We start from the raw sequence: 53,282 nt of genomic DNA, 5'->3' as shown, positions 1-53,282 counted from the left end.
AACTAATATAACTAATATAACTAATATAACTAATATAGTGACCATAACGACACATCTATATTAAGCTGATACCATTCTGATTTTTTTTCAGAATGGTATCAATATTTAACTATTTTTCAGTACGTTAGACTAATAAAAAGCTTTCAGTACTTCTGACTAACTATAAGCTAGCAACAGTATTAACCAGCATTACTAAGCCAGTAGCAGTATCAGTATCAGTATCAACCAGCAACAAAGTTACTATTTTTCCCAGTCTAAAATCACTTTACCTGACTTACCAGAACACATCATATCGAAGCCTTTTTGGAAATCATCCACGCTAAAATGATGTGTAATAATAGGTGTTAAATCTAAGCCCGATTGGATAAGACTGGCCATTTTGTACCAGGTTTCAAACATCTCACGACCATAGATACCTTTAATCACTAAACCTTTAAAGATAACCTGATTCCAATCCACTGCCATCTCTGCAGGTGGAATACCTAATAGAGCGACTTTACCGCCATGGTTCATATTTTTTAACATGCTATTAAACGCAGCTGGGTTACCAGACATTTCTAATCCCACATCAAAACCTTCTGTCATACCCAGTTCAGATATTACGTCTTCTAGTTTTTCATCTTTGACATTAACAGCACGTGTTACGCCCATTTTTTTAGCAAGATCTAAACGGTATTGGTTAACATCGGTGATCACCACATGACGAGCACCAACATGTTTTGCAACCGCGGCAGCCATAATCCCTATTGGGCCAGCACCAGTGATCAGGACATCTTCGCCTACCAAATCAAACGATAACGCGGTATGAACCGCATTACCAAAGGGGTCAAAAATAGATGCAAGATCATCGGAGATTTGATCAGGGATCTTAAACGCGTTAAACGCAGGCAATACTAAAAATTCAGAAAAGGCCCCTGTTCTATTAACCCCTACACCACTTGTATTACGACAAAGATGGGTACGACCACAGCGACAATTACGGCAATGTCCGCAGGTAATGTGCCCTTCTCCAGAAACACGATCACCGATATTAAAACCGCGAACCTCTTGTCCCATGCCAACCACTTCGCCCACGTATTCATGACCAACAACTAAAGGTACAGGAATAGTTTGTTGCGCCCATTCATCCCAGTTATAAATATGAATGTCAGTACCACAAATCGCTGTTTTTTTAATGCGGATAAGCAAGTCATTATGCCCAACTTCAGGCTTATCAACTTGCGTCATCCATAACCCTTTTTCGGATTTTAATTTTGCTAACGCTTTAATCTTCATGACTAATTAACCCCATATCTTGCCCAACTTTAATGAACGCATCAATCGCAGTATCAAGCTGTTCACGCGAATGTGCGGCTGACATTTGTGTACGAATACGTGCTTTTCCTTTAGGTACCACAGGGAAAGAGAAAGCCACCACGTAAATACCTAATGATAAGGCACGCTCAGCAAACTCCGCTGCAACTTTTGCATCACCTAACATAATAGGAATAATGGCATGATCAGCTCCTCCCATGGTGAAACCGGCGGCTTCCATACGCGTACGGAAGTGCGCTGAGTTTTCCCATAGTTTGCTGCGAAGATGCCCAGATTCAGCGAGTAAATCCAACACTCGAATAGATGCTGAAACAATCGCAGGTGCAACCGAGTTAGAAAACAGGTACGGACGAGAGCGTTGGCGTAACCAATCGATAACTTCCTTTTTACCTGAAGTATAACCACCAGAGGCACCGCCCATCGCTTTACCTAGCGTACCAGTAATAATATCAATGCGGTCAATCACATCATGGTATTCATGTGTGCCAGCGCCATTTTCGCCCATAAAACCAACTGCGTGAGAATCATCAACCATTACCAGTGCATCATATTTATCAGCTAAGTCACAAATGGCCGGTAAGTTTGCCACCACCCCATCCATTGAGAACACACCATCAGTAACAATAAGAGTATGGCGAGCACCCGCTTCTTTAGCAGCAATTAATTGTTGTTCAAGTTCAGTCATGTCGTTATTGGCATAACGAAAACGCATTGCTTTACATAAACGAACACCGTCAATAATAGAAGCATGGTTTAATGCATCTGAAATAATCGCATCTTCTTTGTCTAAAATAGTTTCAAATAATCCCGCGTTGGCATCAAAACATGAGGTATAAAGGATGGTGTCTTCTTTACCTAAAAAAGTAGATAGCTTTTGCTCTAATATTTTATGCGAATCTTGTGTACCACAAATAAAACGTACCGATGCCATCCCAAAACCATGTTCATCCATACCATCTTTCGCGGCCTGAATAAGCGTTTCATGATTAGCTAAACCTAAATAGTTATTGGCACAAAAGTTTAATACTTCTTGCCCTGTAGAAATTGAAACAGAAGCTTTTTGCGCGGAAGTAATGATACGTTCAGACTTGTATAATCCTTCATTCTTTACTGTTTCTATTTGTGTTTTGATTTGTGCGTAGAATGTAGAAGACATAAACTTTCCTTCTTTAAGTTGTCATTGCTTAAGTATAAGCGATTAAGTAATTCTTATTGTGATGGCTTTAGTCGTTAATCTTTTATATGTAATTTTCTATATAGAAAGCGACATATTAATGTTGCTTATAAAAAATATAATAAAACCGAATAAATTCATTCTAATTGAAAGCGATTATTACTATTAGCCCCTAACATGGAAAATCATTTGTGAATTATGAGCACAAATAAACTAATTACATGATTACCCGATTTAGCCACGCTTATTGTTGTTGTCAGTCAAGGAAGCTTTACCACGGCACCTAAAAAGTGAGGAGTAACGCCCTCTACTTTAAGTAAATTAATCACACGTTTAGAAAGTCCATTATCGGTAAAGTTGTTTGAGCGAACAACACGCCGCTTATTGCTCACCGATGCGGGTAAAAAAAAATACCAACAATCGACGATCATCCTTGAGGCAGTTCAACAAGCTATTGATATCTCTAGTTTAGAATATACCGTACCTTCAGGAATGTTAACCGTTGCTCCACCCAAAGCCTTTTAAAGCCTTAGATTGCAGCCACTGGTCACTTCTTTTTTAACTGAATATCCAAAAATTCAATTAAAGCCAAGAGCGTCAGACAGTGATATCGATATGATAGTGCAAGGGGTTGATGTGGTATTTTGCTTAACCGATAAACCCACTGAAGGGTTGATCATGAAAGAGATTGGTAAAGTTAATTTAAAGCTCTGTGCAAGCCCTGAATCTATCAAAAAAAGAGGTTGTCCGACTCATCCACAATAACTATCAGACCATGATTGCTTGTATTTAGGTGAAACCGCTATCGACCATATCTGGGCATTTATGAAGCAGGATGGACGACACGTAATAGCCGTATCGGGGGCTATGCAGCCAACAATTCTCAAAAACGCTTAAATGGCGTTAAAGATGCTTTTAAGATTGGTATGCTTCCTGACTTTTTCATTAAAAATGTATTACAAAACAATGAAGTAGTTGAGGTTCCTTCAGATGGTGAAATTAAAGGAAACTACGCAGGTGTAATAGCAATGCAATATGCACAGAACAAATATATGCCCTCTCGTTTAAAAGTGTTTACTGAGTTTGTAACAGCACACTTAATGAAAGGTAACTTTAATGAAGGCGTGGTTAATACGGAATAAGAAAATACAACATTAATAGAGTAATGGTAGCAGCCTGTTTAATATTGGTTATTGGTTATTGGTTATGCCTGCGACATTCAACGCTAATTTAACGCCGCAGACATTAGCTAATGTTTTTAATTAAAACACTAATAAGCCAAGCGAAATAATAACACCAGAGCCGAATAACGCCATGATGCAGTATCCCATCACGTCTTTAGCCCCTAAGCCTGCAATTGCCAACGCAGGTAATGCCCAAAAAGGTTGGATCATATTAGTCCATGCATCTCCCCAAGCAATCGCCATCGCTGTTTTCGCAGCATCAACACCTAATGCAGCACCTGCTGGCATCATAATCGGTGCTTGAACGGCCCATTGACCACCACCTGACGGTACAAAAAAGTTTACAATCCCAGCACTTAAAAAGGTAAAGACAGGAAATGTTGTTTCATTTGAAATTGAAACAAAACCTGCAGAAATAATCCCTGCTAATGAAGTACCTGAATCGCCCATTGCAGTCATCATACCCATGATACCGGCGTAGAATGGGAACTGTAATAATATGCCTGAACAGTTTTTAGCGCCTTGAGAAACGGAACTTAATAAGCTCTTAGGCGTTCCGTGTAGCAGGATTGCAGAGAATAAGAAGGTGAAGTTGACGATATTAAGATTAAGTGCAAAACCATTATTAATAAAATAATAGATAATGTAAGTAAACCCCATCGCTCCCAGTAACATTGACAACACACGGCTATTTTCTAAACGCTCTGCAGGTGTCATTTTTTCCTGAGATTCCGTTTCTTGATCATTTAATGTGTCAGCCTGTAACTCTTTACCTTGAAAATTTCTGCCTTTTGACGCTTTACCTTGGCCAGCTCCCTGCAGTGCAGTTTGCTCTTTTAATAATTGCGCATCAATGGTGATAATATCTTTTCCTACGGGATGCATTAAGCGATTCAAAATTGGAATAGTAATTAACATCACCGCAAGAATAGTCAAATTCATGGTTGAGAAAATCGTTTCAGAGGTTGGAATTGGTGACGTTACCGCGCCATTAGTCACGGCACTCAAGTTAGTGCCACTTGCCAACGCTAATGGGATCGAACCTGATAACCCCGCATGCCAAAATAAAAAGCCACTATAAGCAGAAGCAATGAGCAAACGGTAATCCACCCCCCTTACACGAGAAGCAATTTCACGCGCAAATATAGCACCAACAACCAGACCAAATCCCCAGTTAACCCAACAAGCGATAGCACTAATAAAGGTCACTAATAAGATGGCTTGATTTGGTGTTTTAGCAATACTCGCGAGTACCGCTAGTTTACTTTTAAAAGCAGGAGCACTGGCCATTGCATGTCCTGTCACAACTACCATTGCCATTTGCATTGAGAAGGTTAGTAATTTCCAAAATCCACCAGCCCACGCATCAACAACTTGTATTGGACTTTGCCCCGTACTCGGCATAACCAACACAAAAACCGCTAAGGTTAATACAATCGCAAAAATAAAGGGATCCGGAAGGTAACGTTGAAGTAGAGTTACAAAAAACTTACTGAGTCTTTGTAATACACTGAGTTGTGCTACGTTCGTATTCATAAAATTTCCTTATTATATCGTTGTTGTGATAATTACCTTTTCGATAATTATCGGTTGTGTAATAGTCAATATGTTCACTATCAATGTTGCTTTAGTAACGATCCATTAACTAAACGCATTAATAAAAACATCATTATTATTGTTATAATGTTGGGATATTTTGCTTTTTTTGGTACAGATTATGCCGTGGCGACCGATAAAATGGTTACCGACAATTGAGTTTAAAACTGATAATTTACAGACCGAAACATTATTTATTTGAGGCCTTATTCACATCAATAGCATGCTAATTAATACGAATAAAACCACTGGTAAAGGCTTAACGAGATAGCAACATCGCCACGCCCATTCCGCCACCGATACAAAGTGTGGCCAACCCTTTATTATGTTCGCTACGCTTCATCTCATGCAATAACGTCACTAAAATGCGACAGCCCGATGCACCAATAGGATGTCCTAATGCAATTGCACCGCCATTAACATTGACCTTGTTGGTATCAAGCTCGAGCTCTTTATTAACTGTCATTGCTTGCACAGCAAACGCTTCATTAGCTTCAACCACATCTAAGTCTGCAACCGTCCACGCAGCTTTTGCTAGTGCTTTTTTAGTCGCTTCAATTGGACCAATGCCCATAATTTCAGGGTCAACACCAGCACTTGCAGAGGCAACAATAGTAGCCAATACAGGTAAACCTAGCTGTTCTGCTTTTTCTTTAGAGGTAACAATCACCATCGCTGCGCCATCATTAAGCGTCGAAGCATTACCCGCGGTCACGGTGCCATTTTTTGTAAAAGCAGGACGTAACTTAGCTAAGCCTTCCACTGTACTATTAGGACGGATCTGCTCATCATGTTCAACAATAATGGAATCACCTTTACGCTGAGGAATACAGATAGGCACTATCTCTTCAACGAACTGCCCAGCGGCTTGTGCTTGTGCTGCTTTTTGTTGTGAATGTGCAGCAAAGGTATCTTGTTGATCGCGAGAAAATGCCCAACGTTCAGCAATATTTTCAGCGGTTTGGCCCATGTGATAATCGTTAAACGCATCCCATAAACCATCACTGACCATGGAATCAACTAATGACCAATTCCCCATTTTTTTACCCTGTCGACTTTGTGGCAAAACATGCGCAGCTTGGCTCATACTTTCTTGGCCACCTGCCACCACCATTTGTGCATCGCCATTAGCGATCGCTTGTGCTGCGAGTTGAACCGCTTTTAAACCAGAACCACAGACTTTATTAATGGTCATTGCAGAAACCGTGTGATCAAGGCCTGCGTGAACTGCAGTTTGACGAGCAGGATTTTGTCCACAACCCGCAGTCAATACTTGGCCTAAGATAACTTCATCAATATGTTGCTTGAAGATAGGTTGCTTTATTAACATTGATGCTAATACTTGACGGCCTAATTCGACTGCACTTAATGATGACAAACTGCCATTAAAAGAACCAATCGGAGAACGACCCGCAGCAACAATAACAATTTCCATAGTGACCTCTTTACTCGAATAATTACTTAAATCAACTTAGCTATTTACTTAAACATAGCTACTTAGTTATTTAGTTACCTAAACATAACGACCTAGTTAAAACACCATTTCAGGAACATGGTCAGGCACAATTAAACGTCCCTGAGTTTTAGCTTTAATTTCTTCTATCGACACTCCAGGCGCTCGTTCTTTTAAAACAAATGCTCCATTTTCAATTTCTAACCAAGCTAAATCAGTTAAGACTTTCTTAATGCAACCTTTGCCAGTTAAAGGTAATGAACAAACATCTAATAACTTAGAGTCTCCATTTTTAGAGGCGTGTGTCATAGTGACGATGATATTGTCAGCACCAGCCACTAAATCCATTGCACCACCCATGCCTTTTATTAATTTATTCGGGATCATCCATGAGGCAATATTGCCACTCACATCCACTTCAAATGCACCTAATACCGTTAAATCAACATGACCACCACGGATCATCGCAAAAGATTCTGCAGATGAGAAAATAGAACTACCAGATACTGCGGTAACAGTTTGTTTACCTGCATTAATCATATCCGCATCAACATTGGCCTCACTTGGAAATGATCCCATCCCCAATAAACCATTTTCAGATTGCAGCATCACTTGCATGCCATTCGGTATAAAGTTAGCCACTAACGTGGGAATACCGATTCCTAAATTAACGTAGTAACCATCTTGTAATTCACGTGCCACGCGAATCGCCATTTGATCTCGAGAAAGAGCCATAAAATCACCTATAAATTTGCATTAAACTAAAAAGGGTTATTTACTTGTTGTACGGTTCTCAATACGCTTTTCAAAGGTACCAACAATAACGCGGTCAACATAAATACCCGGAGTATGGATATGAGCAGGGTCAAGCTCGCCCACTTCAACTAACTCCTCTACTTCAACCACGGTAATTTTTCCTGCGGTTGCCGCCATTGGGTTAAAATTTTGTGCCGTATGACGATAAATTACATTACCGTAGCGGTCTGCTTTCCAGCCTTTTACAATTGCAAAATCGCCCGTGATTGCTTCTTCTAGCAGATATTCACGACCATCAAAAAAACGTGTATCTTTACCTTCAGCAACTGGGGTTCCAACACCTGTTGCGGTATAAAATGCGGGAATACCTGCACCACCAGCACGCATTTTTTCAGCTAGAGTTCCCTGTGGAGTTAACTCTACATCCAGCTCTCCATTAAGTAGCTGTTTCTCAAACAAAGCATTTTCACCAACGTATGACGAGACCATTTTGCTTACTTGCTTGTCCTCTAACAAAATGCCTAAACCAAAACCATCCACACCGCAATTATTCGAGACAATGGTCAGATTTTTTGTTTGTAGTCGCTTAATCTCAGCAATCAGGTTTTCAGGAATACCGCACAAACCAAAACCACCAGCAATCACCGTCATGCCATCTTTTAAGCCACTAAGAGCATCTTCATATGTTGTCACTACTTTGTCGAAACCAGCCATAGATCCACCTTTAAATACAACGTCATTTTAATTTTCAACAGTGTGCCTCATACTAATTCATTAAATAAATTTATTATTTTTATCTATTAATTTGGTTTTGTTATGAATGTAAAACAACTTCGTATTTTTTTAGCCGTTGCACATACCCAAAGTTTTGCCGAAGCAGGCAAGCTTGTACACATGTCACAACCAGCGGTAAGTTTGTCGATTAAGAGCTTAGAAGACTCCTTAGGGGGACGCTTATTTACTCGTACTACAAGGAGTACTTTGTTGACCGCAGAAGGGCAAAAATTACTGTCCATGGCTAAATCCTTAGTCGATGCGTGGGATAAGGTAGAAAATGAGCTAAAACAGAGATTTACATTAGATAGAGGAAAAATAGCCGTCGCAGTTATGCCCTCTTTTGCCGCTTCTTTAATGCCCAAAGTATTGATGAATTATCGGCAAAAAAATCCTAATATCAGCATCGAAATTCACGATGTGTTAACCGATACGGTGGTGGAAATGGTGAGAGCGGGAAATATTGAAATGGGCATCTCTTTTGAGCCAGAAAATACTCAAGATTTAAACTTTCAAGCGTTATTTAATGATCGCTTTATTGCCGTGATGCATCGTAATTGTTCGCTCAAAAATGAGAAAGAACTCACATGGAAACAGTTACTTGAATGCGATTTTATTACGTTACAAAAACCTTCAAGTGTGCGTAACTTAATAGAAATGGCGTTAGCAAAAGAGGGGATGGAGTTGCACGTGGCTTTTGATGCCCACCAATTAGCAACCGTGGGTAAAATGGTATCACAGGGCTTAGGGGTCGCAGTTGTACCGGCTTTATGCGAAGCCCAAATGCACGAACAAGGTGCTATTTGCTTGCCAATTTCAGCACCAATAATTTCTCGTCATGTGGGTATCATCACAAAAGCTAAGGTACCACTTTCCATTGCTGCACAGGAAATGATCGATACCTTAATTGAAACATTTAAAAACACCATCGTATAGTGAGTTGGAGATAACAAGTTGATAAACAGCAACTTAGTAAATCACAACTTAATAAATTCGGATAATGGCTAATTAAATGATGTTAATTCACCACGTAGATCAGTCGTTAATAACTCTTTCACTACTTTGTAGCTTAACTCTTGGCTAAGTAAATAATATAGCTTAGCAATCACCGATTCTGTGGTCATATCTAAACCACTGATCACCCCTGCCTCGCTTAAGGCATGACCAGTTGCGTAACCTTCCATGTTGACACTGCCCTTTAGACATTGGCTGCAATTAACAATTAAAATACCGCGATCACTTGCCTCTTTTAAAGTATTTAATAATTGCGGATCTTGCTGTGCATTTCCTACTCCATAGGTCAATAAAACCAAGGCTTGTAACGGACTCTTTAATAGGTTATCTAACACTTGCCAATCTAGCCCAGGGAAAAGGTGCAATATTGCAATCGATTGTTGTTCAATCTTGCCAATCGTCAAGCGAGTATTAATCGACTTTTGTTTTTTGCCTGCGACGTTTCTAATTTCAATCCCAGCTTCTAACAGCACCGGATAATTCGGCGACACAAATGCGCTAAAACCATCGGCATGTTGTTTTGTGGTACGGTTGCCTCTAAACAATTGATTATTAAAAAATATGCAAACTTCATTAATAGGATGATGAGCAGCAATATACAAAGAATTTAATAGGTTTGCTCTCGCGTCTGAACGTAATTGTGAAAGGGGTATTTGTGAACCAGTAATGATCACAGGTTTATTCAAACTTTCAAAAATGAACGATAATGCAGAGGCGGTATAAGACATCGTATCGGTGCCATGCAAGATAATGAACCCGTCAAAATCGTGATACTTATCACGAATATCCGTTGCTAATACCTGCCATGCCTGCGGTGAAATATCAGCAGAATCAATCAAAGGTTCATATTCATGAATTTCAAATTCAGGCATATCCTGATGGTAAAACTCAGGCATATTTTCAATCGTTTCAGATAAATAACCAGCAACGGGAATAAAACCATTTTTAGAAGGTTTCATACCGATAGTGCCACCAGTATAAGCGATATAGATACGTTTTTTTTCAGCCATTAAATTCTCAGTTCTTTATGTATAACGTTGAGGTAGAAACTAATTAGTTTCGTTCAGATAAATTTTGTTTGACGATGTCAGAGTCTTTTTGTGCATAAAATTTCACTTCAAACGCTGTGTCATCACTTAAAAACTCTACTTTATGCCAATACTCAGGAGGTGAAATTGCAGACTCTCCAGCAGGAATAATAATCTCTTGCTCTATTAAACCACGTCGTTCACTGAATCCATAAAATTTTAAATGGCCAGAGGTGACACATATTTTACCAAATACGCCAGCCTTGGTATTGTGTTCAAATAAAAATAGTTTGGGAATATTACTTTTAGTGAATAACGGGGTACTTTTATAATGTACAAAATCATCGGGTATATTCATAATTGTCTTCCTTTTAAATCACAAAACGAATAGTGACAGTAACATAACCTGCCACTGTAAATATTGCTGTTATTGTTAATGTTACTATTACAGATACAAGTACAGCTACAATACCTATTTAATAAGAATAATAACGAACCTTTTTATGCCTAAGCATATTAATACACATGGTTTCTGTTAGTTATCACTTTAAATAACCAATTTTACATGTCAAATTTTAATCATTTTGAATGTAACACTTAAAATCAGTTTTCTCACAAATCACTAACAAATATCGATCAATAAAACGATTTTCAAGTAGTTGCACAGATAAATAATAACAACTGTCAAAAATCTATTTTTATATTTGTTAACAGTAGGTTACAAACCATAAAACCATCTATTTACGCTCAGTAATACACATTGACCTAGATCAATTTTAGTATTAATTTCTAGTGGAATTCCTATTAACTTACTGAGAGAGATACTATGTCAAACTTTGAATTGTTGCACCAAAAGCCAAGTAAAATGTCTGAGTCGATCGCTTATAAAATCACTCAGGTATTAAAATTCACACTTAATATTTTCTACGGTACTAAATACGCGAAACGGGCTGTGATCCTAGAAACGATTGCTGCAGTGCCGGGCATGGTCGCGGGTATGCTAAACCATTTAAAAGCATTACGTCGTATGCGTGATGATGAAGGATGGGTGAGGGAGTTATTAGATGAAGCCGAAAATGAGCGCATGCATTTAATGATTTTTTTAGATATTGCCAAACCCACATGGATTGAACGTACTCTGGTGTTATTAGGACAAGGTGCCTTTTTATTTGTGTATACTTTTTTATATGTTTTATCTTCTAAAACAGCACACAGAGTAGTCGGTTATTTTGAGGAAGAAGCTTGCAAGAGTTATACGGAATTTCTAGAAAAAATAGATGCGGGTGTGGTTGAAAATGTAGCAGCACCTAAAATAGCAAAGGATTATTATAAACTTCCTAAGGAAGCGTTATTACGTGACGTGGTATTGCGTATTCGTGAAGATGAAGCGAAGCACCGAGATCGTAATCACGAGTTTGCTGACTCTTTTGAAAGTAACGATTTACCATCTCATCAACAATAAAATACGAGCATCATCTTTATATAGAATACTTCTTAAAATAAAAGGGATGCTTTATGTTGTCCCTTTTTAGTTATTACTCGCTCCCCTCTTGCAGCAGCTTAACCTTTTAGCTGTTGACTGGCCTGCAAATCCATTCTTTCAGCGAGTTCCCCTTTTTCAATAAGTTTTTTTGCGTATAATCGCAGCCTCTCAACAATAGAGCTCATTATGCGAATCCATGCACTTCATACATTATACGACCATCGTTTAAGCCAAAGCACACGCCCTTTTCTAGCGCGAGGTGGTAGTATTGCACGCTGTAAACACTGTATGTTACTCCCCTACTTATGTATTTGTTCAATCAAACAAACCGTCAGTAGCCAAAGTGCTTTTTTATTATTAATGTATGATGATGAGATATTAAAGCCTAGTAATACGGGGCGTTTAATCGCTGATCTGATTACAGATACACAAGCTTATATCTGGTCTCGTACCGAACCCAATACAGACATGTTAGCGTTGCTAGCAGATCCACAGTGGTACCCTATTGTTATATTTCCTGCTGAATATGCAGCGCAAGAAAGAGTGTTACCCATTGATTCATCTATCCCCTCTGTTATCAAAGATAAACGGCCTTTGTTTATTTTATTGGATGGCACCTGGGCACAAGCTAAAAAAATGTTTCGTAAAAGCCCATACCTAGACGATTTTCCAGTGTTATCTTTTGCACCGGAAAAACTATCACAATATATAGTGCGTAAAGCGACTAAAGAATATCAACTAGCAACAGCAGAAGTGGCCAGTTTGGTATTGGATAGCCTAGGTGAAACAGACAATGCACATCTGTTAACATTATTATTTTCCACCTTTAAAGAAAACTATCTGCTTGGCAAGTCTCGACAGCAGCTACCTGCGCAAAACAGCCAACAGCATTTAATCGCTGCATTTGCTGAGCAGCGAGTCAAAGATTAGCATTGCCACAGGTTAACATTGTTAAACATTAACTGGCTTAAACCTTCGCTGACTAAAAATTTGACTCAATTCCAATTTGAGACACTTAGTCAGTTAAGGTTGTTTAACTTAGGTAGCATACTTTAACTTTTGATCTTTTATTCAAAAAGCAGACTGTTTTATCAACACTTAGATTCAAATAATAGGTCCGTTATTTATACCCATGATATTTCAGGTGTAAAGTCAGGCACCTCGAAGTAACATAGCTATATACTGCTTTTTACTTAGACGGCTTGTTATTAGCAACCGCAATCACTTCATTTAAAATAAACGACACTATCTTTTGTAACTGGGTAAAGTCGAATAGAGGTAAATCACCTGCATCGATTGGTTGATCGCAAACAATGCCAATAATATTAGCATCCGTTGTATAGAGAAATGGCTTTTGTAGCACGCTGCGGTGCAACTCTATTTTAGGAAAAGCTTGGTCTCGATAGCCTTCCACCAGCACTAAATCCAAATTCTGTGTATTTAATAATGCAAGTTGTTCACTTAGTTGACTATCGTGTGCTTGCTCATGCTCATGAAAACAAATAGAGCGATGTGTGCCGGCTAATACCACTTGTGATGCGCCTGCTTTACGCAAACGGTAGCTGTCTTTTCCAGGTTTATCCATTTCAATATCATGGTGGCTATGTTTCACCAAAGCGACACGCAGCCCCTGTGCAATTAACAAAGGAATAAGTTGCTCTAATAGGGTTGTTTTACCGGTACCGCTAAAGGCAGCAAAACCTAACAAAGGCACTGGAAATTTTGTCAAAAAAGTCATTATTTAACCTTATGAAAATAATTAAAGACACGTTATGATAATCGATTCATCGTCTTCTAACCAATTAGATTTAAGAGTAAAATATGCCCTACTTTCAAGAATTTATTATGTTAACCATTGTCCACCTTCTGGCAGTCATGAGCCCTGGGCCTGACTTTGCGATTGTACTCAGACAGAGCATAAGTTTTGGCCGCAAAACGGCAATAATAACCAGTTTAGGGATAGGTTCTGGTATTTCTATACATGTTTTATATACATTATTAGGAGTGGGTTTATTAATATCTCAATCAGCATATCTAATGGTCACCGCTAAAATATTAGGGGCAGCTTATATAACTTACCTAGGTATTAACTTATTACGTAGCCAACCCAACTTAGATCAATCCGCTTCTATTGCCGTAGATAATGACCCTAAACAGCAAAAAAAGGCATTTATGATTGGTTTTATGACTAATGTATTAAACCCTAAGGCAACGCTTTTCTTCCTCGCTATTTTCACCACCATTGTCAGTGCTAATACACCATTAATCGTACAATCTATATACGGATTATGGATCATCATTTCAACCGCAGCATGGTTTTGCTTAGTCTCATTTTTATTTTCACAACAAGGTGTTCGTCAGAAATTTTTAAACCATGGTCATTGGTTTGATAGAGTAATGGGTATTATTTTATTAATCTTTGCAGTAAAACTGCTTATTGAATTAATTTGAAGGGTTAACTAAAGAAAATAAAAAACCAGTGTCATGCACTTTTTTAATGCTTTAGCACTGGTTTTTAACGTTTTAGCATCATTTATAAACACAACAATTTACGTATAATAATTGAGGTAAGAAGCTAAGGTACTGTAATCAAGAGACAGAAGCTAAGAGACAGAAGCCAAGCCTCTGTATTTAAGAAACAGAAGTTAAGCCATAGAAATTAAGGTACAGAAAAACCTTTTGAAGCCACCCAGACTCGATACCACTGCTCAGTATTCATTTTCAAAGCTAACGCCGCAACAGCCTCTTTAACTCGCTCTATTTTACCTGAACCAATTAATGCAACAGGATTTGAAGGGTGCTTTAGAACCCAAGCAAAAATCACTTGTGTGATTGACGTTGCACCTAACTCTTGTGCTAATAACTCTAAACAACTTCGTAAGCGCTGAGCTTGTTCAGTTTGCGTATTAAAAATAGCGCCTCCAGCTAAACAAGACCAAGCCATTGGACGCACGCGTTGTTGCTGTAGCTGATCTAAAACGCCATTTTCAATAACATCAAAATGAATAGGGTTGATCTCAACCTGATTGGTGATTAGAGGTTCAATCAAACGTGATTGTAATAGTTCAAATTGTGATGCAGTAAAATTAGAAACACCAAAGTGTTTCACTTTTCCTGACTGTTTGAGCTCAGTAAAGGCCTCTGCCACTTGATCCGCATCCATTAAAAAGTCAGGGCGATGTACTAATAAGGCATCTAACTGTTCAACACCTAAACGTTGTAATGAGTTTTCCGTTGAACGAATGATCGCCGCTTTGCTGCTGTCATAATGTGAAACACGATGTTCACCGGGGACAGTCGCAATACCATTAATACCAAACTTAGATACAATTTGAATTTGCTCTCGCATCTCAGGCGCTAATGCGAGTGCTTCACCAAATAAGACTTCGCTATCACCATAAATTGCAGCATTATCCACCGTAGAAATACCTAGTTCTACATGTTGCTTTAAAAAAGTTAAACGCTGTTGTGCCGTCATGTCCCAAGCACCTAAACGCCAATATCCCTGAATTAACTTAGAAAATAAAGGCCCCTCTGGTGCCATCAATACCTTTTCGACTAAACTCATAAAAATACTCACCCCATCATTGGCTATAAAATAAAAACAGAAACTAAGATTATCAGCATCGAGTATAAAACATCCCCCTCAGGCTTTATTAATAAGAGGTCACTTATGTCGATTGTATTGAAAAATATAAAGGCACAGATAATTAATAACAACAAAAGAGAAGTGCAAAGTGAAAAATACCAACCAGCGAACAATAAAAATAAAACTTTAATATAAGTGATAGCTTGAAAAATAAGGGGAAAAGTTAAAAAGAATGGAGTTCTATAGAAGTAAAAAAAACAGTAAGCGTTCAGTGGTAAGTGGTAAGTGACAAGAGGTAAGAAAAATGCAGAAATAAATTAATAAAAAGTAATAAAGAAGCAAACCACTAAAACAAAAACTGCTTACCCAATCAAATTGAATAAGCAGTTATCTATTTCTATTATGTATTCAGGTATTGAATAGCCTGATAGACAATAAAGCTAGCTTAGAATGTTACAGCCATACCTGCAGCATAACCGATTTCTGAATCATCAGTATCATCACCAGCAAGCTCTACATATGCTGTAACGTTACTGTTGAACGAGTAAGCAGCATTTACGAAGTATTTATTAACATCGTCAACACCAGAGCTATCTGTATCAACTAAAGACCAAGCAGCAGAGTAAGCCATTTTATCAACAGTATAAACAGCAGCTAAACCAAAGCTAGTTGCATCGGCATTTGAACCATTATCAGTTGAACTTGCAGAAGCCGCTAATTCTAGGTCTTCAAATGCGTAACGCGCTTCTAAAACAACACTTTCTGAATCGTAAGTACCTTTATCTGCGTTACCGTAATACACAGTTAAATCAAGACCACCAAAACGTGCACCTAATTTCGCATCTAGAGAATCTACATTGTCAGACGCTGTTTTTTCATTTACTAGGTAAGAGATACCGCCGTAGTAGTTGCCTTTATCTAAAGTATATTTAACAACTTGCTTACCGTCAGTATAACTTTGAGACGAATTATCGATACCAAACTCGTAATCGTTACCGATGCCTTGATCATCAGCAATTGTAACTTGTTGACCAACTGTTAATGTACCCCATTGAGCTGAGCTTAAACCAACATAAGCGTCATCCATCGCTAGCTGTTCATCATCGTTCTCACCGTCAACTTCAACAACACCAATGGCTGTAACACCGTGACCGATATCGTAACCGGCTTTAAAACCGAAGTCAGAATCATCAATGTTGATTACTTTGCTGCTATTATCTGCAGTGCCTTTTTTTGCTTGAACTTCAACGTCACCGTAAACTTCAAAAGTTGTACCATTTGCATCATATACTGTTGCACTGTGTGCTGCAGTTGCTGCAAATAAAGAAGTAACTATTGTAGCTAAAATTGTTTTTTTCATTGTCCATCACCTTGTTGCTATTAAAATTAAAATTAAATTTAAATTAATTGAATCCATGAATTACTTAATTCTGTCTAACTCCGGTGTAATAACATTATGTTGGTTATTTACACACCACAGATGTTTAAGTGCGGAATAAAATTACCACACAAAACTCAAGGCGGAAACAGCAAACGCAGTTAGATGACGAAAGGTCACACATTTAGACCAAAAAAAGGATAATAATTTGACCTGCCTCTCAAAAAATAATGAAACTTAAATTAAAAACATAAGAGTAGCGTCTATTTTTTTGTTACTTTTACGTTAAAAAACAACGAAAAATCAACTTTACTCCTCTGATTTAACAAAATTTTGTGGTTCTTTTTTTAGAAATTGCAATTTAAAACTGATCGAGCCGGTCTACCTGCCTCTTTCGAACTAAAAAAGATGCCCTATCAATCTCTCAAAAAGTAACAATGCAGTGTCTCATTTGAGTTTTCCATGCTTTTACTTGATTCGTAATTACAGTAAATAAACGACAACGTTCCTGACATTAAGCCAACCAACAAGCATTCAGCCTCTTTTCTTTACATTAATAAAATGGATAGATATTAATAATGGGAAGCTCTTAATACTAAATAGACATTGATAGCGAAAAGAGATTGAGAGCGAATTGATAGTGATAGTGAACAAATATTAATAGGGAATAGGTATAGCTACTTTACAAAACGGCCATAACAGAAATATTTGGTTTACAGCATAGGCATATTATTAAAGCTCCTTATTAAATACTCAATGCAACAACCTTACAGATAAAGCAACAAAATTTACTCCTCTACTATTATATGTATAAGTAATAAGCAGCCTTAATCATCGAGCATTTGAAATAGAACAGATATTTATTAAACAAAAAAATGTTTAATTCAGAAGATGAAACGCATCTTAAAATGCAGCCAGTAATAGACAAAGTACCGAAGAAGTATTAGCTCAGGTAGCTATCATTATTATATATTGGCAATACATATGACCGTAGGTTAAGAAGGCCGAGACTTATCCAGATAAAGTCGCCGCAAGGGCGAAACACCACGCAATGAAATATCAAACGGATTGGACGAGCGCAGACGAGCTATAACTTAACTAATTAACTAAATTCAACATATTAAAATAGGCAATACGAATCCTGCGCCTCAAAAAGCGATACTTAACATGGCTACGACAACTTTCCAGTTGAGTTTTTCTGAATCAATCGCTGACTTTAGCAAGCTAAGGCATGGAGGCCGTTGCTAGCTCAGTTCGAGACATGGATGTCGAGTATGAGCGGTGCGTTAAGAAGGCTGTGATTGATTCAGATTAAAAAAACGAATTGGGGCGATTTTCTTTTGGTTCCGTTTTCTTTGTTCGTATAAAGAAAATGAACTCGCCGCAAGGGCGAAACACCAAGCAATGAAATATCAAACTGACTGGACGAGCGCAGACAAGCCAAAATCTAAAGCGGATTATTCAAATGTGGTCGGTGATAGATGGAGCAGCGAAAAAGCGAAGCTTTATGTATGAGCAATGTTTTCAAGCGACAGCTTGGTGTCTGAGCAATCTTGTAAGGTCAAACCATTGAAAGACAATCTTCAGGTTCAGAAACGAAAAAATCCTGCTTAGCAATAACGCTAAGCAGGACTCTTAAATGTGGTCGGTGATAGAGGATTCGAACCTCTGACCCTCTGGTCCCAAACCAGATGCGCTACCAAGCTGCGCTAATCACCGAGTATTTATTCGTATTTTAGAATCAAGGGTCAGAACCCTCTGGTCCAACTCTTTCCCAAAACACTGGAGATGCGCTACCAAGCTGCGCTAATCACCGAGTATCTAGTTTTACATCAAGAAAAGATGGGGCGAATGACGGGGTTTGAACCCGCGACAACCGGAATCACAATCCGGGGCTCTACCAACTGAGCTACATCCGCCACTATAAACTAAAGAACTGTATTAATGTTGCAATCCGAAAATATGGCGCACCCGACAGGATTCGAACCTGTGGCCTTTGCCTCCGGAGGGCAACGCTCTATCCAGCTGAGCTACGGGTGCTCACGTCTTTAGCGTGGCGCGGATAATACTTAACACTGCAAAACCTGTCTAGTCTTTTTTGTGTTTTTTTTGAAAATAAGGGTTTACTTGCTCAATAGATGAGCAATTAGACAAAAAAACAAAAAAAATCAATTTTTTTTGATTAATTACGCTTAATAGTTGAATTCAAGCAGGCTTTCAGTCATTTTCAGATATACTTTCATTAATTGCCTTATAAAAAGAGTTACAACTATGACTTTAGATCCTACTGTAGATCAAGAACCCAAAATTTATGAACATCCTGTCCCTGACCGTGAGTTTATTTTAGCTTTTATCGAAAAACACGGTAAACCGATCACTCGCGATGCATTATTTAATGCTTTCTCTCTCAGCAGTGACGAAGAAGCCGAAGGACTGCGACGTCGCTTAAAAGCGATGGAACGTGATGGCCAATTAGTTTGGTGTCGCAATGCAACTTATGGTTTACCAGACAAACTGAACCTTGCTAAAGGCAAAGTGATTGGTCATAAAGATGGGTTTGGTTTCTTAAAAACAGAAGATGAAGGTAAAGATTTATTTTTACCTAACCACCAAATGCGCTTTTTATTCCACGGTGACACTATTTTGGCGCAACCCGTGAAAGTAGATTCACGTGGTCGTACTGAAGCCCGCTTTGTGCGTTTATTAGAAGCTCGCCAAGAAACGATTGTTGGCCGCTACTTTGTTGAAGATGGTGTTTCATCTGTTATTCCAGACGATTCTCGTATCAACCAAGAGATCATCATCCATAAAGAAAACAATGGCGGTGCACGTCATGGTCAAATAGTTGTAGTAGAAATTTTACAACGTCCTAAAGCGCGCTTTACTGCAACGGGCAAAATAACAGAAGTGCTGGGCCAAGATATGGAACCAGGCATGGAAGTTGAAATTGCTCTTCGTACACATGACATTCCACACGAATGGCCAGAGGGTTTAGACAAAGAACTTGAACCATTTGGCGAGTTTGTGCCAGAAGAAGCTAAAAAAGGCCGCGTTGACCTACGTGACTTACCCTTAGTGACTATCGATGGTGAAGATGCACGTGACTTTGATGATGCTGTATTCTGTCAAAAAGAACCTGGTGGCGGTTGGCGATTATGGGTTGCGATTGCCGATGTAAGTTATTACGTTCGCAAAGGGACAATTTTAGATAAAGAAGCGATTAACCGCGGTAACTCTGTTTATTTCCCAGACCAAGTTATTCCTATGTTACCTGAAGTATTATCGAATGGTTTATGTTCTTTAAACCCTCAGGTTGACCGTTTATGTATGGTCAGCGAAATGGTTATTTCTCAATCAGGTCAATTAACAGATTATAAATTTTACGAAGCAGTAATGAACTCTCACGCGCGTTTCACTTACACTAAAGTGGCAGCTATTTTAGAGGGTGATCAACCTCTTCGTGAACAGTACCAGCCATTAGTGCCTCACTTAGAAGAATTAGAACACCTTTATAAAGCCTTCAAAAAAGCACGCCATATTCGTGGCGGTATGGAATTTGAAACATTAGAAGTTCGTTTCCTCTTTAATGAAGCACGTAAAATTGATGCGATTGTGCCGTTAGTGCGTAACGATGCGCATAAGATAATTGAAGAATGTATGATCCAAGCAAACGTTGCTTCTGCCCGTTTAATTGGTGCTGCCGATGCCGCTGCTTTATTCCGTGTACATGAAACCCCAAGCGAAGAAAAATTAGCGAACTTCCGCTCGTTTTTAGCCGAATTAGGTTTAAGTCTTGGTGGCGGAGATAAACCAGCCCCTCGTGACTATGCAGATTTAGCGGAAACCTTTGCTGACCGTGAAGATAGTGAACTATTGCAAACCATGTTGCTGCGTTCAATGAAGCAGGCAGTATATCAAGATGAAAACTTAGGTCATTTTGGTTTAGCATTAGAAGAGTATTCTCACTTTACTTCGCCAATTCGTCGTTACCCAGACTTGATTTTACACCGTGCGATTAAATATATAGTGAAACATCAAGAAGCAGGTCAACTGAAACAGAAATGGACTGAAACCGGTGGTTACCATTATCAACACGATGAAATGGGATTTTTAGGTGAGCATTGTTCAATGACAGAACGCCGCGCCGATGATGCTACACGTGATGTAGCTGACGCATTAAAATGTGAATATATGCAAGACCATATAGGCGATACCATGGTTGGTACTATTGCAGCTGTTACCAACTTTGGTTTCTTCGTACGTTTAAATGATATTCATATCGATGGTTTAGTGCATGTCACTGGCTTAGTGTCTGATTACTATATTTTTGATGCCGGCAAACAAACCTTAAAAGGTGAGCGAACTGGTCGTGTTTATCGTATTGGTGACGTATTAGAAGTGAAAGTACTTTCTGTTAATTTAGACGATAAAAAAATTGATTTTGAATTAGCCGATGAAGCAGTCGCTGGTCAACGTAAGCGAGGCCGTAAACCTGAAAGTAAGACGTCAGATCGCCCTATCGACAAACGCGCACGCAGTAAGTCAGGAAGCAAAGAAGAGCAGCAATCCAAGCAAGCAGCGGATGATGAATCAACTCAGCAACCTAAAAGAGCTGTTAAACGAACAGGTAAAAAACTAACAGAAGAAGAGCTTGCAAAGAGAAAGGCTGCTAACAAGCAAAAGAAAAAGCCGCAAAGAAAAGTGGCACAAGGCGAAAAGAATACTGCGTCGTCTAAGAAGAAAAAAACAACAGCAACCAAGAAAAGTCGTCCAGGACGTGCTGAACGTACACGTAACAAGGCTAAGAAAGCAGAATAATAACATTTCTGTCTAAGTCGCTAATTTACTCACTGTCAATTAGCGACTATAGAACTTATCCCGATTTAGATATTAAAGATTAGAGAAATAACATGAGTAAAAGTGAAATTATTTACGGTATGCATGCCGTTGATGCGCTATTAGAAAAACAACCAGAACGTGTTATTGAAATTTACGCCCTAAAAGGACGTGATGACGAACGTTTAAATGATGTGCTTAACAAAGCAAAAGAATGGGGTGTCTCAGTACAATTGATGCAACGTAAAGCATTAGATGACAAATCTGATGGAGAGCAGCACCAAGGTATTATGGCACGTGTAAAAGCGATGAAAGTATTAACTGACAATGATCTAGAGCCTATTTTAGCGGCTCTTGATGTACCTCCTTTTTTATTGATTTTAGATGGTGTAACCGACCCGCACAATTTAGGCGCTTGTTTACGAAGCGCTGAAGCCGCTGGCGTACACGCAGTGATCATTCCTAAAGACAACTCAGCCAGCTTAACACCAGTAGTACGTAAAGTGGCCTGTGGCGCAGCAGAATCGATTCCATTAATCCATGTGACTAACCTAGCGCGTGCGATGCGTGGTTTACAAGACAAAGGGATCTGGATTTACGGTACCGCCGGTGAAGCAGAACAAAGCCTTTATGATTGTAAGCTACAAAGTGGCATGGCGTTAGCGATGGGAGCGGAAGGCAAAGGGCTACGCCGTTTAACACGCGAACATTGTGATGAACTGATTAAATTACCAATGGCAGGTGCTGTTTCAAGTTTAAATGTATCGGTTGCAACGGGTATTTGTTTATTTGAAGTGGTACGCCAACGCCGTTAAATAAGAAGTGAAAATTAAAAAACATCTTAAATCAAGTTATTGTTAAGCTAAAAAATCAGCAATTTCGGTTCGCGACAAATAAAATCAATCAACGCTAGGCAGTCATTACTCGCTGTATAGCGTTTTTTTTACTAGAATGCATATTGAATATTAAACCCCGTCGAAACCTCTTTATTTTCAGTATCTTCAGGTACATTTTGATTATATTTATAGTCAACATCGAAGATTAAATATAACTGCTGATAAATTCTATTCTGAGCTTTAAACTCCACACCATAAACACTATTAGAATGCCCTACTTCAAATACTCCTTGTAACGACACTTGCAAGCTTTCACTCACAATCCTTTCATAATTCAGCCGTGTACGTAATATAAATTCATTAATAGAAACAGCATCTTCATCAGCATTCGGCTCAGCGAATTTATAGCCGGGGCCAAACTCAGTGTTAAATTTATGGTTATTTTCATTAAAGAAAATATGCCCGTAACCAACGGTAAAGATATCTTCCTGCTCATAAGATGCAAATTTACTACGTTTAATATCACTACGGACAAAAACTAAGTTCATTGGGTCTAAATTGTAGTTTCCCTGTAACTGCCAGCGAAGCTTTTGCGCGGTTTCTTCACTGTCTTCCGATTCAGACTTAAACTCAATATCACTGTTAATATTGTATTGATCCACTTCGTTGTAATCTAATATCAATCGCCCGCGTAAGTTTTGTGTAATTTGATTATCTTGCTCATACTTAAAACCGAATTCGACAGCACCGCTAAAGCGATCCGGTAACTCTATTATCTCTTCATTTGAATCCACAATATCTGTTTTGATGCTGTTGTTTTCAATTGCAATATCAATGAAGTCTTGATCTGCAATAGCATTATTTTCTTCAATGCTACCTTGACCTGCCTTTTTATTTTTAAGCAGATCGGGTTGTTGATCGATGGACGTTTTAATGCGATTGATAGGCGAGCTTAATAAACTAGCATGTTGTAAACGCTCTTTTTTTAATAGCGCCTTAAGCTGCTTCTCTTTTTGTTGGCTTTCTACTAAATATGATTCTTGAATATTTACTTGATTATCTAGCGTCGATATTTTGTCAATTAAGCGTTGGTTTTCAGCTAATAAATAAGTCAGTTTAGTTTGCTGCTGCTGTTGTTGCTTTAACTTCTCTGCCGATTGCTGCTTTAACTGCTGCGCTAGTTCGATAGCCTCTTTTTTTGTCGATAGTGTTGTATTCGCCGAACTATTCGGCTTTGCGCCTGCAACACCAACATCGCTATTAATGGTTCTATCGCCAGCATTGCCCAGTGCACCATCGGCTTGAATATTTGTCGCGCCTGCATTCGCACCTATTGTCACTTCCGTAGTAGAAGTGATTGCCTGAGGTGTCATGTATAGCCCAATATTCACACCTAGCACGAGAAGGTTAATAATTAAGATATAAAGGAAGGCTGATTTAGGCAAAATTAACTCATTTAAATGATTAGGGAACCGAAGTATTTTAGATTGTTAGTGTATAGATGCAAACAATAAGCAAAAGTTCTCATTAACTTTGTATTTATCTTGCTTTTGTTGCTTGCGTAAGTTGTCGCTAAACTGTACAATCTGCCGGCTTAAATCAGCCACCCTTTTTGTTCCTTGCTTCTACTTGGTACGGCTGAGCCAAATTATGAAGCTACTAACCCGTAAGGAGCGATTTTTATATGCGTCATTATGAAATCGTATTTATGGTTCACCCAGATCAGAGTGAACAAGTTAATGGTATGATCGAGCGTTACACTACTTCTATCACAGAAGCAGGTGGTACTGTTCATCGTCTAGAAGATTGGGGTCGTCGTCAACTGGCTTACCCAATTAACAAACTACACAAAGCACACTATGTTCTTATGAATATTGAAGCTGAGCAAACAGTAATCGATGATTTGGAAACTGCTTTCCGTTTCAACGACGCTGTGATCCGCAACATGATCATGCGTACTAAATCTGCTGTAACTGAAGCATCTGTAGTGGCTAAAGCAAAAGAAGAACGTGTTGAACGTGCTCCTCGTGCTCCACGTCCAGATTTTGATGCTGCACCAGCTGCGCCTGCTGCAACAGAAGCAGAAGCATAAGAAACTGAGTGACTGATAACTTTTTGCAACTTACAGGTATCGTAACTGAAAAGCCGATACATAAAACAAGCCCTAGTGGCATTGAACACTGTAACCTGACGATAGAACATCGTTCAGTGCAAGAAGAAGCTGGATTACCACGCAATACATATTGTTATATGCCAATTGCAACAAGTGGACCATTAGCAAGTCAGTTGAAGAATAAATTATCGAAAGGTATGCAAATTAAAGTAAGTGGTTTTATCACTTATCATCAGAGCAAGAGTAATCTTGGTAAGTTGGTGTTGCATGCTCAGTACATAGAACAAATTTAAGGAACTACCATGGCTCGTTATTTTCGCCGTCGTAAATTCTGTCGATTCACAGCTGAAAAAGTTGTTGAGATTGATTACAAAGACGTTGTTACATTAAAAAACTATATCACTGAAAGTGGTAAAATCGTACCTAGCCGTATTACTGGCACATGTGCAAAATACCAACGCCAACTAGCGCGCGCTATCAAACGTGCACGTTACTTGTCGCTTTTACCTTACACAGATTTACACAAGTAAATAGGAGCTATATATTATGGAAATTATTCTACAAGATACAGTTGCTAACCTTGGTAAACTTGGCGATAAAGTTAACGTTAAAGCAGGTTACGCACGTAACTTTCTTTTCCCACAGCAAAAAGCTGTTCCAGCAAACAAAGCAAACTTAGAAGCTTTTGAAGCACGTCGTGCTGAATTAGAAGCTAAGCAAGCTGCTAACCTAGCTGCTGCTCAAGCACGTGGTGAAGCTATCTCTGCATTAGAAGCGGTTGTTATCACTTCTAAAGCTGGTGATGCTGGTAAACTGTTCGGTTCAATCGGTACGCGTGATATTGCTGATGCAATCACTGCTGCTGGTGTAGCTGTTGCTAAAAGTGAAGTTCGTCTTCCTGAAGGTGCTTTACGTTTAACAGGTTCTTACGAGATCACTGTTACAGTACATTCTGACGTAACTTCAATTGTAAACCTTGAAATTGTTGAAGCTGAGTAATCAGTAACAATACTTTAATGTTTTAAAATACCTGCTTTCGAGCAGGTATTTTTTTGTCTAAAATTTAGTTATCCCCTTGCCCTTCCAACTATTGATACCTATCTATAAGATGATTCTTGCAACCTAAAAAATATGCCTGTGTAGTACTGGGTTGTCATCATAAGAGATAACTCAATGATGCTGTTTGAACTGCCCTTTTCCCACTCCGACAGTAGTTAACCACTAAATTAAGCTGATGGAGCTGACTCCACTACTAACCGATAGCCTGCACCATATACTGATTGAATAAGATCTTGGCCTTGGCTGATATCTGCCAATTTTTTTCTTAATTTTTTAATATGACTATCAATGGTACGATTATTAACAATGCGGTCATCTGAATACATGCTCTGCATTAATTGTTCACGCGTAAAGATCCGCCCCGGTTTATTAGCAAGTGGTTTAAGCAATTGAAACTCAACAGAAGTCAGTGCAATTTCGAGGTGATTAAAACTAACTACTAAGCGTTCTTGATCTAACTTTAAATCCGGTTCAATAGCAACGTTGTTCAGCTGGCCTCTTCTTAATACCGCTTTGACTCTGGCCACCACTTCTTTAGGGCTAAATGGTTTACAAATATAATCATCAGCACCTAAGTCTAAACCTAACAACCGGTCGACTTCATCGACTTTGGCTGTCACCATCAAAATAGGTACGTTAGAAAATTGGCGAATTTCCTTACACAGCGTAATACCGTCTTTACCTGGTAACATAATATCCAATAATATGACCGTTGGTTGGTTCGCTTTTACCCAGCTCACCACTTGATCTCCATGATGAATTTGCTGTGGCTGATACTCAGTTAGCTTGAAGTAATCAGCTAACAAATTAGCTAGCTTTATTTCATCTTCTACAATCAATATTGAATTTGACACATTATCAACCTTAATGATTTACCCCCTATGTCACCAAAAGGTAACACCTGCCCAAAACTTACAATGATCTAGAGTACTGCTACTGAATCGCTAAATAGCTAAGTTTCAAGAAGCAAGTCTCAATCATCCAAAACAGATCAAATACATTATTGGCTCAACGGTAGCTCAATAATGATCGCTAATCCACCCAGTTCAGAGGCTTGTGCATAAATATGCCCTTGATGTGCAGTAACAATATGCGCACAAATAGACAATCCAAGACCAGCCCCCCCAGTTTTACGATTTCTTGAATCTTCAACACGATATAAATATTCAAATAAATGTGATAAATGCTGTTCAGGCACTCCCACACCATTATCTTCTACTGTCACTCTCACAATGGGATTCATTGCTTGTTGCTCAACAACCAGTGATATTTTCATTACATTCGCTTCAGCGTATTTAATGCAATTGTTCATCAAGTTTTCAAACAACTGACATAAGCGAATACTATCAGCAAAAATAATCGCAACAGGTTCTTTAATATCAACTGTCAACGAGGTTCCAGCAACCGATAAGTAACTGCTAAATTTATTAACCTCTGAGGCTAACCAGTCGCTTAAGTTAATATTTTTTTTACGATAATGCATACCACCTATATCCGCGCTTGTTAGTTGATGTAAGTCATCAATAAGGTGCTGCAAATGTTTCACTTCATCGTTAGCTGAATCAATATTACTTTTTTCGAGTGGACGCACCCCATCGAGCATGGCCTCTAATTCCCCCCTTAGAATCGCCACCGGTGTTCGTAATTCATGTGATATATTCGCTAACCAACGTTTACGTGCATCTTCATTTTCATGCAGTGTTAATGCGAGCTCATTAAAGTCCCGGCTTAATTCGCCCAGCTCATCTTTCCTATTAACGTCAATATGTTGTAAATAGTTTCCCTGGGTCAACTGGTGCATTCCAAAAATTATTTTTTTAATCGGTTCTGCCAAATGGCGCGCTAATGGAAAAGTGATTAACACCACTAACCCCATCGCAACTAAGGCAATGATCCATAAGTAACTTTGCTGTTGTTTGATAAAATCGAGTTCATAACCATCGATTATTTTTTTGTGTTGCGGGATCATTAACCAACCAATATTTTTATCATCAACCTCGAGCAACGTTTTACTGTATTCAGGCCCTTCAATATAATGCCCTGCCACTAGATTGTTGTCTTGATCAAACAAAGCAAAGCCAGGTCTTTGCATCGGCCGAGGAACTCCGTCTCTTGAGGGTGGCGGTCGACCAAATTCAGGAGGAGGTCTTCTCGTTAATTCTGTCGGCGAGGGTTCGTCATCATTATGACTCAAGTTGAAAAACAGTAAATCGCCAAACCTTTTATGTTGACCTTGCAACCCTTGCCAAGTGCCGTCTTTTTTATATTCTTGCTGCAGCTGAACCACTAAAGGCTGTAATGACTCTATCTCTTTACTGTTAACATATTCAACAATCCCCTTACCAATACTCCATTGAATGAGTAGTACCAAAGCTGTCACGAGTAATAAACTAAAGCTGAAAAAAACTAAAAAAAGTTTGTTATGGATTTTCATTATGACGGTTCTCTTTATCAATACTCGTTACTAAATAATCGTATCAATTAACACTTGTTTAGGGTTTACCAGGATCGAATTACTGCATATGTTAATCGCTCATAGTTAAATAGCTGACAGTTAAATCGCTGATAGTTAAATAGATCACTGCACATTCATTGTTGAACCTAAACTGATATTTAGAAATACTAACGTAGTTATTGCTTAATAATCATATCAATTAATGATGCTATTAAATGCACTCATCTGACTATCCATCCAACATCCCGTTCTCTCTCATTAACTATGCCATTACCTAACTATCATTAGCGATACTATTACCTAACGCTGATACCTAACTCAATACAGTCGGTTACTCTATTTGCTTGTGTATCTAGCCTTTGAGATAGATAGATGCGCATCTGTTATTCAATTTATCATGTGAATGACTTTAATATGACAAAGCACTTATCAAACGCAAATGAATAGCCTATTCAAATAAGCATTAAATAATTGAGTAAGTTGAATAAACAGAAATGATGAAAATATGCAGCAAGCGTACTATTAAAACGATGATTGATGATTATAAAAATAAATAACCTCAATGCATAATCCAGCACTGAGGTTACATAATACAGTCATGCGCTAATAAAAAAGAGCTATCTGCTAAATGGAATGTCACTAGGCAACGGTATTAATTAAAGAGTCACCCTCTTCGATACCAAATTTCTCCATCACCTGTGCGTACACAGAGAAACGCTGCTCTTCAGTTAATTGTTCAACACTGTCGGCATCATTGGCCGCTAACGTTTCTTCTAACAATTCTTCTAAATAGCTCGCCATTGAACTGATTTCATCTGAACTTTGCGCAGGAGGTGGCGGCGGAGGTGGACGATCGCCTTCGACATTGGCTAAATCACCAATCTCTTTTGCACCAAAACCCAATTCAGACAATGCAGATTCCATGGCTTTGCCTGGCTCAATACCAGCCTCAGAAAATGTATCGATAATACTTAAGGCATCGGCTGTTGTTAAATTGTCTGCATCCAGTTCAGATAATGTGTCTGAAATAAGTGTTTGTTGCTCTTCCGTTAATACTTTCTCTGAACGTGATGACGTAGGCATTGTGACTGATGAACCAGCACTGATTGAACTAATCATAAGAATGCTTCCTGTTATTGACGTTGTTGTGGACGAGGTGGTTTATGATCGCTAAATTCTTGCTCACTAATCACGCCGTTACCATCTGCATCAATATCATCAAATACGGTTTGGTGATCACCATGTGGCAATGTTTGTGCTGAAAACTCATCAAAATCAATTTCACCACTATTATTGCTATCAATGCTTGAGAAATCAGGCCGAGCGCCTTTAGGTCCTCTTTCCTGTGAGTCTTGTGCATAACTTTGGCTGGTTACACCCACAACCATTGCTAATGCAATCATTACATTTACACATTTTTTCATTAAAAGATCCTCTCAAGATAAAATTACTAATACTAGGCTAACAATTGAATGTGCAAAGAATGTGCAAAATAGGTAAAAAAAGTATTTAAATTTAAAAAAAACCATACTTTCACTCACATCGCTTGCTGCACAGTGATTTATGCTTGCGTTAAAAATAAAAATATTTATTCTCTATGCCATATAACCATTAATTAAGTAGATAAAAATGAAAACATTAGCCGACTATCAATTACTGACTAAACAAGCCTTAGCATTGATTGAAGATGAACAAGATCTAACTGCCAAACTAGCTAATATCAGTGCATTATTAAACATGAATTTAAACAATATAAACTGGGTAGGTTTTTACGTTTTAAAGGGCGAGCAATTGGTATTGGGGCCATTTCAAGGCAATGTTGCTTGTTACCGCATCGATCTAGACAAGGGTGTTTGCGGGAAAGCCTTCAGTACTAATACAACACAACGCATTGCCGATGTACATGAATTCCCAGGACACATTGCTTGTGATGCAGCGAGCCAATCTGAAATTGTTATTCCTATCAATTACAATGGCAAAACAGTGGCAGTATTGGATATTGATAGCCCAATAACCGAGCGTTTTAATGAAGTGGATGAAGCGGGTTTAAATCACTTTATTGCACAATTAGAAAGCCAGTTGAATTTCTAGCTGATCGCATTTTATCCCGATGTCAAAGTCGAAAGTTAAAAGTTAAAAGGTACGGCATTTTCTGGCGATAAAAAAGCCCCGTGAAAAACGAGGCTTTTATTTACCAAGATAATATTCAGTAGAAGGTTATCTTATAATAATTATTTAGCTTGCGGGCGCATATGTGGAAATAATAATACGTCACGAATCGTATGGCTATCAGTAAACAACATCACTAAACGGTCGATACCAATACCTTCACCAGCTGTTGGTGGTAAACCATGCTCTAGTGCAGTAATGTAATCAGCATCGTAGAACATTGCTTCATCATCACCCGATTCTTTCTGTGCGACTTGATCCATGAAACGTTGCGCTTGGTCTTGTGAATCATTTAACTCAGAGAATCCATTCGCTAATTCACGACCACCGACAAAGAATTCGAAACGATCTGTTACTTCTGGGTTTTCATCGTTACGACGAGCTAATGGTGACACTTCCGCGGGGTAAGCAGTAATGAACGTAGGTTGCATTAACTTGTGCTCAGCCGTCTCTTCAAAGATCTCTGTTAAGACTTTACCTTCGCCCCAACTATCTTTTAAGTGAATGTCTAAACGTTTTGCTAAGGCTTTTAATCCTTCCATGCTTTCTAATTCAGCAGCTTCGATGCCTTCGTTATATTCAAGGATTGACTCTTTCATTGTTAAACGTATAAAAGGTTTGCCAAAATCAAACGTTTCTTCACCGTATTTAACAATGCTTGAGCCTAATACATTTTCAGTAATAGTACGTAACATATCTTCTGTTAAGTTCATTAGGTCAATGTAGTCAGCGTAAGCTTGGTAGAACTCAATCATAGTGAATTCAGGGTTATGACGCGTTGAAACACCTTCGTTACGGAAGCTACGGTTAATTTCAAATACACGCTCAAAGCCACCAACTACTAAACGTTTAAGATTTAATTCTGGCGCAATACGTAAATACATAGGTAAATCTAATGCATTATGGAATGTTTCAAAAGGCTTAGCCGTTGCTCCGCCAGGGATAGCTTGTAACATTGGCGTTTCTACTTCCATGAAGTTACGTTCATTTAGGTAGGTACGAATAGCCGTTACTATTTTGTTACGTAAAATAAATGTTTTACGAGAAGATTCATTAGCAATTAAATCAAGGTAACGTTGACGGTAACAAGCTTCAGTATCTGATAACCCGTGGAATTTATCAGGTAATGGACGCAATGCTTTAGTCAAAATACGTATTTCTGATACTTTAATACTTAATTCATCTGTTTTTGTTTTAAATAAAACACCAGTAGCACCAACAATATCGCCTAAATCCCATTTTTTGAATTCAGTATTGTAAAAACCTTCAGCTAAGTTATCACGTGCAACATAGACTTGAACTTGACCGCCCATATCTTGGATAGTTGCAAAGCTTGCTTTACCCATAATACGACGTGTCATCATACGGCCAGCAACGCTAACTTCAACGGCTAACTCTTCTAGTTCTTCTTTGCTCTTTTCGTCATAAAGCTTATGCAGTTCATCTGAGATATTTTTACGACGGAAATCATTCGGGAATGCTTGTCCCTTTTCACGCATAGCATCTAATTTTTCTAGACGTGCTGTTAAAATATCGTTCAACTCTTCTTGTGGTGCTTCTGCTTGGTTTTGCTCTGACATGATAGTTCCTATCGGTTTAGTGTCTTACATAATTTGCTTCTAAATGTGCCTTATATTACGTACATGAATATAAGGCACATACTATTTACTCTACTTATAATCCAGATTTCAGACTTGCTTCGATAAATTTATTTAAATCACCATCTAATACGACTTGGGTGTTCCGGTTTTCAACACCGGTGCGTAAATCTTTAATACGAGAGTCATCCAATACGTAAGAACGAATTTGGCTACCCCAGCCAATATCAGACTTACCATCTTCATTGATCTGCTTTTCTGCATTTTGTAATTGTAATTCGTGCTCATATAATTTGGCACGTAATTGTTTCATCGCTTGGTCTTTATTTTTATGTTGTGAACGGTCATTTTGACACTGTACAACAATATTGGTTGGCGTATGCGTAATACGTACAGCCGACTCGGTTGTATTAACGTGCTGACCACCCGCCCCTGATGCACGATATACATCAATACGTAAATCAGCAGGATTAATTTGAATATCGATATTGTCATCGATTTCAGGGTAAATAAATGCCGATGCAAACGAAGTATGGCGTTTACCCGATGAGTCAAAGGGTGACTTACGCACTAAACGATGCACACCGGTTTCAGTACGTAACCAACCATAGGCATATTCACCACTAAAACGAATAGTCGCGCCTTTAATGCCTGCAACATCACCGGGTGTCGCTTCCATTAGCTCGGTTTTATATCCATTAGCTTCACCCCAACGTAAATACATACGTAACAGCATATTTGCCCAATCTTGTGCTTCTGTACCGCCTGAACCTGATTGAATATCAAGATAACAAGAACATGCATCTTGTTTGCCCGAAAACATCCGGCGAAACTCTAGCACTTCAAGTTGCTTTTCAAGGTCATTGGCTTCTTTAACCGCTTCATCAAAGCTGTCTTGGTCGCTTTCTTCTACAGCCATCTCCACCAGCATTTCAATATCGTCAGTACCTTCTGTTAATGCATCAATGGTTTTCACCACTAATTCAAGGCTACTACGTTCTTTTCCTAATGCTTGTGCATGTTCTGGATCATTCCATACTTCAGAAGATTCTAGTTCACGGCTAACTTCTTCAAGTCGCTCCACTTTAGCATCATAGTCAAAGGTACCCCCTAAGCATTTCAGCACGCTCAGTAAGGTCTTTAAGTTGGTTAAGAATAGGGTTTACTTCAAACATTGAGGCTCACTATTGATATATTCGTAAAAAGAGCCGAATTTTAACCAATTATCGATAAAATAAATAGAGAACATTTAAAATTAATAAGCATCTTGTCCTGTAAACCTACACACCTACTCGTACTCACTTTAATTGCAAGCCACTTGATATGATTTTCAAACCTAAAAAATACTCAAGAAATATCAATTTTGAATAAGCTCCAGCTTATTATTTAACTATTATAAACTTATTAGTTAACTATCATAAATAAGTATAAACACGCTTGTTAGCGGTCTAAATACGCTAACTGCTTGTTATTAGCATTTAGCGTATTTTCAAAAGTACCTAAGAAATTAAAAAAATAGAAAAAAATACAATTTTTTACTTTTATTAGATGCATTTTATTTTCATTAACGTAAAGTTAAAGGCTCATTTAAGCAAGGTTCGCTTCTATCCGATACAGATAGAAAACGACGCAATTAACCGATTGTATAAGGATACAAATTATGGAAATGCTTTCAGGCGCCGAAATGGTAGTGCGTTCACTACAGGACGAAGGTATAGAACATATCTTTGGCTACCCAGGTGGTTCAGTTTTAGATATATACGATGCAATTTTTCAATCTGATAAAATTGAACATTATTTAGTACGTCATGAACAAGCCGCTGTACACATGGCAGATGCTTATTCACGTGCAACCGGCAAAGTAGGCTGTGTATTAGTAACAGCAGGCCCAGGCGCAACAAACTGTATTACAGGTATTGCAACGGCTTACATGGATTCAATTCCATTAGTTGTTTTATCAGGCCAAGTACCTACGTTCTGGATTGGCGACGATGCTTTCCAAGAAACCGATATGATCGGTGTTTCTCGTCCAATTGTAAAACATAGCTTTTCATGCCGTACCGCTGAAGAAATCCCAATGGCGATCAAAAAGGCATTTTATATTGCTTCAACAGGCCGACCGGGTCCAGTAGTTATCGAACTGCCAAAAGATGTGCAAAACCCACTTAACAAATTCCCTTACGAATATCCTGAAAATATTAGCTTACGTTCATATAACCCAACTTTAAGTGGTCATAAAGGACAAATAAAACGCGCGGTCGCTGCATTAGTCAGTGCTAGAAAACCTGTGTTATATGTAGGTGGTGGTGCAATTATTGCTAATGCATCAAAACAAGTATTAGAACTTGCTGAAAAGTTAAACCTCCCAGTAACCAATACCTTAATGGGGTTGGGTGCATTTCCAGGAGAGCACAAACAATTTATTGGCATGTTAGGCATGCACGGTACCTATGAAGCAAATAACTCAATGCATAATGCAGATTTGATTTTTTCTTGTGGTGCGCGATTTGATGACCGTGTAACTAATAATGTAGATAAATTCTGTCCAAACGCAAAAATCATGCATATTGATATCGACCCGACGTCTATTTCAAAAAACATTCACGCCGACCTACCGATTGTGGGTAGTGTTGAAGTGGTATTACAACAGATGTTAGATCTAATCGAAGAAACTCAAGCGACTAATGATAGTGAAAGTATTAATGCGTGGTGGGATCAGATTAATGAATGGCGCGCTAAAGATTGCCTTGCTTACAAAACATCAGATACACATATCAAACCACAACAAGTGATCCAATGTTTGTATAAAGTAACCAAAGGCGATGCAATCGTCACCTCTGACGTTGGTCAACATCAAATGGTTGCAGCTCAATATTATCCGTTTAAAGAACCTCGCCAATGGATTAACTCTGGCGGCGCAGGTACGATGGGCTTCGGCTTACCAGCTGCAATGGGTTGTAAAATAGCTTTCCCAGATCGTCCAGTTGTTTGTGTCACTGGTGATGGCTCTATTCAGATGAACATTCAAGAGTTATCAACTTGTATGCAATACAACATTCCTCTGGTGATTCTACTATTGAACAATCGCTCTCTAGGCATGGTAAAACAGTGGCAAAAAATGTTCTATGGTGGTCGTCAATCTCATTCTTATATGGATAGTGTGCCTGATTTTGTTAAATTATCTGAAGCCTATAACCATATCGGTATTAAAGTTGATAAAATTGAAGAACTTGAGCCTGCATTAATACGTGCATTCGAATTAAAGGATCGTGTTGTCTTTATTGATGTTGCGATTGATCCAGAAGAACATGTTTATCCGATGCAAATAAAATCTGGCAGTATGGAAGATATGTACCTAAGCAAAACGGAGAAAACTGATGCGTAGAATTATAGCTGTTTTACTAGAGAACGAATCAGGCGCATTGTCTCGTGTTGTTGGTCTTTTTTCACAGCGAGCTTACAACATTGAATCATTAACCGTATCACCGACTAACGATAAAACGTTATCTCGTATGACTATTACAACAGATGTTGTTAATCATGCGGAGCTTGAGCAGATGATGAAACAACTACACAAACTAGTCGATGTGTTACGCGTTACTGAATTAACTCAAAGTGCACATGTAGAACGTGAACTGTTATTGGTTAAAGTACGCACTGTCGGTAGCGAAGCACGTGAAGAAGTAAAACGTACTTGTGACATATATCGTGGCCAAATTGTTGATATCACTCAAAATCTTTACACCATACAATTAACTGGTGTAGGTTCAAAATTGGATGCTTTTGTAGCAACAATTTCTGATGCGAGTGAAATTGTTGAAGTAGTTAGATCTGGTGTTTGTGGTATTGCACGTGGTGATAAAGCACTACGAGGATAAGTGACAAAACTGAGATGAACTACTTTATGCAAAGTGCAGATCGCTGTACTTTGCATTTTTTATTTATAGGAGAGTAAAATGTTCGAACTGCTCGCGCTGTTAATGTCAGCATTTGTGCTTTTTATGTTTGGCGTATCGATACTAAGTTTGATGGTCATAGCAGGGATTATGATCGCTAGCTTTATTGTACTGGGTGCCCTTTCCTTTCTATTAAAATTCGGTATTTGGATTTTACTAGCTTACCTCATCTATTATTACTTCTTTCAATATAAAAATAACAAAGACAAGGACGAACTATGAAACGCTTATTACTACTTGCTTGTACCTGTTTATTCTCTATTAATAGCGTTGCCAGTGATTTAACGGTTAGTGATCAATATATAAGAGCAACACCACCACATGCTAAAAATAGTGCATCTTTCTTAACAATCACCAACCACACCAACACGACTATTAAATTAATTGCAGCAGACAGTGATATTGCAAAACGTGTTGAGTTACATAACCATATTAAACAAGATGGCATGATGAAAATGCGCCAAGTTGAAGCGGTGGAAATAGCGGCGAATAGCAGCACGTCATTACAACCGGGTGGTCACCATATTATGTTTTTAGGTCTAAATAATAATTTAACTGAAGGCCAATCCGTTAAAGTTACACTCTATTTTGATAACGGAAATGAATTAAACATTGATGCCCCCGTTAAAAAAATAAACAGCAATAAAAACCAAGGTTCGACAGAAATGGCGCACCAAGCACATCACTAGACTTAACATAAAAAAGGAAATTACATCCATGAAAAAACAGGCTTTAGCCGCTGTTATAGCAGCAACAATTAGTATGCCATCAACGGCTGATTTTTTAGGTGTTTATGCGGGTCTTGATTACGCTAGCAACGAAACAAGTTTTAGTAATTCAAATGCTACAGAAGATGACAACAACCTATCTGGTTATGTTGCATTTGAACATTTCATTCCACTAGTACCCAATGTTAAATTAAAATATTCAGATTTAAGCAATAGCGATTTCAATAATAATGATAGTTCAGCAATGAACGCAATTTTATATTATGAAGTGCTAGATAATGACTTAGTTGAAATTGATTTGGGATTAGCATATACCGATACAGAAAGCTTTAATCATGACGCTTCAATTGCCCAAGCTTACGGAGCTGCGAAAGTACATATACCAGGTGTTAGCATGCATGCTTTTGCTGAAGTTATCGGTGGCTCACTGACAGATGATGATGCGTTAGATGCGCAGATTGGCTTAGCTTATACCTTCAATCCTGACTCTTATTTATTAAACGTCGCAGTGCGTGCCGGTTACCGAGTACAAGAGTTAGAGTTTGATAATGTTGCAGGCACACAAGAAGTTGACGGTTTATTTGCAGGTGTAGAAGTACACTTCTAACCTATAGTTTTTAACTGTTCTGGCTGTTTTAAAGCCACATTATTAACGACGTTGATTAAACCTCGAATGTGGCTTTTAAACTTTATATCGATTAACTTAATACCTGCTTTTTCATACCTTGTTCGATCCAGCACAAGGCATATAAAAAGATGTTTCCCACTCTATAAATATTTATTAAATACACATTAACAGCAACAAAAAGCATAGTTATTTACTTCATCCCTTCACATCCAATGAAAACTAGACAAATAAAATCAATAAGATACATAAGCTTGACCATAAACTACAATAAACCTCACTTTTTAAATGCCATTTAGTTATAAAAGAGTAACTTTTATTCTTTTGTGCTAATCATAAGCTCGCGTAAACTTCCTTCATCTTAATGTAATAGCGGAAATTACTTCATGGCACTTAACAATTTATCGGCTTTAACATCGCCTTTATCAGAGTCTCAACTGGCTCAATTGCAACAAGCAACTGCAGGCTTAGATGCAGTACAAACTGCATGGGTTAGCGGTTACTTGGCAGGCGTAAGCCAAGGTCCAGTAACATCTACAGCACTTGCACAAAGCGCAGGTCAAAGCTTAACCATTTTAATCGGCTCACAAACGGGTAACGCTAAAGGCGTAGCACAAGAGTTAGCTGAGCAAGCAACAGCTAAAGGCATTCCTAATAAGCTAGTTTCAATGGCCGATTACAAAGTTAAAGCAATCAAAGATGAAAGCCATGTAATTGTTGTTGCAAGTACTAACGGCGAAGGTGAAGCACCTGACGATGCCATTGATCTTCATGCATTTCTAGCATCTAAAAAAGCCCCTAAGCTAGAAGGTTTAAAATTTGCGGTATTAGGCTTAGGTGACTCAAGTTATGAGTTTTTCTGCCAAACAGGGAAAGATTTTGAACAACGCCTGCAAGCATTAGGTGGAGAGATCATTACCGAACGTTTAGATGCCGATGTGGATTATCAAGAAGTGACACAAGCTTGGTTCGATAAAGCACTAACAGCTGTTGAAGCAACACTTGAAAAAGCCGGCACCTCAACAACTGCAGCTGTTGCAACTGGCACTATCGTGACTGAGAATAAATATAATAAACAAGCACCTTTTAGTGCAAGTTTATTAACAAGCCAAAAAATTACTGGCACAGAATCCGCTAAAGATGTGCGTCATATTGAAATTGATTTAGCTGGATCTGATTTGCACTATACTGCTGGTGATGCACTCGGAGTGTGGTTTAAAAACGATCAACAAATGGTTGATGAGCTGATTAATAAATTAGGCTTAGATGCAGACAACGAAGTGACCTTAGGTGATAAAACCTTATCATTAAAAGACGCTTTAATTGAAGAGTTTGAATTAACCGGTACGCACCCAGGTTTTGTAGAAGGTTATGCAGCATTAACTGAAAATAAACAATTACTTGAATTAGCCGAAGATAAAAATGCCTGCCGTGATTTTGCCAACAACAATCAAATCGTTGATGTGGTGACTGCGGAAGGTAATGAAAATGTGACAGTGGAAAACTTCATCGCTTTATTGCGTCGCAGTAGCCCACGCTTATATTCAATTGCTTCTAGCCAAACAGAAGTTGAAGACGAAGTACACTTAACCGTTGGTGCGGTTGTGTTTGAAAATGAAGCAGGACAGCAACGTGGAGGCAGTGCTTCGACTTTCTTGTCGCACCGTTTACAGGAAGGTGAAGAAGTAAAAGTATTTATTGAAGACAATCATAACTTCCGTTTACCTGCTGACCCAGCAACACCGATTATCATGGTAGGCCCAGGTACTGGTATCGCCCCTTTCCGTGCATTTATGCAAGAGCGAGAAGCAAGTGATGCGAGCGGTAAAAACTGGCTATTATTTGGCGACCAAACTTTTAACGAAGATTTTCTCTATCAAGTTGAATGGCAATCCTATTTAAAATCAGGTTTATTAACTAAATTAGACCTTGCTTTCTCTCGTGATCAAGCACAAAAAATCTATGTACAAGATCGCTTACAAGAAAATGCTAAAGAGGTCTTTGAGTGGTTACAAAATGGTGCTCACTTCTATGTTTGTGGTGATGCAAATCGCATGGCTAAAGATGTACAAAGCACATTAATCGACATTATTAGCAAACAAGGCAAACTAAGTCTTGAAGATGCAGAAGAATATTTAACAGAATTACGCCAAGCAAAACGCTACCAAAGGGATGTTTACTAATGACTCAGAAATTACACGACAACGAACGCATTAAAATTCAAAGTAATTTTCTTCGCGGTAACTTAGTAGAGGGAATTAACGATACAACAACGGGTTCATTCCATCCTGATGAAGTACAACTGGTTAAATTCCACGGTTTATACCAACAGGATAACCGTGACCGTCGCGCTGAGCGTAAACAACAGAAGCTTGAGCCGCTGTATTCGTTCCTATTGCGAGCGCGCCTTCCAGGAGGGGTTGTCACCCCTGAGCAATGGTTAGAGATTGACCGTATCGCTGAAGAGTTAACTGATGCAGGTAGTATCCGTATTACGACACGTCAAACCTTCCAATATCACGGCATTTTTAAGCGTAACTTAAAATCAGTATTCCAAGAGCTTAAATTCAAAGCGAATATAGATTCTATTTTTACTGCGGGTGATGTTAACCGTAATACTATCTGTACCTCTAACCCCGAGCAGTCTGAGTTACATACAGAAGTGTATGAGTTATCTAAAAAAATCAGTGAGCACTTCTTACCAAAATCAAATGCTTACGCAGAAATTTGGTTAGATGGTGAAAAAGTATTAGAAACGGAAGAAGAGCCGATTTATCACAATATCTTCTTACCACGTAAATTTAAAATTGCAGTGGCTTTACCACCTTACAATGATGTTGATATCCATGCCAATGACCTTAACTTCATTGCTATTATTGAAAATAACAAGATCACTGGTTACAACGTAGTCGTAGGTGCTGGTTTAGGTATGACACACGGCGATAAAACAACATTTCCACGTCTAGGTGATGACTTCGGTTTCATCACTGCTGATAAAGTAATGGAAGTGGCTGAAGCCGTTGTAACAACGCAGCGTGACCTAGGTGGTCGAGTTAGCCGTTCACATGCGCGTACTAAATACACGCTAGAAACACACGGTATCGAAACATTCAAAAAAGAAGTTGAGAAACGTGCTGGTATTACTTTCGCAGCGCCAGGCGCTTACGAGTTTACTGAACGTGGTGATCGTATAGGTTGGGTTAAGGGTATCGATAATAAATGGCACTTAACCGTGTTCATTGAGAATGGCCGTATCCTAGACTTTGATGGTAAACCATTAAAATCTGGTTTAGTAAAAATTGCAAAAGTACACCAAGGTACTTTCCGCATGACTGCGAACCAAAACTTAGTGATAGCAAGTGTGCCAGAGTCTGAAAAAGACAATATTGAAAAATTAGCACGTGAGTGTGGATTAATTGATGATGGAACAAGCGAACAACGTATTGATTCTATGGCTTGTGTATCACTTCCTACTTGCCCGCTTGCTATGGCAGAAGCAGAACGTTATTTACCCAGTTTAACGGATGATGTTGAAGGTCTGTTAGCAAAACACAATATTGCTAAAGACCATATTATTTTACGTATTACTGGCTGCCCTAATGGTTGTGGACGCGCGATGTTGGCTGAGATTGGTTTAGTAGGTAAAGCACCTGGTCGTTATAACCTGCATTTAGGTGGTGACCGCATCGGGACTCGTATTCCAAAAATGTATGCTGAAAATATCGATGAAACAACGATAGTGAGTACATTAGATGAATTAATTGGTCGCTGGGCAACAGAACGCACTGAAAATGAAGATTTTGGTGATTTTGTTATCCGTGCCGGCATTATTGCTGAAGTAGTTGTAGCAGCTAGGGATTTCCATGCCTAATAAGTTAGATCTTGCTCATTTATTAACACTTCCAAAAGCGCAGCAAACTATTGCACTAGCTGAAGTAAATGACGTTTTAGAAAAAAAGACCGCATTAGAGCGTGTCCAATGGGCAGTCGAAAACTTAGAAAGTGAATTTGTTTTATCATCAAGTTTCGGTATTCAGGCGGCTGTTTGTTTACATTTAGTGACAACAGTAAAAGCAGACACACCGATCATCTTGACGGATACAGGGTATTTATTTCCTGAAACTTATCAATTTATTGATGAGTTAACTAAAAAGCTTAACTTAAACCTCAAGATTTATAGTGCGGAGCACAGCCCAGCATGGCAAGAGGCTCGCTATGGAAAATTATGGGATCAAGGAGTTGAAGGATTAACTCAATATAACTTGATGAATAAAGTTGAACCCATGAAACGTGCTTTAAAAGACTTAAATGCTAAAACATGGTTCTCTGGTTTACGACGTTCACAGTCTTCAAGCCGTGGCGAGTTACCGGTAATAAGCATTCAAAATGGATGTTTTAAATTTTTGCCTATTATTGATTGGAGTAATAAGGAAGTTCATTATTACCTCGAAGAAAATGGCTTAAGTTACCATCCTTTGTGGGATCAAGGCTATGTTTCGGTAGGTGATGTACAAACATCACGTCCACTTGAAGTCGGTATGAGTGAAGAAGAAACACGCTTCTTTGGTTTGAAACGTGAATGTGGACTACATGAAGACCCTATCGAAGAACAAGGTAGTGGTATTTAACATTATTTCATCTACTCTTTAAGTTTAAAAAAGCCTCTCATTTTAATAGAGGCTTTTTTTTACTTAAGAAAAGGCATCATCTGCCGATAGCATAATTATCAAGATGAAGGATTTACTATGAAAAAGTTGATACCCACCCTATTAATATTAACGTTATTAAGCAGTGTTAAAGCAAATGCAAATACCTTTGAAACGATACAGCTATACACGCAGGACGAACTCAATGTATTAATTAAAGACAATCAACACTTACAGCGAGTAAAGGCCGATGAGTGTCAATTACTTCAAGATATAAAAGCACATGCGGAAAAAGTACAAGAGCCTTCATATGTATATTTATGGGGAGATATGTTGGCATGGGGTGTCTGCACAGAGCGAGATGTAGAGTTAGGCATGCACTATATCAAAGAATCCGCACAACAGGGCTTACTAGCTGCTATCGAGCAATTAGGGCGATATTACAATAAAGGTATATTAGTCACACAAGACAAAGACAGAGCGGTAAGGTATTTTCGTGAAGCGGCACTGCAAGGCCATTTAGGTGCACAAATGAATTATATCACTTTGTTAAACCAAGGTTATGGCAGTCCTTATGACTTTGAAGACGCTTACCGGGCTTTATATAATAGTGTGATTGCTAACCCTAAAAAAAAGAAACAAGCTAACAATTTATTAGCAGCCTTGGGGAAAAAGATGCCCGAGTTTGCATTAAGAAATGCACGTCGTGAATACAATAATTAAGCAACCTTTGACGAGATAATAGTTTTTAGTTAATGATGCTTCTGATTAATGAAATACGAACAGCCGATACCCGAGACCATTCAAATATAAATTTGAGACGAATTTCCAACAAAAACAACAATGCGCATATTCAGCAATTTGAATAGGCGCAATCGATTATGCTTTAGCGATTAATGACTCGCCTCGTCGACTAAATATAAAATAGACTGATAAGGGATCCCGCTATGGTGGGATAATCCGATTTCACAAGTACGGCTATTACTAAAACCACGAGTACAATGTTCGGGAACCTGTGCTTTTAGAGTATGCACCGCCGCTGCATTTAATTCAGGTGTCGTAAAACCTTTATCTCCAGCCCATCCACAGCACTGAATATGTTCAGGAATAATGACATCTGATGTACAACGTTTTGCTAGTTGGAGCATGCTATTCTCAATCCCCATGCGACGAGAGCTACAAGTAATATGCAACATCACCGTTTCTTCAATCGGCTTGATAGTTAAATGGTTAAGTAGGTATTTAAGCACAAACACAGTCGGCTCTAGAATCTCCATTGTGTGTGTGAATTTTTCAATACTGTGTTTTGCACAAGGGCTTGTATCCATTAAAACAGGCCACTTACCTTGCTCACTAGCTTGCCATAATGCCATTTCTAATTGCTTCGATTTTTGATCTGCAAGTAGATTCATTCCTTTACTATCGTAAGGCATACCACAGCATTGATCCGATAACGACTCAGGAATGATAATGTCAAAACCTGCTTTTTTGATCAACGACTCCGTCACTTCTGTCAGTGATCGACTTTCTTTATTTCCAGCTTGTTGCCCCATGGTACGACTTGCACAGGAAGGTAGGTAGACTACTTTTTTATTCGTTTGATCTGCGCTCATCGAATTGTGCGGGCGATGCTTATTAGATGTCGGTAATTCCGGGATCCACATTGGCGTTTTACCCGCACTTAAGTGACGTAATCCATTCGCTACCTTAGCAACGGCTTTTTCACCTAATACTTTCTGAGCAAGTGTATTCGCTTTCAAACTAAGATTAACCATGTTACTCGTTGTTGCAAAATGATCTGCAGTCCAACGTGCGATAGGTGTAAATTTTTTATACTTACTGGTACGTAATTTTTTTATCAAATCACCAGTATTAATACCAACCGGACAGCGATCGGCACACAAGCCTGTTGCCGCACAAGTATCTATCCCTTGATATTCAAACACCTTTTGTAAAGCACTTGCACCTTCCGTTTCTCCAGCGCTTTCGCGACGCTGTAGCTCTCGGTACAAAACGATACGCTGGCGTGGCGATAAACTAAGCGTGCGCGATGGACACACTGGTTCACAGAAGCCACATTCAATACAGCGATCAATCAAGTCATCTGCCTTAGGCATCGGCTTTAAATTTTTAAGATGTGATTGCGGATCATCATTAATAATAACCCCTGGATTTAATATACTGTGAGGATCAAATAATGCTTTAATTTGCTGCATTAAAGCATACCCATCTTTGCCCCACTCCAGCTCAACATAAGGAGCCATGTTACGCCCTGTGCCATGCTCTGCTTTCAATGAACCGCGATATTTGACAGCGACCAAATCAGCGACTGCATCCATAAAGTCACCGTATCGCTTAACTTCATCCTCGGCCTCAAAGCTTTGAGTAAACACAAAATGTAAATTCCCCTCTAGTGCATGGCCAAAAATGATCGCTTCATCATAATGAAATTGATCAAACAGTTTTTGTAAGTCATGTACGCCAGCGGCCAAATGTTCAACGGGAAAAGCAACATCTTCAATAATAACTGTAGTGCCGACTTCACGCACAGCTCCTACTGCAGGAAACATACCTTTGCGGATCCCCCATAATGTAGCAACCGTATTCGCATCGCTAGTAAAAGAGATAGATTCAATCATTTTAAATTGAGCGATTGTATTCATAATACTGACACATTGCTGATCCAGTAATGCTTGATCACCGGCCCTAGACTCAATAAGTAAGGTCCCTGCTTGTAGATTTAAGTTCTTAATAAAATCTGGCATACCAGGTTTGTCAGCCACTGAGCGCATCGCGCGCCCATCCATCATCTCAACAGCGGAAACAGGGTCGCCTGTTAATGCAGTCACCGCTTTACTGGCTTCTTCTATGCTTTCAAAAACGATTAATGCAGAAGCTTTATGAGGGTGTTCAATCACAGTGTTATAGGTAATTTCAGCAATAAAGCCTAATGTCCCTTCCGAGCCGATCATTAAATGTTTAATCACCTCGATAGGATCAGAATAATCGACTAACGCATTAAGTGAATAACCGGTGGTATTTTTGAGACGATATTTATGGCGAATACGATCTGTTAGTTGCTGATTATCCGCCACTTTCTTACACAAATCTTTAATGCCTTGCATTAACGTCGACTGTTTACTTTGAAAAGCCTTAACGCTTTCTAGATCGCTAGTATTGAGGAGTGTGCCATCGGCAAAGACTAACTTCATACTATCAACGGTACGGTAAGAATTTTGCGCACTACCACAACACATACCACTTGCGTTATTTGCTGCAATACCACCAATTTTACAGGTGTTAATTGAAGCAGGATCTGGTCCAATTTTACGACCAAATGCGGCCAAATACTTATTCGCATCTGCGCCAATCACGCCTGGCTGTAGCGTTATTTTAAAACCATCATCATGGATCTGATGATCGCGCCAATCATCAGTTAATGTGATTAATACAGAGTCTGATACTGCTTGCCCTGATAAGCTAGTTCCTGCCGCACGAAAGGTACAGGCAATATTAAGATGAGCACAGGCTTGAATAGTAAAAATAACTTCATCAATATTTTTTAAACGCACCACCATCTTTGGTATTAAACGATAAAAACTAGCATCCGTGCCATAAGCAAGTAGCAGCGCAGGATCGGTAAAAATACGCTCTTTTTCGACATGTTCCATCAACCTATTTTGTAATTGTTGATATTGCCCTTGATTATTTTCCATTATTTATCCTTAATTAAACTACCTACTAGCTTTGACTATTTTATATATTCGGCGTACTAGATGAATCGAGGCTAATACAAACTTTAACTTACTAATCAGCCTGCCATGATTTATTGAATGTTAGCTTGAGCAGCCATTAAACTATCACTAATATTAAAGCCATAGATAATGACCAAACCAATAATGCCAGTAGCTACAACATAATAAAAAGTAGGGATCGCCGTTCTACGTAATGTGATCCCCTCTCGACCAAGTAAACCAACCGTAGCGGAGGCGGCAACCACATTATGGATAGCAATCATATTACCAGCTGCAGCACCAACGGCTTGCAGTGAAACAACCGCAACACTTGAAACTCCCAATGTTTGCGCCACTTCAAATTGAAACTGGCTAAACATCATATTTGAAACCGTATTAGACCCCGCAATAAATGCACCTAATGCACCAATAGAAGCACTCAACCCTGGAAATAAAGTACCCACAATATCAGATGCAAAATTTGCAGTAGTCACCGGCATACTGGCTAAATCAGCCCCATTAATACCTGAATTGATAAAGATACGTACCATCGGCACTGTGAAGACTAAAACAAAACCAGCGCCAATTAATGTTTTACTCGATTCTTTAAATGCACAACCTAACGGTTTGATACTGCGGGCCTGTATTAACACGGCCAATAATGCAATAAATACTAAGATGCCACCTGGAAGATACAATGGTTGAATAGCTGCACTGACCCCCGTTTCACCTAATATGTTATTAAACGATAAACTAACACTCTTTAATACCCCCTTAAACTCAGGACTAACACGACTAGCCACGAGTACCACTGCTAACAACAAATATGGAAGCCAGGCAAGTACAAGGCCCATCTCTTTTGTTTGAGCAGTTTTTTTTAAGCCAGCTTTTAAATCCATTTTTAATGAACCTAACCACTCTCTAGGCCACTTATCTTCACTTTCAAAATCCCAGGTAGTTTTAGGCACTAGAAAACCTTTTTTAGCGGCTGTTACTACAACGGCCAGGCTCACTAAACCACCCATTAACGAAGGAAATTCAGCACCAAGAAAAACGCCTGTTAATGCATAGGGAACGGTAAATGCTAAACCAGCAAAGAGTGCAAAAGGTAAAATATCTAAGCCTTCAGTCCAACTTTTTTTGCGACCAAAAAATCGAGTTAACATCATCGCCATTAATACTGGAATAAACGTCCCTACGACAGCATGAATAACCGCCACGTTGCTAGTGATTTCTTGTAAATAGATATCCCACGTTGAACCGCCCGCAATTAGCAATTCTGAAATATTATGTGTATCAAGCCCTTTATTGACACCAACAATGATTGGCGTACCCACAGCGCCAAATGATACCGGAGTAGATTGAATCATCATTCCCATAACCACCGCAGCCAAAGCAGGAAAACCGATTGCTACCAATAATGGCGCTGCAATTGCTGCAGGTGTTCCAAATCCAGATGCCCCTTCGATAAATGAACCAAAGCACCAAGCAATAATGATCGCTTGAATACGGCGATCTGCTGATATATCAATGAAGCCATTACGGATCACACTAATTGCCCCAGTATGCTTCAAGGTATTAAGTAAAAAGATAGCTCCGAAGACAATCCATAATACGGCAACGGTAATGGTTAAACCTTGTAAAGAGGAAGCAATGATCCTTGTTATTGACATATCCCAAGCGAAAACAGCAACGGCGACTGTCAATACAAAAGCGACTGGCATCGCACGTTTTGCAGGCCAGTTTAGCCCAACTAGTAATATAGCCGCGACCACTATTGGTGAAAAAGCGATTAACGCGAGTAAAGTATCATTCATATTATGTTTCCTTCCTTAGATCAGCTGATAAGCCGTCATAAACACTGTTTAAAAAGTAAAGTTTATAATTTTTGCTTAAATTATTGTTGTCAGTTTGTTAACGGAGTGTGACGATACTCCTTTCCTTTTTATCGATATAGGGAAATAATGAAAAACATTGTTTCCAAAAATAAGATAATCATGACAAAAACAGATGATCTGATTCTATTTGCTCAAGTGGTAGAGCATGGTTCTTTCAGTAAAGTCGCTGAGCTCAATTCCCTCACAAACTCAGTGGTTAGTAAGCGCATAGCCCGATTAGAGACTGGACTTGGGGTGCAACTTTTATATAGAACTACAAGAAAATTAACCCTGAGTGAAGCGGGAAAGGTGCTCTATCAAGGTGCTAAAAATGTGACGCAGGCCGCTACCGAAGCAATTGACGCTGTCTATGGTTACGGTGAAAGTATGACCGGACACATTAAAATGTCAGTCCCAACCATTTCTGGAGACTTACTTTTGGCAAATTCAGTTGCTGAATTTTGTCGCATGCACCCAGGGTTTACCGTTGATATGTCGCTCGAAAATTCATTTGTTGATCTGATTGAGGGAGGTTATGACTTAGTAATTAGAACAGCACGACTTGAGGATTCAAACCTGATCGCAAGGCATTTAATGGATTCACAATGGGTAATTTGTGCCGCGCCAAGTTATATAGCGAGTACAGGTAAACCGGTAACACCTGAAGACATAGTTAAACATAATTGTCTACAGTATGCTTATCAAACAACGGGCGCTTCTGAGTGGGAATTTAAAGGCGAACAAGAGGATTATCTAATTAAAGTCACGGGTAATTTTTCTACTAATAATGCAGGTGCATTAAGAAAAGCTGCATTAGGGGGGAATGGCCTTGCCTATTTACCACGTTGTTTAGTCTATCAAGATCTTTTAAAAGGTGACTTAATTGATATTTTTCCAAATCAAGTGGGGAAAAAACTAGGGATTTATGCAGTCTATCCTTTTACGCGTCAACCTCCTCGAAAAATTAGGTTGTTAATTGAACATATTAAACAAAGTTATGCTGCAATAGCAGAGTCGTTTTAGAAATATTAATGCTAACCGTAAGCTAGCCTAACTATGTCCATTACTTATTTTAACGATCTCATCGATAGGTTATTAACGCATAAGGAGGGGGTTATGCACTTTAATATTGAATCCGCCTTTTTCTATCTGCGCTAATAATGATTTTATAAAATGAAGAATAGCGTGAATATCCTCATAGCTTGAGTTAGATAATGAATAACCACTTGGGCATATCGGAAATTTTTACACTTTTAAAATACTAATCAACTATAAAATAGTTAATCGCTGACAAAAAGAATAATGTATGAAAAAAACACTTTTTATAAGGGAAAACTGACTTAAAAACTATTTATTTAGAGAGTTAAAGGATCATATTTTAATTATCCATAAAGAAATAGTCGAAATAAATTACACTAATATTCCTAAATATATAAAAAAATAAACAAGCAATTGATTTTATTGATAATATTAAAAGTTCATTTTATGGCATCAAATTTGCTTATACTCAATTATAGATACCTATTTATAAATACAAGCAAGGAAGATAATATGAATATAACTAAACTAGCAGTAAGTGGCATGCTTGCTACAGCAATGTCACTATCAGCTAACGCTACATTAATGACAATAGAGACTAAAGCCATCACAACAGCAATCGACAGTAGTGATTTAAATAGTTTATGGGCGGCTGAAACCTCACCAACTCTAACAAACACGGTTAATGCTTTTGAACAATACCAAACAGGTCAAAATTCGATTAACCGATTTTCACTAGAATTTGCGACTGAAAATGCCGCAACATGGGGATTCCAAGCTGGCCTAGATGCTTATTATGGAGCGGCTATTTATGTAAATGGAAGTTTAGTTGAGAATAGAACAGATGATTTATGGTGGGCTAATTCATGGTCAAACTCAGACGTTATCACTGCGAGTGCTATCGACATAGTATCAGGCAATAACTTATTAGAAATATATTGGGCAGAAGCTTGTTGTAATGGTGCTAATTCAATCAGATTTAACACCGATGGTATAAACTGGGAAACATTAACGACAGCTAACATTACAACTGCAATTCCTGAGCCAACAGCTTTAGCATTACTAGGATTTGGGTTATTAGGTTTTAGCTTACGTCGTAATAAAAAAGCATCATAAATACACAAATAATTGGGAGATAAAGCACAACCATCTTCCCAAATAAAATCCGGTGCAGCTATGCATCGGATCTTCTATCAAAACACTTCTATAATATCTATTTAGCTATATCACAACCTATCAGTACAAGCCGCTACGCTATTAGCGACATAGCAATAGCAAACTATCCTATGATTACTTGCAATAAAAGAGGTTATAACCCTTTATAGAGCCTATTAGCATCATAAAATACCTAAGCTTTCTTTCCGAATATAGTTTAAAACTATTTTGCTTCACTATTCCAGCAATAGATTACGCGATAAGAGTAGAGGCAACATCAGCACTAACTTTCACTCGAATATAGCGCAACCTTCACGGATAGCGAAACTTAATGCCTATCCTTTTCTACAGACACAAAAAAAGAGAGCCTAAGCTCTCTTTTTTGAATATTGCTTAACTAAAAACGTGTAATTTTATATTTAGTTATTAAGAGATTCAACACATACGCAATGATAGTAGAAAAAACACCAGCACCAACATGCACTTTGGTATAGCGCCACCTTCGCAGATAGCGAAACTTAATGCTTCACCTTTTCTAAGGTATAAAAAACAGCCTAAGCTGTCTTTTTTGAATATTGCTTAACTAAAAACGTGTAATTCTATATTTAGTTATTAAAAGATTAAACACATACGCGATGATAGTAGAAACAACACCAGCACCAACATGCACTTTGGTATAGCGCCACCTTCACGGATAGCGAAACGTAGACCTAATCAGAGTTTGATAGTACTTTCCTACAGGCATAAAAAAAGAGAGCCTAAGCTCTCTTTTTTGAATATTGTTTAACTAAAAACGTGTAATTATAAATTACGCGATGATAGTAGAAACAACACCAGCACCAACAGTACGGCCACCTTCGCGGATAGCGAAACGTAGACCTTCGTCCATAGCGATTGGACCAATTAGTTCAACAACGAACTTAAGGTTATCACCAGGCATTACCATTTCAACACCTTCTGGAAGCTCAACAGCACCAGTGATGTCAGTTGTACGGAAGTAGAACTGTGGACGGTAACCTTTGAAGAATGGAGTATGACGACCACCTTCATCTTTACTTAGTACGTATACTTCAGATTCGAACTTAGTATGTGGTTTGATTGAACCAGGTTTAGCTAGAACTTGACCACGTTCAACGTCTTCACGTTTAGTACCACGTAAAAGAACACCAACGTTCTCACCAGCACGACCTTCGTCAAGAAGTTTACGGAACATCTCAACACCAGTACATGTAGTAGTAACAGTATCTTTAAGACCAACGATCTCAACAGATTCACCAACTTTGATGATACCGCGCTCAACACGACCAGTAACAACAGTACCACGACCAGCAATTGAGAATACATCTTCAATAGGTAGGATGAATGGTTTGTCGATATCACGCTCTGGAAGAGGAATGTAATTATCTAGAGCATCAGCTAGCTCAAGAATTTTCTCTTCCCACTCTGGAACACCTTCAAGTGCTTTAAGAGCAGAACCAAGGATAACTGGTAGGTCATCACCTGGGAAATCATATTCAGAAAGAAGTTCACGAACTTCCATTTCTACTAATTCTAGTAGCTCTTCATCATCAACCATGTCACATTTGTTTAAGAAAACAACTAAGTGTGGAACACCAACTTGACGAGAAAGTAGGATGTGCTCACGAGTTTGTGGCATAGGACCATCTGTTGCAGCAACAACTAAGATACCACCATCCATTTGAGCAGCACCAGTGATCATGTTTTTAACATAATCGGCATGTCCAGGACAGTCTACGTGTGCGTAGTGACGAGTTTCTGTATCGTACTCGATGTGAGAAGTATTGATTGTAATACCGCGCTCACGCTCTTCTGGAGCATTATCGATTGCAGAGAAATCACGGATGTCGCCACCAAATTTCTTAGTTAATACAGCAGAGATTGCAGCTGTTAAAGTAGTTTTACCATGGTCAACGTGGCCAATTGTACCTACGTTTACATGTGGTTTATTACGTTCAAATTTTTCTTTAGACACAGTGTGTACCTTCTTTATCAGTAAATACCTCTCCACATGCCATCACATGGAAAGGCGTTAGTTTAATTTATTTTTTATTTCGCTTCAATAATTGCGTTCGCAATTTTTTTAGGCGCATCGGCATATTCTAAAAATTCCATCGAATAAGATGCTCGACCTTGCGTAGCTGAACGAACTGCGGTTGCATAACCGAACATTTCTGACAGCGGTACTTTAGCATGTACGATTTTAACGCCACCAGGGCCATCGTCCATACCTTCAATAATACCTCGACGACTATTAAGGTCGCCAACAACAGTGCCCATCCAATCTTCAGGAGTTGTTACTTCTACTTTCATCAAAGGTTCTAAGATAGTGGCATCAGCTTTTAATGCACCATCTCTAAAGCCCATCATCCCAGCAATTTTAAATGCCATTTCACTAGAGTCAACCTCATGGTATGTACCATGGAGTAAAGTGACTCGAACGTCAAGCATTGGGTAACCTGCAAGTACACCTTGGTTCATTTGTTCTTCGCAGCCTTTGCTCACCGCTGGAATGTATTCTTTTGGAATAGCATTATCAGTAATTTGGTTTACAAATTCAAAACCAGAGCCCGCCGCAAGCGGTTCTAGTTTCAATCGGACATGGCCATAATGGCTAGGCCCTTCGCCTTGACGAATAAACTTACCTTCGACTTCAACCGTTTTACGGATTGTTTCACGGTATGCTACTTGTGGATTACCCACGTTACAGTTCACAGAAAACTCACGACGCATACGGTCAACAATGATATCAAGGTGAAGTTCACCCATACCAGAGATCAATATTTGTCCAGACTCTTCATTTGTTTCAACACGAAATGAAGGATCTTCGGCAGATAGTTTTTGAAGTGCTAGTGTTAGCTTATCTTGGTCAACCTTAGTTTTAGGTTCAACCGCAATTTGAATCACCGGTTCAGGAAAATCCATACGCTCAAGAATAATATTCTGTCCAACAACACAAAGCGTGTCCCCCGTAGTGACGTCTTTAAGGCCGATCGCAGCAGCGATATCGCCGGCACGAACTTCTTTGACTTCTTTACGTTCGTTAGCATGCATCTGTACGATGCGTCCTAAACGCTCTTTTTTGCCTTTAATAGGAATAAATACTTGGTCACCAGACTTAACTACGCCTGAGTAAACTCGCATAAACGTTAACGTTCCCACAAATGGGTCCGTTGCAATTTTAAATGCAAGTGCTGCAAATGGTGCGTCGTCAGTAGCAGGACATTCAATCTCTTGGTCATTGTGTCCATTGATAGCTTTAATCGCTTCAACTTCAACCGGAGAAGGTAAATAATCAATGACCGCATCTAACACTGCTTGAACACCTTTATTTTTAAAGGCACTGCCACAAGTCGCTAACACGATTTCATTATTTAACGTACGAATACGTAATCCCGCTTTGACTTCTTCTTCTGAAAGCTCACCTTCTTCAAGGTATTTTTCCATTAGTTCATCATTTGCTTCTGCAGCTGCTTCTACTAGTTCTTCGTGCAAATCTTGCGCGTGCTCTAGTAGATCAGCAGGAATGTCATCATATTCAAATGTCATTCCCTGATCTGCATCGTTCCAATTAATCGCTTTCATTTTAATGAGGTCGATAACACCACGAAAGTCTTCTTCTGTTCCAATATTCAAGTGAATAGGAACACAAGTCGCACCTAAGCGATTTCGAATTTGCTCAAGTACAGATTCAAA

Annotated in this window: 47 protein-coding genes and 3 tRNA genes (1 of these 50 only partly in view); 25 read left to right on the top strand and 25 right to left on the bottom strand. The window is 38.8% G+C overall.

The annotated features are described in order from the left end of the window. Positions 1-240 precede the first annotated feature (240 nt). Both tdh and H5084_RS08615 read right to left on the bottom strand, forming a co-directional pair. Positions 241-1,275, bottom strand: coding sequence for an L-threonine 3-dehydrogenase (gene tdh, locus H5084_RS08620; protein WP_028869161.1), 1,035 nt, complete (start codon positions 1,273-1,275; stop codon positions 241-243). After that, positions 1,265-2,470 (bottom strand): glycine C-acetyltransferase, encoded by a 1,206-nt coding sequence (locus H5084_RS08615; protein ID WP_028869162.1) that lies wholly within the window; start codon positions 2,468-2,470, stop codon positions 1,265-1,267. Before H5084_RS08615 ends, tdh begins: the two co-directional genes overlap by 11 nt. Positions 2,471-2,845: 375 nt before the next feature. Between H5084_RS08615 and H5084_RS19735 the strand changes: the two genes are divergently transcribed. From H5084_RS19735 to H5084_RS19725, 3 genes are all read left to right on the top strand, one after another. Further along, positions 2,846-3,013, top strand: coding sequence for a hypothetical protein (locus H5084_RS19735; RefSeq protein ID WP_259396717.1), 168 nt, complete (start codon positions 2,846-2,848; stop codon positions 3,011-3,013). A 9-nt stretch (positions 3,014-3,022) separates the two neighbouring features. Next, positions 3,023-3,253, top strand: a complete 231-nt coding sequence (locus H5084_RS19730; RefSeq protein WP_259396716.1) for a LysR substrate-binding domain-containing protein — start codon at positions 3,023-3,025, stop codon at positions 3,251-3,253. Between the two features lie 161 nt (positions 3,254-3,414). Then, positions 3,415-3,630, top strand: coding sequence for a hypothetical protein (locus H5084_RS19725; RefSeq protein WP_259396715.1), 216 nt, complete (start codon positions 3,415-3,417; stop codon positions 3,628-3,630). A 120-nt stretch (positions 3,631-3,750) separates the two neighbouring features. Here H5084_RS19725 and H5084_RS08605 read toward each other — a convergent pair whose 3' ends face one another. The 4 genes from H5084_RS08605 to H5084_RS08590 all read right to left on the bottom strand — a co-directional run bounded on the left by H5084_RS08605 (position 3,751) and on the right by H5084_RS08590 (position 8,191). After that, entirely contained in the window at positions 3,751-5,208 is a 1,458-nt protein-coding gene (locus tag H5084_RS08605) for a short-chain fatty acid transporter (RefSeq protein ID WP_182690184.1), read from the bottom strand. Positions 5,209-5,527: 319 nt separating this feature from the next. After that, positions 5,528-6,703, bottom strand: coding sequence for an acetyl-CoA C-acetyltransferase (locus H5084_RS08600; RefSeq protein ID WP_028869164.1), 1,176 nt, complete (start codon positions 6,701-6,703; stop codon positions 5,528-5,530). A gap of 96 nt (positions 6,704-6,799) precedes the next feature. After that, entirely contained in the window at positions 6,800-7,456 is a 657-nt protein-coding gene (locus tag H5084_RS08595; protein WP_182690183.1) for a 3-oxoacid CoA-transferase subunit B, read from the bottom strand. Between the two features lie 36 nt (positions 7,457-7,492). Continuing rightward, entirely contained in the window at positions 7,493-8,191 is a 699-nt protein-coding gene (locus H5084_RS08590) for a CoA transferase subunit A (RefSeq protein ID WP_182690182.1), read from the bottom strand. A 102-nt stretch (positions 8,192-8,293) separates the two neighbouring features. Here H5084_RS08590 and H5084_RS08585 point away from each other — a divergent pair, with 102 nt between their 5' ends. Next, positions 8,294-9,187: a LysR family transcriptional regulator gene (locus tag H5084_RS08585; protein ID WP_182690181.1), complete on the top strand. Its 894-nt coding sequence runs from the start codon at positions 8,294-8,296 to the stop codon at positions 9,185-9,187. Positions 9,188-9,255: 68 nt separating this feature from the next. Here the strand turns inward: H5084_RS08585 and ansA are convergent, their stop codons facing one another. Together ansA and H5084_RS08575 are read right to left on the bottom strand one after the other, a co-directional pair. Next, positions 9,256-10,275, bottom strand: a complete 1,020-nt coding sequence (gene ansA / locus H5084_RS08580; RefSeq protein ID WP_028869168.1) for an asparaginase — start codon at positions 10,273-10,275, stop codon at positions 9,256-9,258. A 43-nt stretch (positions 10,276-10,318) separates the two neighbouring features. After that, positions 10,319-10,651: a DUF1971 domain-containing protein gene (locus H5084_RS08575; protein WP_220485928.1), complete on the bottom strand. Its 333-nt coding sequence runs from the start codon at positions 10,649-10,651 to the stop codon at positions 10,319-10,321. 468 nt (positions 10,652-11,119) lie between these two features. Here H5084_RS08575 and H5084_RS08570 point away from each other — a divergent pair, with 468 nt between their 5' ends. After that, positions 11,120-11,755: an alternative oxidase gene (locus tag H5084_RS08570; RefSeq protein ID WP_028869170.1), complete on the top strand. Its 636-nt coding sequence runs from the start codon at positions 11,120-11,122 to the stop codon at positions 11,753-11,755. A gap of 207 nt (positions 11,756-11,962) precedes the next feature. Beyond that, positions 11,963-12,706, top strand: coding sequence for a tRNA-uridine aminocarboxypropyltransferase (locus tag H5084_RS08565; protein WP_182690180.1), 744 nt, complete (start codon positions 11,963-11,965; stop codon positions 12,704-12,706). Between the two features lie 259 nt (positions 12,707-12,965). Here H5084_RS08565 and mobB read toward each other — a convergent pair whose 3' ends face one another. Then, entirely contained in the window at positions 12,966-13,514 is a 549-nt protein-coding gene (gene mobB, locus H5084_RS08560) for a molybdopterin-guanine dinucleotide biosynthesis protein B (protein ID WP_182690179.1), read from the bottom strand. An 83-nt stretch (positions 13,515-13,597) separates the two neighbouring features. On the opposite strand from mobB, the gene H5084_RS08555 reads away from it, so the two are divergent. Then, the gene (locus tag H5084_RS08555) at positions 13,598-14,227 is read left to right on the top strand and encodes a LysE family translocator (protein ID WP_182690178.1); all 630 of its coding nucleotides are present in this window, start codon (positions 13,598-13,600) and stop codon (positions 14,225-14,227) included. 208 nt (positions 14,228-14,435) lie between these two features. On the opposite strand, the gene H5084_RS08550 is transcribed toward H5084_RS08555, so the two are convergent. The 5 genes from H5084_RS08550 to H5084_RS08530 form a co-directional block, all read right to left on the bottom strand. After that, positions 14,436-15,344 (bottom strand): aldo/keto reductase family oxidoreductase, encoded by a 909-nt coding sequence (locus tag H5084_RS08550; RefSeq protein ID WP_182690177.1) that lies wholly within the window; start codon positions 15,342-15,344, stop codon positions 14,436-14,438. Between the two features lie 466 nt (positions 15,345-15,810). Further along, positions 15,811-16,725, bottom strand: a complete 915-nt coding sequence (locus H5084_RS08545) for a porin (RefSeq protein WP_182690176.1) — start codon at positions 16,723-16,725, stop codon at positions 15,811-15,813. 1,660 nt (positions 16,726-18,385) lie between these two features. Beyond that, positions 18,386-18,462 (bottom strand) — tRNA-Pro (locus H5084_RS08540). Positions 18,463-18,586: 124 nt separating this feature from the next. Next, positions 18,587-18,662 (bottom strand) — tRNA-His (locus H5084_RS08535). 44 nt (positions 18,663-18,706) lie between these two features. Next, positions 18,707-18,783, bottom strand: a tRNA-Arg gene (locus H5084_RS08530). A gap of 231 nt (positions 18,784-19,014) precedes the next feature. On the opposite strand from H5084_RS08530, the gene rnr reads away from it, so the two are divergent. Next, on the top strand, positions 19,015-21,561 hold the full coding sequence (rnr, locus tag H5084_RS08525; protein ID WP_182690175.1) for a ribonuclease R: 2,547 nt from the start codon (positions 19,015-19,017) through the stop codon (positions 21,559-21,561). A gap of 92 nt (positions 21,562-21,653) precedes the next feature. Then, entirely contained in the window at positions 21,654-22,394 is a 741-nt protein-coding gene (gene rlmB / locus H5084_RS08520) for a 23S rRNA (guanosine(2251)-2'-O)-methyltransferase RlmB (RefSeq protein WP_028869177.1), read from the top strand. 131 nt (positions 22,395-22,525) lie between these two features. Here the strand turns inward: rlmB and H5084_RS08515 are convergent, their stop codons facing one another. Next, the gene (locus H5084_RS08515) at positions 22,526-23,788 is read right to left on the bottom strand and encodes a YdiY family protein (RefSeq protein ID WP_182690174.1); all 1,263 of its coding nucleotides are present in this window, start codon (positions 23,786-23,788) and stop codon (positions 22,526-22,528) included. Between the two features lie 311 nt (positions 23,789-24,099). Here H5084_RS08515 and rpsF point away from each other — a divergent pair, with 311 nt between their 5' ends. Genes rpsF through rplI form a run of 4 tightly spaced genes read left to right on the top strand, consistent with a single transcriptional unit; the run spans position 24,100 to position 25,527 of the window. Next, positions 24,100-24,507: a 30S ribosomal protein S6 gene (gene rpsF, locus H5084_RS08510; RefSeq protein WP_166372522.1), complete on the top strand. Its 408-nt coding sequence runs from the start codon at positions 24,100-24,102 to the stop codon at positions 24,505-24,507. An 8-nt stretch (positions 24,508-24,515) separates the two neighbouring features. Beyond that, the gene (gene priB / locus H5084_RS08505) at positions 24,516-24,821 is read left to right on the top strand and encodes a primosomal replication protein N (RefSeq protein ID WP_025563296.1); all 306 of its coding nucleotides are present in this window, start codon (positions 24,516-24,518) and stop codon (positions 24,819-24,821) included. Between the two features lie 9 nt (positions 24,822-24,830). Continuing rightward, entirely contained in the window at positions 24,831-25,058 is a 228-nt protein-coding gene (gene rpsR, locus H5084_RS08500; RefSeq protein ID WP_028869180.1) for a 30S ribosomal protein S18, read from the top strand. A 16-nt stretch (positions 25,059-25,074) separates the two neighbouring features. Continuing rightward, positions 25,075-25,527, top strand: a complete 453-nt coding sequence (gene rplI, locus H5084_RS08495) for a 50S ribosomal protein L9 (protein WP_028869181.1) — start codon at positions 25,075-25,077, stop codon at positions 25,525-25,527. Positions 25,528-25,754: 227 nt separating this feature from the next. Here the strand turns inward: rplI and H5084_RS08490 are convergent, their stop codons facing one another. The 4 genes from H5084_RS08490 to H5084_RS08475 all read right to left on the bottom strand — a co-directional run bounded on the left by H5084_RS08490 (position 25,755) and on the right by H5084_RS08475 (position 29,466). Then, positions 25,755-26,441: a response regulator gene (locus H5084_RS08490; protein WP_182690173.1), complete on the bottom strand. Its 687-nt coding sequence runs from the start codon at positions 26,439-26,441 to the stop codon at positions 25,755-25,757. Positions 26,442-26,587: 146 nt separating this feature from the next. Beyond that, entirely contained in the window at positions 26,588-28,021 is a 1,434-nt protein-coding gene (locus H5084_RS08485; RefSeq protein ID WP_182690172.1) for an ATP-binding protein, read from the bottom strand. A 660-nt stretch (positions 28,022-28,681) separates the two neighbouring features. After that, positions 28,682-29,161 (bottom strand): hypothetical protein, encoded by a 480-nt coding sequence (locus H5084_RS08480; protein WP_182690171.1) that lies wholly within the window; start codon positions 29,159-29,161, stop codon positions 28,682-28,684. A gap of 14 nt (positions 29,162-29,175) precedes the next feature. Then, on the bottom strand, positions 29,176-29,466 hold the full coding sequence (locus tag H5084_RS08475; RefSeq protein WP_028869185.1) for an EF-hand domain-containing protein: 291 nt from the start codon (positions 29,464-29,466) through the stop codon (positions 29,176-29,178). A gap of 205 nt (positions 29,467-29,671) precedes the next feature. On the opposite strand from H5084_RS08475, the gene H5084_RS08470 reads away from it, so the two are divergent. Further along, entirely contained in the window at positions 29,672-30,133 is a 462-nt protein-coding gene (locus tag H5084_RS08470; RefSeq protein WP_028869186.1) for a GAF domain-containing protein, read from the top strand. Positions 30,134-30,273: 140 nt separating this feature from the next. On the opposite strand, the gene lysS is transcribed toward H5084_RS08470, so the two are convergent. Together lysS and prfB are read right to left on the bottom strand one after the other, a co-directional pair. After that, entirely contained in the window at positions 30,274-31,791 is a 1,518-nt protein-coding gene (gene lysS, locus H5084_RS08465; RefSeq protein ID WP_028869187.1) for a lysine--tRNA ligase, read from the bottom strand. A gap of 94 nt (positions 31,792-31,885) precedes the next feature. After that, positions 31,886-32,984 (bottom strand): peptide chain release factor 2 gene (prfB, locus tag H5084_RS08460; protein WP_182690170.1). Its coding sequence is split into 2 segments (ribosomal slippage): positions 31,886-32,908 and positions 32,910-32,984, totalling 1,098 coding nucleotides; the frame shifts between segments, so codons are not numbered across the junction. A 485-nt stretch (positions 32,985-33,469) separates the two neighbouring features. Here prfB and H5084_RS08455 point away from each other — a divergent pair. From H5084_RS08455 to H5084_RS08415, 9 genes are all read left to right on the top strand, one after another. After that, positions 33,470-35,194, top strand: a complete 1,725-nt coding sequence (locus H5084_RS08455; protein ID WP_182690169.1) for an acetolactate synthase 3 large subunit — start codon at positions 33,470-33,472, stop codon at positions 35,192-35,194. Further along, positions 35,187-35,687, top strand: coding sequence for an acetolactate synthase small subunit (ilvN, locus tag H5084_RS08450; RefSeq protein ID WP_028869190.1), 501 nt, complete (start codon positions 35,187-35,189; stop codon positions 35,685-35,687). The genes H5084_RS08455 and ilvN overlap by 8 nt, the downstream gene beginning before the upstream one ends. A gap of 78 nt (positions 35,688-35,765) precedes the next feature. Continuing rightward, on the top strand, positions 35,766-35,987 hold the full coding sequence (locus tag H5084_RS08445; RefSeq protein WP_028869191.1) for a hypothetical protein: 222 nt from the start codon (positions 35,766-35,768) through the stop codon (positions 35,985-35,987). After that, the gene (locus H5084_RS08440) at positions 35,984-36,454 is read left to right on the top strand and encodes a copper chaperone PCu(A)C (RefSeq protein WP_182690168.1); all 471 of its coding nucleotides are present in this window, start codon (positions 35,984-35,986) and stop codon (positions 36,452-36,454) included. The genes H5084_RS08445 and H5084_RS08440 overlap by 4 nt, the downstream gene beginning before the upstream one ends. Before the next feature lie 28 nt (positions 36,455-36,482). Beyond that, positions 36,483-37,100, top strand: coding sequence for a TIGR04219 family outer membrane beta-barrel protein (locus H5084_RS08435; protein WP_182690167.1), 618 nt, complete (start codon positions 36,483-36,485; stop codon positions 37,098-37,100). A 404-nt stretch (positions 37,101-37,504) separates the two neighbouring features. Continuing rightward, complete coding sequence (locus tag H5084_RS08430) at positions 37,505-39,301, top strand: assimilatory sulfite reductase (NADPH) flavoprotein subunit (RefSeq protein WP_182690166.1); 1,797 nt, start codon at positions 37,505-37,507, stop codon at positions 39,299-39,301. Then, on the top strand, positions 39,301-40,989 hold the full coding sequence (gene cysI / locus H5084_RS08425) for an assimilatory sulfite reductase (NADPH) hemoprotein subunit (RefSeq protein ID WP_182690165.1): 1,689 nt from the start codon (positions 39,301-39,303) through the stop codon (positions 40,987-40,989). Before H5084_RS08430 ends, cysI begins: the two co-directional genes overlap by 1 nt. Then, the gene (locus H5084_RS08420) at positions 40,982-41,746 is read left to right on the top strand and encodes a phosphoadenylyl-sulfate reductase (protein ID WP_028869195.1); all 765 of its coding nucleotides are present in this window, start codon (positions 40,982-40,984) and stop codon (positions 41,744-41,746) included. The genes cysI and H5084_RS08420 overlap by 8 nt, the downstream gene beginning before the upstream one ends. A gap of 117 nt (positions 41,747-41,863) precedes the next feature. Next, positions 41,864-42,487 carry a tetratricopeptide repeat protein gene (locus tag H5084_RS08415; protein ID WP_182690164.1) on the top strand — a complete coding sequence of 208 codons (624 nt, stop codon included), beginning with the start codon at positions 41,864-41,866 and terminating at the stop codon, positions 42,485-42,487. 170 nt (positions 42,488-42,657) lie between these two features. Here the strand turns inward: H5084_RS08415 and H5084_RS08410 are convergent, their stop codons facing one another. After that, positions 42,658-45,480, bottom strand: a complete 2,823-nt coding sequence (locus tag H5084_RS08410) for an FAD-binding and (Fe-S)-binding domain-containing protein (protein ID WP_182690163.1) — start codon at positions 45,478-45,480, stop codon at positions 42,658-42,660. 110 nt (positions 45,481-45,590) lie between these two features. Beyond that, on the bottom strand, positions 45,591-47,315 hold the full coding sequence (locus H5084_RS08405; RefSeq protein WP_182690162.1) for an L-lactate permease: 1,725 nt from the start codon (positions 47,313-47,315) through the stop codon (positions 45,591-45,593). 180 nt (positions 47,316-47,495) lie between these two features. Here H5084_RS08405 and H5084_RS08400 point away from each other — a divergent pair, with 180 nt between their 5' ends. Beyond that, the gene (locus H5084_RS08400; RefSeq protein WP_182690161.1) at positions 47,496-48,398 is read left to right on the top strand and encodes a LysR family transcriptional regulator; all 903 of its coding nucleotides are present in this window, start codon (positions 47,496-47,498) and stop codon (positions 48,396-48,398) included. Positions 48,399-48,926: 528 nt separating this feature from the next. After that, a complete protein-coding gene (locus H5084_RS08395) occupies positions 48,927-49,529 on the top strand; it encodes a CCXG family PEP-CTERM protein (RefSeq protein ID WP_182690160.1) in 603 nt (200 codons plus the stop codon). Between the two features lie 847 nt (positions 49,530-50,376). Here H5084_RS08395 and tuf read toward each other — a convergent pair. Continuing rightward, positions 50,377-51,561, bottom strand: coding sequence for an elongation factor Tu (gene tuf / locus H5084_RS08390; RefSeq protein WP_028869201.1), 1,185 nt, complete (start codon positions 51,559-51,561; stop codon positions 50,377-50,379). Between the two features lie 74 nt (positions 51,562-51,635). Further along, positions 51,636-53,282 carry the 3' portion of an elongation factor G gene (gene fusA / locus H5084_RS08385; RefSeq protein WP_182690159.1) on the bottom strand. Its footprint extends 450 nt past the window's final position, so only the last 1,647 of its 2,097 coding nucleotides appear in the window; the start codon falls outside the window, past its right edge; its stop codon occupies positions 51,636-51,638.

The organism is Psychromonas sp. SR45-3 (genome assembly GCF_014163575.1).
GTDB classification, from domain to species: domain Bacteria; phylum Pseudomonadota; class Gammaproteobacteria; order Enterobacterales; family Psychromonadaceae; genus Psychromonas; species Psychromonas arctica.
Note: the sequence above shows the minus strand (reverse complement) of the source record. Positions and strands in the feature narration are given on the sequence as shown.

What these genes read in the sequence shown, in the direction of transcription:
- tdh (WP_028869161.1), bottom strand. Translation starts at nt 1,275, where the DNA reads ATGAAGATTAAAGCGTTAGCAAAATTAAAATCCGAAAAAGGGTTATGG.
- H5084_RS08615 (WP_028869162.1), bottom strand. Translation starts at nt 2,470, where the DNA reads ATGTCTTCTACATTCTACGCACAAATCAAAACACAAATAGAAACAGTA.
- H5084_RS19725 (WP_259396715.1), top strand. Translation starts at nt 3,415, where the DNA reads ATGCTTCCTGACTTTTTCATTAAAAATGTATTACAAAACAATGAAGTA.
- H5084_RS08605 (WP_182690184.1), bottom strand. Translation starts at nt 5,208, where the DNA reads ATGAATACGAACGTAGCACAACTCAGTGTATTACAAAGACTCAGTAAG.
- H5084_RS08600 (WP_028869164.1), bottom strand. Translation starts at nt 6,703, where the DNA reads ATGGAAATTGTTATTGTTGCTGCGGGTCGTTCTCCGATTGGTTCTTTT.
- H5084_RS08595 (WP_182690183.1), bottom strand. Translation starts at nt 7,456, where the DNA reads ATGGCTCTTTCTCGAGATCAAATGGCGATTCGCGTGGCACGTGAATTA.
- H5084_RS08590 (WP_182690182.1), bottom strand. Translation starts at nt 8,191, where the DNA reads ATGGCTGGTTTCGACAAAGTAGTGACAACATATGAAGATGCTCTTAGT.
- H5084_RS08585 (WP_182690181.1), top strand. Translation starts at nt 8,294, where the DNA reads ATGAATGTAAAACAACTTCGTATTTTTTTAGCCGTTGCACATACCCAA.
- ansA (WP_028869168.1), bottom strand. Translation starts at nt 10,275, where the DNA reads ATGGCTGAAAAAAAACGTATCTATATCGCTTATACTGGTGGCACTATC.
- H5084_RS08575 (WP_220485928.1), bottom strand. Translation starts at nt 10,651, where the DNA reads ATGAATATACCCGATGATTTTGTACATTATAAAAGTACCCCGTTATTC.
- H5084_RS08570 (WP_028869170.1), top strand. Translation starts at nt 11,120, where the DNA reads ATGTCAAACTTTGAATTGTTGCACCAAAAGCCAAGTAAAATGTCTGAG.
- H5084_RS08565 (WP_182690180.1), top strand. Translation starts at nt 11,963, where the DNA reads ATGCGAATCCATGCACTTCATACATTATACGACCATCGTTTAAGCCAA.
- mobB (WP_182690179.1), bottom strand. Translation starts at nt 13,514, where the DNA reads ATGACTTTTTTGACAAAATTTCCAGTGCCTTTGTTAGGTTTTGCTGCC.
- H5084_RS08555 (WP_182690178.1), top strand. Translation starts at nt 13,598, where the DNA reads ATGCCCTACTTTCAAGAATTTATTATGTTAACCATTGTCCACCTTCTG.
- H5084_RS08550 (WP_182690177.1), bottom strand. Translation starts at nt 15,344, where the DNA reads ATGAGTTTAGTCGAAAAGGTATTGATGGCACCAGAGGGGCCTTTATTT.
- H5084_RS08545 (WP_182690176.1), bottom strand. Translation starts at nt 16,725, where the DNA reads ATGAAAAAAACAATTTTAGCTACAATAGTTACTTCTTTATTTGCAGCA.
- rnr (WP_182690175.1), top strand. Translation starts at nt 19,015, where the DNA reads ATGACTTTAGATCCTACTGTAGATCAAGAACCCAAAATTTATGAACAT.
- rlmB (WP_028869177.1), top strand. Translation starts at nt 21,654, where the DNA reads ATGAGTAAAAGTGAAATTATTTACGGTATGCATGCCGTTGATGCGCTA.
- H5084_RS08515 (WP_182690174.1), bottom strand. Translation starts at nt 23,788, where the DNA reads ATGACACCTCAGGCAATCACTTCTACTACGGAAGTGACAATAGGTGCG.
- rpsF (WP_166372522.1), top strand. Translation starts at nt 24,100, where the DNA reads ATGCGTCATTATGAAATCGTATTTATGGTTCACCCAGATCAGAGTGAA.
- rpsR (WP_028869180.1), top strand. Translation starts at nt 24,831, where the DNA reads ATGGCTCGTTATTTTCGCCGTCGTAAATTCTGTCGATTCACAGCTGAA.
- rplI (WP_028869181.1), top strand. Translation starts at nt 25,075, where the DNA reads ATGGAAATTATTCTACAAGATACAGTTGCTAACCTTGGTAAACTTGGC.
- H5084_RS08485 (WP_182690172.1), bottom strand. Translation starts at nt 28,021, where the DNA reads ATGAAAATCCATAACAAACTTTTTTTAGTTTTTTTCAGCTTTAGTTTA.
- H5084_RS08480 (WP_182690171.1), bottom strand. Translation starts at nt 29,161, where the DNA reads ATGATTAGTTCAATCAGTGCTGGTTCATCAGTCACAATGCCTACGTCA.
- H5084_RS08475 (WP_028869185.1), bottom strand. Translation starts at nt 29,466, where the DNA reads ATGAAAAAATGTGTAAATGTAATGATTGCATTAGCAATGGTTGTGGGT.
- H5084_RS08470 (WP_028869186.1), top strand. Translation starts at nt 29,672, where the DNA reads ATGAAAACATTAGCCGACTATCAATTACTGACTAAACAAGCCTTAGCA.
- lysS (WP_028869187.1), bottom strand. Translation starts at nt 31,791, where the DNA reads ATGTCAGAGCAAAACCAAGCAGAAGCACCACAAGAAGAGTTGAACGAT.
- H5084_RS08455 (WP_182690169.1), top strand. Translation starts at nt 33,470, where the DNA reads ATGGAAATGCTTTCAGGCGCCGAAATGGTAGTGCGTTCACTACAGGAC.
- ilvN (WP_028869190.1), top strand. Translation starts at nt 35,187, where the DNA reads ATGCGTAGAATTATAGCTGTTTTACTAGAGAACGAATCAGGCGCATTG.
- H5084_RS08445 (WP_028869191.1), top strand. Translation starts at nt 35,766, where the DNA reads ATGTTCGAACTGCTCGCGCTGTTAATGTCAGCATTTGTGCTTTTTATG.
- H5084_RS08440 (WP_182690168.1), top strand. Translation starts at nt 35,984, where the DNA reads ATGAAACGCTTATTACTACTTGCTTGTACCTGTTTATTCTCTATTAAT.
- H5084_RS08435 (WP_182690167.1), top strand. Translation starts at nt 36,483, where the DNA reads ATGAAAAAACAGGCTTTAGCCGCTGTTATAGCAGCAACAATTAGTATG.
- H5084_RS08430 (WP_182690166.1), top strand. Translation starts at nt 37,505, where the DNA reads ATGGCACTTAACAATTTATCGGCTTTAACATCGCCTTTATCAGAGTCT.
- cysI (WP_182690165.1), top strand. Translation starts at nt 39,301, where the DNA reads ATGACTCAGAAATTACACGACAACGAACGCATTAAAATTCAAAGTAAT.
- H5084_RS08420 (WP_028869195.1), top strand. Translation starts at nt 40,982, where the DNA reads ATGCCTAATAAGTTAGATCTTGCTCATTTATTAACACTTCCAAAAGCG.
- H5084_RS08415 (WP_182690164.1), top strand. Translation starts at nt 41,864, where the DNA reads ATGAAAAAGTTGATACCCACCCTATTAATATTAACGTTATTAAGCAGT.
- H5084_RS08410 (WP_182690163.1), bottom strand. Translation starts at nt 45,480, where the DNA reads ATGGAAAATAATCAAGGGCAATATCAACAATTACAAAATAGGTTGATG.
- H5084_RS08405 (WP_182690162.1), bottom strand. Translation starts at nt 47,315, where the DNA reads ATGAATGATACTTTACTCGCGTTAATCGCTTTTTCACCAATAGTGGTC.
- H5084_RS08400 (WP_182690161.1), top strand. Translation starts at nt 47,496, where the DNA reads ATGACAAAAACAGATGATCTGATTCTATTTGCTCAAGTGGTAGAGCAT.
- H5084_RS08395 (WP_182690160.1), top strand. Translation starts at nt 48,927, where the DNA reads ATGAATATAACTAAACTAGCAGTAAGTGGCATGCTTGCTACAGCAATG.